The sequence below is a fragment of the Petropleomorpha daqingensis genome (assembly GCF_013408985.1).
Lineage (GTDB): Bacteria > Actinomycetota > Actinomycetes > Mycobacteriales > Geodermatophilaceae > Petropleomorpha > Petropleomorpha daqingensis.
This window is the reverse complement of sequence record NZ_JACBZT010000001.1, coordinates 2,255,623-2,310,999: the sequence shown is the minus strand read 5'-3', so window position 1 is coordinate 2,310,999 and position 55,377 is coordinate 2,255,623. Positions and strand designations below refer to the sequence as shown.

At 73.5% G+C, this 55,377-nt stretch carries 54 protein-coding genes, 3 tRNA genes and 1 other RNA gene (2 of these 58 cut by a window edge); 27 read left to right on the top strand and 31 right to left on the bottom strand.

Annotation, left to right across the window (positions count from 1 at the left end; all coding sequences use genetic code 11):
- The 3 genes from acs to GGQ55_RS11400 form a co-directional block, all read left to right on the top strand.
- Nucleotides 1-1,700, top strand: partial view of an acetate--CoA ligase gene (gene acs / locus GGQ55_RS11410; RefSeq protein ID WP_179716781.1) — the 3' portion only. 256 nt of this gene lie to the left of the window's left edge; only the last 1,700 of its 1,956 coding nucleotides appear in the window; its start codon lies off the left edge, out of view; it ends in the stop codon at nucleotides 1,698-1,700.
- A 135-nt stretch (nucleotides 1,701-1,835) separates the two neighbouring features.
- The gene (locus tag GGQ55_RS11405) at nucleotides 1,836-2,324 is read left to right on the top strand and encodes a phage holin family protein (RefSeq protein WP_366489082.1); all 489 of its coding nucleotides are present in this window, start codon (nucleotides 1,836-1,838) and stop codon (nucleotides 2,322-2,324) included.
- Between the two features lie 19 nt (nucleotides 2,325-2,343).
- Nucleotides 2,344-3,270 carry an alpha/beta fold hydrolase gene (locus tag GGQ55_RS11400; RefSeq protein WP_179716777.1) on the top strand — a complete coding sequence of 309 codons (927 nt, stop codon included), beginning with the start codon at nucleotides 2,344-2,346 and terminating at the stop codon, nucleotides 3,268-3,270.
- Between the two features lie 64 nt (nucleotides 3,271-3,334).
- Here GGQ55_RS11400 and GGQ55_RS11395 read toward each other — a convergent pair whose 3' ends face one another.
- Genes GGQ55_RS11395 through nth form a run of 5 tightly spaced genes read right to left on the bottom strand, consistent with a single transcriptional unit; the run spans nucleotide 3,335 to nucleotide 7,128 of the window.
- Entirely contained in the window at nucleotides 3,335-4,516 is a 1,182-nt protein-coding gene (locus GGQ55_RS11395) for a MarP family serine protease (protein WP_179716775.1), read from the bottom strand.
- A gap of 2 nt (nucleotides 4,517-4,518) precedes the next feature.
- Nucleotides 4,519-4,989 carry a cupredoxin domain-containing protein gene (locus tag GGQ55_RS11390; protein ID WP_179716768.1) on the bottom strand — a complete coding sequence of 157 codons (471 nt, stop codon included), beginning with the start codon at nucleotides 4,987-4,989 and terminating at the stop codon, nucleotides 4,519-4,521.
- Nucleotides 4,986-5,738, bottom strand: coding sequence for an NUDIX hydrolase (locus GGQ55_RS11385; protein ID WP_366489079.1), 753 nt, complete (start codon nucleotides 5,736-5,738; stop codon nucleotides 4,986-4,988). Before GGQ55_RS11385 ends, GGQ55_RS11390 begins: the two co-directional genes overlap by 4 nt.
- Entirely contained in the window at nucleotides 5,735-6,328 is a 594-nt protein-coding gene (locus tag GGQ55_RS11380; protein WP_179716766.1) for a TlpA family protein disulfide reductase, read from the bottom strand. Before GGQ55_RS11380 ends, GGQ55_RS11385 begins: the two co-directional genes overlap by 4 nt.
- Nucleotides 6,325-7,128 (bottom strand): endonuclease III, encoded by an 804-nt coding sequence (gene nth, locus GGQ55_RS11375; protein WP_366489077.1) that lies wholly within the window; start codon nucleotides 7,126-7,128, stop codon nucleotides 6,325-6,327. Before nth ends, GGQ55_RS11380 begins: the two co-directional genes overlap by 4 nt.
- Nucleotides 7,129-7,181: 53 nt before the next feature.
- Here nth and GGQ55_RS11370 point away from each other — a divergent pair, with 53 nt between their 5' ends.
- Nucleotides 7,182-7,463, top strand: coding sequence for a hypothetical protein (locus GGQ55_RS11370; protein ID WP_366489075.1), 282 nt, complete (start codon nucleotides 7,182-7,184; stop codon nucleotides 7,461-7,463).
- 147 nt (nucleotides 7,464-7,610) lie between these two features.
- Nucleotides 7,611-8,285 (top strand): Crp/Fnr family transcriptional regulator, encoded by a 675-nt coding sequence (locus GGQ55_RS11365; protein WP_179716764.1) that lies wholly within the window; start codon nucleotides 7,611-7,613, stop codon nucleotides 8,283-8,285.
- 58 nt (nucleotides 8,286-8,343) lie between these two features.
- On the opposite strand, the gene GGQ55_RS11360 is transcribed toward GGQ55_RS11365, so the two are convergent.
- Genes GGQ55_RS11360 through sp36 form a run of 3 tightly spaced genes read right to left on the bottom strand, consistent with a single transcriptional unit; the run spans nucleotide 8,344 to nucleotide 9,811 of the window.
- Nucleotides 8,344-9,138 (bottom strand): NUDIX hydrolase, encoded by a 795-nt coding sequence (locus tag GGQ55_RS11360; protein ID WP_179716762.1) that lies wholly within the window; start codon nucleotides 9,136-9,138, stop codon nucleotides 8,344-8,346.
- Nucleotides 9,135-9,626: a RidA family protein gene (locus GGQ55_RS11355; protein WP_179716760.1), complete on the bottom strand. Its 492-nt coding sequence runs from the start codon at nucleotides 9,624-9,626 to the stop codon at nucleotides 9,135-9,137. The genes GGQ55_RS11360 and GGQ55_RS11355 overlap by 4 nt, the downstream gene beginning before the upstream one ends.
- 11 nt (nucleotides 9,627-9,637) lie before the next feature.
- Nucleotides 9,638-9,811, bottom strand: a complete 174-nt coding sequence (gene sp36, locus GGQ55_RS11350) for a Sp36 family protein (RefSeq protein WP_179716758.1) — start codon at nucleotides 9,809-9,811, stop codon at nucleotides 9,638-9,640.
- A gap of 63 nt (nucleotides 9,812-9,874) precedes the next feature.
- Between sp36 and bagA the strand changes: the two genes are divergently transcribed.
- From bagA to GGQ55_RS11335, 3 genes are read left to right on the top strand one after another with little or no spacing between them, the layout of a single operon-like run.
- Nucleotides 9,875-10,861 (top strand): ATPase BagA, encoded by a 987-nt coding sequence (gene bagA / locus GGQ55_RS11345; protein ID WP_366489072.1) that lies wholly within the window; start codon nucleotides 9,875-9,877, stop codon nucleotides 10,859-10,861.
- Nucleotides 10,858-12,045 carry an ATPase BagB gene (gene bagB / locus GGQ55_RS11340; RefSeq protein ID WP_366489070.1) on the top strand — a complete coding sequence of 396 codons (1,188 nt, stop codon included), beginning with the start codon at nucleotides 10,858-10,860 and terminating at the stop codon, nucleotides 12,043-12,045. Before bagA ends, bagB begins: the two co-directional genes overlap by 4 nt.
- Nucleotides 12,046-12,088: 43 nt before the next feature.
- A complete protein-coding gene (locus GGQ55_RS11335) occupies nucleotides 12,089-14,326 on the top strand; it encodes a transglycosylase domain-containing protein (protein ID WP_179716756.1) in 2,238 nt (745 codons plus the stop codon).
- Here GGQ55_RS11335 and GGQ55_RS11330 read toward each other — a convergent pair.
- Nucleotides 14,323-14,775, bottom strand: coding sequence for a GatB/YqeY domain-containing protein (locus tag GGQ55_RS11330; protein ID WP_179716754.1), 453 nt, complete (start codon nucleotides 14,773-14,775; stop codon nucleotides 14,323-14,325). The genes GGQ55_RS11335 and GGQ55_RS11330 overlap by 4 nt on opposite strands.
- A 32-nt stretch (nucleotides 14,776-14,807) precedes the next feature.
- Here GGQ55_RS11330 and GGQ55_RS11325 point away from each other — a divergent pair, with 32 nt between their 5' ends.
- From GGQ55_RS11325 to GGQ55_RS11315, 3 genes are all read left to right on the top strand, one after another.
- The gene (locus GGQ55_RS11325) at nucleotides 14,808-15,719 is read left to right on the top strand and encodes a metallophosphoesterase (RefSeq protein ID WP_179716752.1); all 912 of its coding nucleotides are present in this window, start codon (nucleotides 14,808-14,810) and stop codon (nucleotides 15,717-15,719) included.
- A 49-nt stretch (nucleotides 15,720-15,768) separates the two neighbouring features.
- A tRNA-Pro gene (locus tag GGQ55_RS11320) sits at nucleotides 15,769-15,842 on the top strand.
- Between the two features lie 69 nt (nucleotides 15,843-15,911).
- Entirely contained in the window at nucleotides 15,912-17,708 is a 1,797-nt protein-coding gene (locus GGQ55_RS11315) for a S9 family peptidase (RefSeq protein ID WP_366489068.1), read from the top strand.
- On the opposite strand, the gene GGQ55_RS11310 is transcribed toward GGQ55_RS11315, so the two are convergent.
- Nucleotides 17,705-18,754, bottom strand: a complete 1,050-nt coding sequence (locus tag GGQ55_RS11310; RefSeq protein ID WP_179716748.1) for an aspartate-semialdehyde dehydrogenase — start codon at nucleotides 18,752-18,754, stop codon at nucleotides 17,705-17,707. The genes GGQ55_RS11315 and GGQ55_RS11310 overlap by 4 nt on opposite strands.
- Nucleotides 18,751-20,019: an aspartate kinase gene (locus tag GGQ55_RS11305; protein ID WP_179716740.1), complete on the bottom strand. Its 1,269-nt coding sequence runs from the start codon at nucleotides 20,017-20,019 to the stop codon at nucleotides 18,751-18,753. The genes GGQ55_RS11310 and GGQ55_RS11305 overlap by 4 nt, the downstream gene beginning before the upstream one ends.
- Nucleotides 20,020-20,043: 24 nt before the next feature.
- Here GGQ55_RS11305 and GGQ55_RS11300 point away from each other — a divergent pair, with 24 nt between their 5' ends.
- The 4 genes from GGQ55_RS11300 (at nucleotide 20,044) to GGQ55_RS11285 (ending at nucleotide 24,985) form a co-directional block, all read left to right on the top strand.
- Nucleotides 20,044-21,636: a phospholipase D family protein gene (locus GGQ55_RS11300; protein ID WP_179716738.1), complete on the top strand. Its 1,593-nt coding sequence runs from the start codon at nucleotides 20,044-20,046 to the stop codon at nucleotides 21,634-21,636.
- Nucleotides 21,637-21,773: 137 nt separating this feature from the next.
- Nucleotides 21,774-22,355, top strand: coding sequence for a helix-turn-helix domain-containing protein (locus GGQ55_RS11295; protein ID WP_179716736.1), 582 nt, complete (start codon nucleotides 21,774-21,776; stop codon nucleotides 22,353-22,355).
- Between the two features lie 167 nt (nucleotides 22,356-22,522).
- The gene (leuA, locus tag GGQ55_RS11290) at nucleotides 22,523-24,253 is read left to right on the top strand and encodes a 2-isopropylmalate synthase (RefSeq protein WP_436277828.1); all 1,731 of its coding nucleotides are present in this window, start codon (nucleotides 22,523-22,525) and stop codon (nucleotides 24,251-24,253) included.
- A complete protein-coding gene (locus GGQ55_RS11285) occupies nucleotides 24,254-24,985 on the top strand; it encodes a VOC family protein (RefSeq protein ID WP_179716734.1) in 732 nt (243 codons plus the stop codon).
- Nucleotides 24,986-25,054: 69 nt separating this feature from the next.
- On the opposite strand, the gene GGQ55_RS11280 is transcribed toward GGQ55_RS11285, so the two are convergent.
- Nucleotides 25,055-26,851 carry an ABC-F family ATP-binding cassette domain-containing protein gene (locus GGQ55_RS11280; RefSeq protein WP_179716732.1) on the bottom strand — a complete coding sequence of 599 codons (1,797 nt, stop codon included), beginning with the start codon at nucleotides 26,849-26,851 and terminating at the stop codon, nucleotides 25,055-25,057.
- Between the two features lie 116 nt (nucleotides 26,852-26,967).
- Here GGQ55_RS11280 and GGQ55_RS11275 point away from each other — a divergent pair, with 116 nt between their 5' ends.
- A complete protein-coding gene (locus tag GGQ55_RS11275; protein ID WP_179716730.1) occupies nucleotides 26,968-27,732 on the top strand; it encodes a hypothetical protein in 765 nt (254 codons plus the stop codon).
- A gap of 68 nt (nucleotides 27,733-27,800) precedes the next feature.
- On the opposite strand, the gene GGQ55_RS11270 is transcribed toward GGQ55_RS11275, so the two are convergent.
- The 3 genes from GGQ55_RS11270 to GGQ55_RS11260 are packed head-to-tail and all read right to left on the bottom strand — an operon-like array spanning nucleotide 27,801 to nucleotide 31,164.
- Nucleotides 27,801-28,652: a transglutaminase family protein gene (locus GGQ55_RS11270; protein WP_366489064.1), complete on the bottom strand. Its 852-nt coding sequence runs from the start codon at nucleotides 28,650-28,652 to the stop codon at nucleotides 27,801-27,803.
- Nucleotides 28,649-29,593, bottom strand: a complete 945-nt coding sequence (locus GGQ55_RS11265; RefSeq protein ID WP_179716728.1) for an alpha-E domain-containing protein — start codon at nucleotides 29,591-29,593, stop codon at nucleotides 28,649-28,651. The genes GGQ55_RS11270 and GGQ55_RS11265 overlap by 4 nt, the downstream gene beginning before the upstream one ends.
- The gene (locus GGQ55_RS11260; RefSeq protein WP_179716726.1) at nucleotides 29,587-31,164 is read right to left on the bottom strand and encodes a circularly permuted type 2 ATP-grasp protein; all 1,578 of its coding nucleotides are present in this window, start codon (nucleotides 31,162-31,164) and stop codon (nucleotides 29,587-29,589) included. The genes GGQ55_RS11265 and GGQ55_RS11260 overlap by 7 nt, the downstream gene beginning before the upstream one ends.
- Nucleotides 31,165-31,308: 144 nt before the next feature.
- Here GGQ55_RS11260 and GGQ55_RS11255 point away from each other — a divergent pair, with 144 nt between their 5' ends.
- From GGQ55_RS11255 to GGQ55_RS11245, 3 genes are read left to right on the top strand one after another with little or no spacing between them, the layout of a single operon-like run.
- Nucleotides 31,309-32,301 carry a pirin family protein gene (locus tag GGQ55_RS11255; RefSeq protein ID WP_179716724.1) on the top strand — a complete coding sequence of 331 codons (993 nt, stop codon included), beginning with the start codon at nucleotides 31,309-31,311 and terminating at the stop codon, nucleotides 32,299-32,301.
- 8 nt (nucleotides 32,302-32,309) lie between these two features.
- The gene (locus GGQ55_RS11250; RefSeq protein ID WP_179716722.1) at nucleotides 32,310-33,275 is read left to right on the top strand and encodes a pirin family protein; all 966 of its coding nucleotides are present in this window, start codon (nucleotides 32,310-32,312) and stop codon (nucleotides 33,273-33,275) included.
- Between the two features lies 1 nt (nucleotide 33,276).
- A complete protein-coding gene (locus GGQ55_RS11245; protein ID WP_218859253.1) occupies nucleotides 33,277-34,047 on the top strand; it encodes a class I SAM-dependent methyltransferase in 771 nt (256 codons plus the stop codon).
- Nucleotides 34,048-34,102: 55 nt separating this feature from the next.
- Here GGQ55_RS11245 and GGQ55_RS11240 read toward each other — a convergent pair whose 3' ends face one another.
- From GGQ55_RS11240 to GGQ55_RS11225, 4 genes are all read right to left on the bottom strand, one after another.
- Nucleotides 34,103-35,785 (bottom strand): ABC transporter ATP-binding protein, encoded by a 1,683-nt coding sequence (locus tag GGQ55_RS11240; protein WP_179716720.1) that lies wholly within the window; start codon nucleotides 35,783-35,785, stop codon nucleotides 34,103-34,105.
- Complete coding sequence (locus GGQ55_RS11235; RefSeq protein ID WP_179716718.1) at nucleotides 35,782-36,843, bottom strand: ABC transporter permease; 1,062 nt, start codon at nucleotides 36,841-36,843, stop codon at nucleotides 35,782-35,784. The genes GGQ55_RS11240 and GGQ55_RS11235 overlap by 4 nt, the downstream gene beginning before the upstream one ends.
- The gene (locus GGQ55_RS11230; protein WP_179716716.1) at nucleotides 36,843-37,949 is read right to left on the bottom strand and encodes an ABC transporter permease; all 1,107 of its coding nucleotides are present in this window, start codon (nucleotides 37,947-37,949) and stop codon (nucleotides 36,843-36,845) included. Before GGQ55_RS11230 ends, GGQ55_RS11235 begins: the two co-directional genes overlap by 1 nt.
- Nucleotides 37,950-38,122: 173 nt before the next feature.
- The gene (locus tag GGQ55_RS11225; RefSeq protein ID WP_179716714.1) at nucleotides 38,123-39,775 is read right to left on the bottom strand and encodes an ABC transporter substrate-binding protein; all 1,653 of its coding nucleotides are present in this window, start codon (nucleotides 39,773-39,775) and stop codon (nucleotides 38,123-38,125) included.
- A 218-nt stretch (nucleotides 39,776-39,993) separates the two neighbouring features.
- On the opposite strand from GGQ55_RS11225, the gene GGQ55_RS11220 reads away from it, so the two are divergent.
- A complete protein-coding gene (locus tag GGQ55_RS11220; protein WP_179716712.1) occupies nucleotides 39,994-40,434 on the top strand; it encodes a PPOX class F420-dependent oxidoreductase in 441 nt (146 codons plus the stop codon).
- Between the two features lie 75 nt (nucleotides 40,435-40,509).
- Here the strand turns inward: GGQ55_RS11220 and GGQ55_RS11215 are convergent, their stop codons facing one another.
- From GGQ55_RS11215 to GGQ55_RS11200, 4 genes are all read right to left on the bottom strand, one after another.
- Nucleotides 40,510-42,591 (bottom strand): TPM domain-containing protein, encoded by a 2,082-nt coding sequence (locus tag GGQ55_RS11215; protein ID WP_366489060.1) that lies wholly within the window; start codon nucleotides 42,589-42,591, stop codon nucleotides 40,510-40,512.
- 86 nt (nucleotides 42,592-42,677) lie between these two features.
- On the bottom strand, nucleotides 42,678-44,615 hold the full coding sequence (locus tag GGQ55_RS11210; protein WP_179716710.1) for a TPM domain-containing protein: 1,938 nt from the start codon (nucleotides 44,613-44,615) through the stop codon (nucleotides 42,678-42,680).
- A 58-nt stretch (nucleotides 44,616-44,673) separates the two neighbouring features.
- The gene (gene recR / locus GGQ55_RS11205; protein WP_179716708.1) at nucleotides 44,674-45,273 is read right to left on the bottom strand and encodes a recombination mediator RecR; all 600 of its coding nucleotides are present in this window, start codon (nucleotides 45,271-45,273) and stop codon (nucleotides 44,674-44,676) included.
- Nucleotides 45,274-45,302: 29 nt separating this feature from the next.
- On the bottom strand, nucleotides 45,303-45,620 hold the full coding sequence (locus GGQ55_RS11200; RefSeq protein WP_366489057.1) for a YbaB/EbfC family nucleoid-associated protein: 318 nt from the start codon (nucleotides 45,618-45,620) through the stop codon (nucleotides 45,303-45,305).
- A gap of 73 nt (nucleotides 45,621-45,693) precedes the next feature.
- On the opposite strand from GGQ55_RS11200, the gene GGQ55_RS11195 reads away from it, so the two are divergent.
- Nucleotides 45,694-46,515 (top strand): N-acetylmuramoyl-L-alanine amidase, encoded by an 822-nt coding sequence (locus GGQ55_RS11195; RefSeq protein WP_179716704.1) that lies wholly within the window; start codon nucleotides 45,694-45,696, stop codon nucleotides 46,513-46,515.
- On the opposite strand, the gene GGQ55_RS11190 is transcribed toward GGQ55_RS11195, so the two are convergent.
- Both GGQ55_RS11190 and ffs read right to left on the bottom strand, forming a co-directional pair.
- Entirely contained in the window at nucleotides 46,512-48,620 is a 2,109-nt protein-coding gene (locus GGQ55_RS11190) for a DNA polymerase III subunit gamma and tau (RefSeq protein ID WP_366489055.1), read from the bottom strand. The genes GGQ55_RS11195 and GGQ55_RS11190 overlap by 4 nt on opposite strands.
- A gap of 49 nt (nucleotides 48,621-48,669) precedes the next feature.
- An RNA gene (ffs, locus tag GGQ55_RS11185) (signal recognition particle sRNA small type) lies at nucleotides 48,670-48,765 on the bottom strand.
- 216 nt (nucleotides 48,766-48,981) lie between these two features.
- Here ffs and GGQ55_RS11180 point away from each other — a divergent pair.
- Entirely contained in the window at nucleotides 48,982-49,908 is a 927-nt protein-coding gene (locus tag GGQ55_RS11180) for a DMT family transporter (RefSeq protein WP_179716702.1), read from the top strand.
- 45 nt (nucleotides 49,909-49,953) lie between these two features.
- Here GGQ55_RS11180 and GGQ55_RS11175 read toward each other — a convergent pair.
- Nucleotides 49,954-50,039: transfer RNA gene (locus tag GGQ55_RS11175), tRNA-Ser, on the bottom strand.
- Nucleotides 50,040-50,166: 127 nt separating this feature from the next.
- Here GGQ55_RS11175 and GGQ55_RS11170 point away from each other — a divergent pair.
- Genes GGQ55_RS11170 through GGQ55_RS11160 form a run of 3 tightly spaced genes read left to right on the top strand, consistent with a single transcriptional unit; the run spans nucleotide 50,167 to nucleotide 52,255 of the window.
- Entirely contained in the window at nucleotides 50,167-50,514 is a 348-nt protein-coding gene (locus GGQ55_RS11170; RefSeq protein ID WP_179716699.1) for a hypothetical protein, read from the top strand.
- Between the two features lie 12 nt (nucleotides 50,515-50,526).
- Nucleotides 50,527-52,062: a serine/threonine-protein kinase gene (locus tag GGQ55_RS11165; RefSeq protein ID WP_218859252.1), complete on the top strand. Its 1,536-nt coding sequence runs from the start codon at nucleotides 50,527-50,529 to the stop codon at nucleotides 52,060-52,062.
- Nucleotides 52,063-52,105: 43 nt separating this feature from the next.
- Nucleotides 52,106-52,255 (top strand): hypothetical protein, encoded by a 150-nt coding sequence (locus GGQ55_RS11160; RefSeq protein ID WP_179716697.1) that lies wholly within the window; start codon nucleotides 52,106-52,108, stop codon nucleotides 52,253-52,255.
- A gap of 52 nt (nucleotides 52,256-52,307) precedes the next feature.
- Here GGQ55_RS11160 and GGQ55_RS11155 read toward each other — a convergent pair.
- The 5 genes from GGQ55_RS11155 to GGQ55_RS11135 all read right to left on the bottom strand — a co-directional run bounded on the left by GGQ55_RS11155 (nucleotide 52,308) and on the right by GGQ55_RS11135 (nucleotide 54,679).
- A tRNA-Ser gene (locus GGQ55_RS11155) sits at nucleotides 52,308-52,395 on the bottom strand.
- A 10-nt stretch (nucleotides 52,396-52,405) separates the two neighbouring features.
- Nucleotides 52,406-52,873 carry a nucleoside deaminase gene (locus tag GGQ55_RS11150; RefSeq protein WP_179716696.1) on the bottom strand — a complete coding sequence of 156 codons (468 nt, stop codon included), beginning with the start codon at nucleotides 52,871-52,873 and terminating at the stop codon, nucleotides 52,406-52,408.
- Entirely contained in the window at nucleotides 52,870-53,526 is a 657-nt protein-coding gene (locus GGQ55_RS11145) for an HAD family hydrolase (RefSeq protein ID WP_179716694.1), read from the bottom strand. The genes GGQ55_RS11150 and GGQ55_RS11145 overlap by 4 nt, the downstream gene beginning before the upstream one ends.
- A complete protein-coding gene (locus tag GGQ55_RS11140; RefSeq protein ID WP_179716692.1) occupies nucleotides 53,523-54,020 on the bottom strand; it encodes a tRNA adenosine deaminase-associated protein in 498 nt (165 codons plus the stop codon). Before GGQ55_RS11140 ends, GGQ55_RS11145 begins: the two co-directional genes overlap by 4 nt.
- A complete protein-coding gene (locus GGQ55_RS11135; RefSeq protein ID WP_179716690.1) occupies nucleotides 54,017-54,679 on the bottom strand; it encodes an O-methyltransferase in 663 nt (220 codons plus the stop codon). Before GGQ55_RS11135 ends, GGQ55_RS11140 begins: the two co-directional genes overlap by 4 nt.
- Before the next feature lie 11 nt (nucleotides 54,680-54,690).
- On the opposite strand from GGQ55_RS11135, the gene GGQ55_RS11130 reads away from it, so the two are divergent.
- A complete protein-coding gene (locus tag GGQ55_RS11130) occupies nucleotides 54,691-55,107 on the top strand; it encodes a PaaI family thioesterase (protein WP_179716688.1) in 417 nt (138 codons plus the stop codon).
- Nucleotides 55,104-55,377: the 5' portion of a prephenate dehydrogenase/arogenate dehydrogenase family protein gene (locus GGQ55_RS11125; RefSeq protein ID WP_179716686.1), read on the top strand. Its footprint extends 623 nt past the window's final position; only the first 274 of its 897 coding nucleotides appear in the window; it begins with the start codon at nucleotides 55,104-55,106; the stop codon falls past the right edge of the window. The genes GGQ55_RS11130 and GGQ55_RS11125 overlap by 4 nt, the downstream gene beginning before the upstream one ends.

Sequence of the window (55,377 nt, the reverse complement as noted above, 5' to 3'; positions counted from 1 at the left end):
GGCACGTGGAGGCCGGCCACGGCGACCAGGTCGCCTACCACTGGGAGGGCGAGCCGGGCGACACCCGCACGATCACCTACGCCGAGCTCACCGCCGAGGTCTGCAAGGCCGCGAACGCGCTGCTCGAGCTGGGGGTCCAGGCCGGCGACCGGGTCGCCATCTACATGCCGATGATCCCCGAGACGATCATCGCGATGCTCGCCTGCGCCCGCATCGGCGCCGTCCACATGGTCGTCTTCGGCGGCTTCTCCGCCGACGCCCTGGCCAGCCGGATCACCGACGCCGGCGCCGTCCTGGTCATCACCGCCGACGGCGGCTACCGCCGCGGGGCGCCGAGCGCGCTCAAGCCGGCCGTCGACGACGCCCTGGGCCGCACCGACAGCGTGCGCAACGTCGTCGTCGTCAAGCGCACCGAGCAGGACGTCGCGTGGACCGAGGGCCGCGACCTCTGGTGGGACGACGTCGTGGGCAGGCAGTCCGACCAGCACACGGCCGAGGCGTTCGACGCCGAGCACCCGCTCTACATCATGTACACGTCCGGGACGACGGCGAAGCCGAAGGGGATCCTGCACACCTCCGGCGGCTACCTGACCCAGGTCGCCTACACGCACTGGGCGACCTTCGACCTCAAGCCCGACACCGACGTCTACTGGACGGCGGCCGACGTCGGCTGGGTGACCGGCCACAGCTACATCGTCTACGGGCCGCTGGCCAACCGGGCGACGTCGGTGATGTACGAGGGCACGCCGGACACCCCGCACAAGGGCCGCTGGTGGGAGATCGTGCAGCGCTACGGCGTGACGATCCTTTACACGGCGCCGACGACGATCCGCACGTTCATGAAGTGGGGCGAGGACGTCCCGGCCGGCTTCGACCTCTCGTCGCTGCGGCTGCTGGGCTCGGTCGGCGAGCCGATCAACCCCGAGGCCTGGCTCTGGTACCACGAGCACATCGGCGGCGGCCGCTGCCCGATCGTGGACACCTGGTGGCAGACCGAGACCGGCGCGCACATGATCACGCCGCTGCCCGGCGTCACGAACCTCAAGCCCGGCTCCGCGCAGACCCCCTTCCCGGGTATCTCGGCGAAGGTCGTCGACGACGAGGGCAAGGAGCTGCCCGACGACACCACCGGGCTGCTCGTGCTCACCGAGCCGTGGCCGTCGATGCTGCGCACCATCTGGGGCGACGACGAGCGCTACAAGGAGACGTACTGGACCCGCTTCGGCGACATGTACTTCGCCGGGGACGGCGCCAAGAAGGACGAGGACGGCGACATCTGGCTGCTCGGCCGGGTGGACGACGTCATGAACGTCTCCGGGCACCGGATCTCGACCACCGAGGTCGAGTCCGCGCTGGTCGCCCACCACGCGGTCGCCGAGGCGGCGGTGGTCGGCGCCAGCGACCCGACGACCGGGCAGGGCATCGTCGCGTTCGTGATCCTGCGCGGCGCAGCCGAGGACTCCGGCGAGGAGCTGGTCAAGGAGCTGCGGCTGCACGTGCGCCGGGAGATCGGGCCGATCGCCAGCCCGCGCCAGATCATGGTCGTGCAGGAGCTGCCCAAGACCCGCTCCGGCAAGATCATGCGCCGGCTGCTGCGCGACGTCGCCGAGAACCGCGAGCTGGGCGACGTCACCACGCTCACCGACTCCTCGGTGATGGAGCTGATCAAGGAGAAGCTCCCGAGCTCCACCGAGGACTGAACCCGTCGGAGGCTGGGAGCGCAGGTTTCCTGCGCTCCCAGCCTCCGGTCACCCGACGGGGGGTCTCACGCGCGCGTCCGCGGGGTATCCGGCACGATCATGGTGTTCGCACCGCCGATCTGGGAGGAGCCACTCGTGGCCCACAGCGCACCGACGAGCCGGGCCACCGGGCCCCAGGAGCCCTCCATCGGCGAGCTGGTGCAGAGCGCGATGGCCGACATGTCCACGCTCGTGCGGGCCGAGGTCGAGCTGGCCAAGGCGGAGGTCAGCAAGTCGGCGAAGAAGGCCGGCATCGGCGCCGGCGCCTTCAGCGCGGCCGGTGTGCTGCTGGCGATCTCCGGCATCTACTTCTTCTTCTTCGTGGCCGAGCTGCTCGCCCTCTGGCTGCCCCGCTGGGCGGCGTTCCTCATCGTCTTCGGCCTGTTCGTGGGCGCGGCGGGCCTGGCCGCGCTGGTCGGCCTGCGGTTCATCAAGAAGGTCGACAAGCCCGAGCGGACCATGGAGTCCCTGCGCGAGCTGCCCGACGTGCTGCACCGCGAGGAGCCCGGCAAGCGCCGCCGCGACCTGCCGACCGTCGCGCACGGCCAGGTCACGCTGCGGGATCCCGACACCTACCTGGTCTGACGGGCGACCGCTCCCTGAGGTGACCGCCCCGGACGATCCGCTGCCGGACGCCACCAGCGTCCTGCTGCCCGGTCCCTGGACCCACCGCGACATCTCCGCCAACGGCGTGCGGCTGCACGCGGCCGAGGCCGGGGAGGGTCCGCTCGTGCTGCTGCTGCACGGGTTCCCGCAGTTCTGGTGGGCCTGGCGGGCGCAGCTCACCGGCCTCGCCGCGGCCGGGTTCCGCGTGGTCGCGCCGGATCTGCGCGGCTACGGCGCCAGCGACAAGCCGCCGCGCGGCTACGACCTGCCGACGCTGTCCGCCGACGTCGCAGCGCTGGTGCGCGCGCTCGGCGAGCAGGACGCCGTCGTCGTCGGGCACGACTGGGGCGGTCTGCTGGCCTGGACGACGGCGGCGCTGCACCCGCGCAGCGTGCGGCGGCTCGTCGTCCTCTCGATGGCCCACCCTCGGCGGCTCCGGGCCGGCATCACCGACACCGAGCAGCGGCACGCGCTGCGGCACGCGCTGCGCTTCCAGCTCCCCCGGCTGCCGGAGCGGCGGCTGACCCGCGCCGACGACGACCCGGTCGCCGAGTTGATGCGCCGCTGGGCGGGGCCCGCCTGGACGCAGACCGCCGACTTCGCCGAGGCGGTGGGCCGCTACCGGTCGGCGGCGCGGATCCCGCAGGCCGCCTACGGCGCGATGGAGTACTACCGGTGGGCCGGCCGCTCCCAGCTGCGGCCGGACGGGCTGCGCTACGCCCGCCGCATGGCGGCGCCGATCTCCGCGCCGACCCTGCAGCTGCACGGGGGCGGCGACGGCTACATCCTGCCGGGCACCGCGGAGGGCTCCGGGCGCTACGTCGCCGGCGCCTACCAGTGGCGGGTGCTGCCGGGCCTGGGCCACTTCCTGCCCGAGGAGGCCCCCGACGAAGTCACGTCAGCGATCGCCGACTTCGCGACGTGATGGAACGGCCCCGATGCAGGGCCCCGCGCCGAGCCTGCGAGGCGTGGGGGGCATCGGGGTCCTTCTACTCACACGGTCCGGTGTCGACCCGGCTCTGGGCGGTCGCGCCCTGGGTGGCGGCGTTGGCGACCTCGGCGGCGGTCAGCGCGTAGCCGGTGTTCGGGTCGGTGATCGCCGAGGCGAAGACGACGCCGAGCACGTGCCCCTCGGGGTCGAACAGCGGCCCGCCCGAGTTGCCGGCCCGGACCGTCCCGAAGAGCGCGTAGACGTCGCGGGTGACCGTGCCGGTGTTGCGGAAGTTCGGCCCGCTGATCTCACCGCGGTCGCGCACCCGGGCCGCGCCGACGAAGAACGGCCCGCCGCCCGGGTAGCCCATGATGATCGCGTCGGCGCCGGTGTCGACCGGCTGCGCGGCGAAGCTCAGCGGCACCTGCGGCAGCCCGGGGACGTCGAGGACGGCGATGTCGGTCTGCGGGTCGACGTAGACCGGCGTCGCGTCGTACTCCTCGCCCTCGGCCTCGACCTTCGGGTTGGTCACGCCGGCGAGCACGTGCGCGTTGGTCATGACCCGCTCGGCGGCGTAGACGAAGCCGGAGCCGTCGATCTGCCGCGAGCACGACGGCGCGATGCCGGTGACCTTGACGACCGAGCCGGACACCGAGGCCACCACCGGGCTGGTCTCCAGCGCCTTGTCCGGAGCCTGGACCTCGCGGGCCTGGGTGGGCGTCAGCGGGTCGAGGACGTCGGGCAGCCCGCGGCGCTCGATCGCCTCGCGCAGGTTGCTGTACACCGACCGGACGCTGTCGGGCACCGCCTTGTCGACGGCCTGCACCAGCGCCGAGCCGCGCACCTGGCTGGCGACCTGCGGGAACGGCGAGCTGGCCAGCGGCGTGGCGACCATCCACGCGACCAGCAGGACCGCGGCCGCCGACAGCACCGCGCCGGCCACGGAGTCGACCATCTTGGCCGGCTCCCAGGTGACCCGGCGGCGGACCGCCCGGCCCACGGCGCCCGCGAGCACCTGCCCCAGCAACGCGCCGGCCAGGACGACGACCAGCGCGGCGAACACCCGGGTGACGCTCGAGCCGCTGATCCGGTCGGCGACCGGGCCGGACAGCTGGGCGCCCAGCACCGCGCCGCCGAAGAAGCCGAGGAACGAGGCCGCGGAGACGATCAGCCCCTGGCGGAAGCCGGAGAAGGCGAACAGCAGCGCGAGCGCGATGAGGATGAGATCGACGATCGACACGGTCAGCCATTCACCGTCATCGTGCCGGTCTGGCCCAGCTGGACGTGGAAGCTGCACTCGAAGGGGTAGTCGCCGGGCGCGGTCACGGTGAACTCGATCGTCCTGCTGTCACCGGGGGCGAGCAGCGGGATCTCGGCCGAGATCGCCCCCGGCGCCTTGCCCGGGGTGAACCGGAAGTCGTGGGTCAGCTGCTTGGCCACGTTGGTGACGGTGAGCCGGACCTTGCCCGGGGCGACGGTGAAGTGGTCCGGGTTGAAGACGTAGTCGTCCTCGGTCTGCAGGGTGACCTCCTGGACGCCGTCGGCGTCCGTGGTGACCTTGCCGAGGTCGGGGTCCACCGGGGACGACGCGGTCGCGGTGGCGCCACTGCTGCCACCGCACCCGGCCAGCACTCCGCCGGCAAGGACCACCCCGACCACCAGCGCTCCGATCCGCCGGGCTCTCCTCGCCGGCCGGCCCCCCAGCACCCTCATCGGGGGCCGACGGTACGCGTGGGCGGCCCGTCGGGCGCGGGATCGGCGACCGTCGGCGCGGCGTCGTCCTCGTCGTCGTCCTCGTCGAGCGAGCCCGGCAGCGCCGCGGCCCGGGCGCCCGGCAACGGCAGCGGGCGCACGTCGGCGGTGTTCCACGGCCGGGCGAGGCCGGTCGCCTCGAGGATCGCGTCGAGCAGACCGGCGGTGAAGCCCCAGACCACCATGTCGGCGACGCCGAACGCCGGGCCGATGAAGCCCGAGGGGTGCGAGACCCGGAACCGGTTGGCGGGGTCGGCCAGGTCGTCCAGCGGCACGCGCGCCACCCGGGCCACCTCCCGCGGGTCGCCGACCAGGACCTCGCTCGGCTTCTCCCACCAGGCCACGACGGGGACGACGAGGTTGTCCGACGGGCCGAGGAACAGCTCCTGCAGCGTCGCCAGCACCCGGACGCCACCCGGCTCGACGCCGGCCTCCTCCTGCGCCTCGCGCAGCGCCGTCCCGACCGGGTAGTCGTCACCGGGGTCGACGCCGCCGCCGGGGAACGCCGGCTGGCCGGCGTGCCGGCGCAGGGTCGGGGACTTCTCGATGAGCAGCACGTCGGGACCCGAGGGGCCCTCGCCGAAGAGGATCAGCACCGCCGAGCGGCGGGCGGTGGCGGTGGCCCGGGGCATGCGGTGCCGCAGGGGCAGGTCCACCGAGGCCTCGACGAGGCGGCGCAGGTAGTCGGGAACGCCGTCCCAGTCGGTCACAGCTGCACTCCGAGGTGGTCGCCGACCGCTGTGCGCAGCGCGTCGTACGAGGGGAAGACACCGATCTTGGCGTAGGTGATCGCGCCGTCGGCGTCGACGAAATAGGTGGCCGGCAGACCCTGCAGGCCCAGCTTGGTCATCAGCTCGCCGTCGCCGTCGAACGCGCTGGGGAAGGTCGTACCGGCGTCCGCGGCGAAGGAGGTCGCCTGGTCGACGCCGTCCTTGCTGACGACCCCGACCACCTGCACCTGGCCGCCGGCGGCGTCGGAGAGCTGCTGCATCAGCGGCAGCTCCTGGCGGCACGGACCGCACCAGCTCGCCCAGAGGTTCACGACAGTGGGAACGCCCGGCGCGCGGCCGAGGTTCAGCGTGCCGCCGCCGAGGCAGTCGAACGCCAGCGGCGGCAGCACCTGGTCGCCCTTGGCCGTCACGTCCGCCTGGTCGGGGCAGGGCAGCGTCGCGTCGTCCGAGGCGCTGTCGGGCTCGACGCCGCGGGTGTGCAGCGGCGACTCCTGGTCGGCCGACGTGCAGCCGGCCAGCAGGGCGGTGAGGACGAGAGCGGCGAGCGCGGCCGCGCGCAACCGCGTCACTCGGTGTCCGACGCGGCCGGGGTCTTGACCAGCTTCAGCGCCACCTCGGGGTCGGTGGGACCGATGCCGTAGGACGGGCACCACTGCGCGAGCCCGCAGGCCCCGCAGGCCGCCTTCTTCGCGTGGCAGACGCGGCGGCCGTGGAAGATCACGCGGTGCGAGAACATCGTCCACTCGCGCTTGGGGATCAGCTCGGCGATCTGCGCCTCGACCTTGACCGGGTCCTCCTCGGCGGTCCAGCCGAAGCGGCGGACCAGCCGGCCGAAGTGGGTGTCGACGGTCAGCCCGGGCACGTCGAAGGCGTTGCCCAGGACGACGTTGGCCGTCTTGCGCCCCACGCCCGGCAGCGTGACCAGGTCGGCCATCCGCCCCGGGACCTCCCCGTCGAAGCGCTCGACCAGCGCCTGCGCCAGGCCCAGCGCCGAGTTCGCCTTCGCGCGGAAGAAGCCGGTGGGCTTGAGGATCGTCTCCAGCTCGCCGCGGTCGGCGCCGGCCAGCGCGACGGCGTCCGGGTACTTCGCGAACAGCGTCGGGGTCACCTTGTTGACCATCTTGTCGGTGGTCTGGGCCGACAGGACGGTGGCCACGAGCAGCTCGAAGGGGTTGGTGAAGTCCAGCTCGCAGTGCGCGTCGGGGTGGATCACCGCCAGCTCGCGGGCCATCCGCCGGGCCCGGCGGGTGCGCGCCAGGGCCGTCTCGGCCGGGTCGTAGGGCGAGCCACCGGGCAGCGCACCGCGTCCAGGACGACGGGCACGGGCCGGCCGCCCGTAGGCCGGCGAGGAGCTGGCGGGTGAGGACACGCGGTCGAGGGTAGGCGTGGAGACTGACAGCGACGGGCCGTGTCATCCTTGGCGTGACCGCACACGAGGGCGCACGTGCCGCCGAGGAGGTCGCAGTGGTCGCGCTCATCGTCATCCTGTTCCCCCCTCTCCTCATCGCGTTCCTCCTGGTGATGGAGCGGGTCGAAGAACCCCTGCGCCGCCCCACGAACAGCCGCGAGGTGTCCGAGTTCCTGTCCACGGCCACCCCCGGTGAGGTCGACACCCTGGCCCGGTCGGGCATCCGACGGGCGCTGACCCGCTGGCGGCGGCGCCGTCGCGGCCGTGCCCGGAAGTCCACCGCACCGCTGATCTGAGCGCTTGCTGTGATCACGGCCACTCGCCCGTCCGGGGCATGATCACCGGCACGAACGGGTGACGATCGGCACAGCCCCCTAGACTCTGCCGTCGGACCCGGATGCCTGCCGGCGTCCGGGACGAAGACGTGTGTGAGAGGACGTGCAGTGGACGAGGTGCTGGCCCAGACCGGGCTCTTCCAGGGTCTCGCGGAAGAAGCCGTGGAGCCGGTTCTCAGCCGCCTGGAGACGCTGAACCTTCCCCGCGGCCGGGTGGTCTTCAACGAGGGCGAGCCGGGCGACAGCCTGTACATCGTCCTGTCCGGGAAGATCAAGCTCTCCCGCCGCTCGCCCGACGGGCGCGAGAACGTGCTGGCCGTGATGGGTCCCTCCGACCAGTTCGGCGAGCTCTCGGTGTTCGACCCGGGCCCGCGGACGGCGACGGCGACCGCGGTGACCGACGTCAAGCTGGCCCGCATGCCGCAGACGCTGCTGCGCCCCTGGATCGAGGCGCACCCCGAGGTCGGCGAGCGGCTGCTGCACGTGCTGGCCCGCCGGCTGCGCCGCACCAACGACTCGGTGGCCGACCTGATCTTCACCGACGTGCCCGGCCGCGTGGCCAAGGCGCTGCTGCAGATGGCCGACCGCTTCGGCAGCCGCGACGCCGAGGGGCTGCGCGTGCGCCACGACCTCACCCAGGAGGAGCTGGCCCAGCTGGTCGGTGCCTCCCGCGAGACGGTCAACAAGGCCCTGGCCGACTTCGTGCACCGCGGCTGGATCCAGCTGCAGGGCAAGTCGGTCGTCGTCCTCGACGAGGACCGCCTGCGCCGCCGCGCCCGCTGAAGCGATGAACGGCTGAGGCCCAGAACCGGATCGGTTCTGGGCCTCAGCCGTTCGACGTTCAGTGCGGTAGCGGGGTGACGAGCCTGACCCTCGTGCCGTCCGGCAGCACCGCCCAGGCGCCGTCCGGCGTCTTCTCGAAGGTCGGGCTGATCGGGTGCAGCGGCTCCGGCGGGGAGCCGGCCAGGGCGTCCTCCACACCGGCGAACGGCCGGAGCTGGTCCAGCGTGTGCAGGGTCGGCGGCAGCATCGGCCGGCCGCCGGTCTCCGCCTGCGCGAGCGCCGCGGCCGGCGTCAGCCAGCTCACCTCGTCGGCCTCGCCCGAGACGTGCCGCGCCTCCTGGCCGACCGGCAGCGCCGCGACGAAGAACTTCGTGTCGTAGCGCCGCGGCTCCATGGGCGGGGTGATCCAGTGCGCGAAGGGGCGCAGCAGGTCCGATCGCACGCACAGCCCGCGCTCGGCGAGCAGCTCGGCGAAGGAGAGCTCGCGGGTCATCAGCGCCTGCCGCTGCCGCTCCCAGTCCTCGCCCGACACGTCCGGGACGACGGTGCCGTCCTCCGCCGAGCCGGCCAGCAGCACGCCGGCCTCCTCGAACGTCTCCCGGACGGCGGCGCAGACCAGCTCGCGGGCGGTCCGCTCGTCGCAGCCGAAGGCGCTCGCCCAGTCCGCGGGCGGGGGGCCGGCCCAGGCGATCTCCGCGTCGCCGTCGCGGGGGTCGACGCCACCGCCGATGTAGGCGGTCATCCCGCCGGCGAAGGGCATGCCCTTCGTCCGCCGCAGCAGGTAGACCTCCAGCCCGTCGACCCCGTCGCGCAGCAGCAGGACCGTGGCGGCCTGGCGAGGTTGGGCGGTCATCCCCTCAGCTCGACGGTGAGCTCGACCTCGACGGGGCTGTTCATGGGCAGCTCGGCGACGCCGACGGCGCTGCGGGCGTGCTGACCGGCCGGGCCGAAGATCTTGCCGAGCAGCTCGCTGGCGCCGTTGACCACGCGCGGCTGGCCGCTGAAGCCCTCGGCGCTGGCCACGTAACCGACGACGCGGACGACGCGGGCGACCGAGTCCAGTCCGACCAGGTCGTCGATCGCGGCCAGCGCGTTGAGCGTGCACAGCTTGGCGTCGGCCGCGGCCTCCTCGATGTCGACCGAGCCGCCGACCTTGCCGGTGCGGCGCAGGCCGCCGTCGACGAAGGGCAGCTGCCCGCTGGTGTAGACGAGGGTGCCGCTGCGCACGGCCGGCACGTAGGAGGCCACGGGGGCGGCGACCGGAGGCAGCCGGATGCCGAGCTCGGCGAGCCGGTCGTGCCAGCTCTGGGCGCCGGCCTCGGCCGGGGTGGGGGTGCTCATGGGAGGAGTCCTCAGTTGGTGGGGCGCTTCAGGTAGGCCACCGGCTGGTCCGCGCCACCCGGGCCCGGGAGCACGGTCACCAGCTCCCAGCCGTCGACCCCCCAGGAGTCGAGGATCGCCTTGGTGTTGTGGATCAGCAGCGGGATCGTGGCGTACTCCCACGTGCGCCGAACCGGTTCGCTCATGTCGCAGGACGCTAGCGCCCGCACGACAGGACTGCTGCAGGGCGGTCCTCTTAGGCTGTGGACGTGAGCTCCGAGCCCTTGCCTGTGCGCTGCCACGTGGTCACCGGCAAGGGCGGGACCGGCAAGACCACGGTCGCCGCCGCCCTCGCCCTCGCACTGGCCGCCGACGGGCGCACCGTGCTGCTCGTCGAGACCGAGGGCCGCCAGGGCATCGCCCAGCTCTTCGACACCCCGCCGCTGCCCTACGAGGAGCGCCGCGTCGCCGTCGCCCGCGGCGGCGGCGAGGTCAAGGCCCTGGCCATCGACACCGAAGAGGCGCTGATGGAGTACCTCGACCTCTTCTACAACCTGCGCCGGGCCGGCCGGGCGCTGCGCAAGATGGGCGCCATCGACTTCGCCACCGCGATCGCGCCGGGGCTGCGCGACGTCCTCATCACCGGCAAGGTCAAGGAGGCGGTGACCCGCCGGCACGACGGCAAGCGGGTCTACGACGCCGTCGTCGTCGACGCCCCGCCGACCGGCCGGATCACGCGGTTCCTCAACGTGACCGGCGAGATGGGGCAGCTGGCCCGGTCGGGGCCGATCAAGACGCAGAGCGACGGCGTCATGGCGGTGCTGAAGTCCCCGCAGACGGCGGTGCACCTCGTGACCCTGCTCGAGGACATGCCGGTGCAGGAGACCGCCGACGCGATCAAGGAGCTCACCGCGGTCGGCCTGCCGGTCGGCCACGTCGTGGTCAACATGGCCACCGAGCCGCTGCTGCCCGAGGCCAGCCTGTCGCGCGCGGCGGAGGGGCGGCTGACCGGCGCCGAGCTCGCGCCCGCGCTCGAGTCGGTGCACCTGCCCGGGGCGCTGGGCGATCCCTTGGCCGTCGAGGCGGTCGAGCACGCGCAGCGGTGGGCGGCCCAGGACGCGCTGCGGGGGGACGTCGCCGCGCTCGGCCGGCCCACCATCGAGCTGCCGCTGCTGCCCGGGCCCATGGACCTCGGTGCGCTCTTCGACCTCGCCGGCCGGCTCGAGGCGCACGTCCGGCCGGAGGCCGCCGCGTGAGCGCCCCGGCCATGGACCTGCGGTCCCTGATCGAGGACCGCTCGACCCGGATCGTCGTCTGCTGCGGTGCCGGCGGCGTGGGCAAGACGACGACGTCCGCGGCGCTGGCGCTGGCCGCGGCCGAGGCCGGCCGGACCGTCGTCGTCCTCACCATCGACCCGGCCCGCCGGCTGGCGCAGTCCCTCGGGCTGGTGGAGCTGGACAACGAGCCGCGGCGCGTCGAGACGCCCGGGGTGGACGGCCAGCTGCACGCGATGATGCTGGACATGAAGCGGACGTTCGACGACGTCGTGTCCGCGCACTCCAGCCCCGACCGGGCGCAGCAGATCTTCGAGAACCCCTTCTACCAGGCGCTGTCCTCGTCCTTCGCCGGGACGCAGGAGTACATGGCGATGGAGAAGCTGGGCCAGCTGCGGGCGACCGACCAGTGGGACCTGATCATCGTCGACACCCCGCCGTCGCGGTCGGCGCTGGACTTCCTCGACGCCCCCAACCGGATGGGCCGCTTCCTCGACGGCACGATGATCCGGCTGCTGACCGCCCCCGCCCGCGCCGGCGGCCGGATGGGGATGCGCGTGGTCGGCGCCGGGTTCACCGTGTTCAGCCGGATCATCTCCAAGATCCTCGGCGGCCAGCTGCTGCGCGACATCTCCTCGTTCGTCTCGGCGCTGGACACGATGTTCGGCGGCTTCCGCGAACGCGCGACGGCCACCTACGAGATGCTGCGCATGCCCGGGACGTCGTTCGTCGTCGTCGCCACCCCCGAGCCGGACGCCCTGCGCGAGGCGTCCTACTTCGTCGACCGGCTCTCCGCCGAGGGCATGCCCCTGGCCGGCCTGGTGCTCAACCGCACGCACCCGCCGGCGACCACCGCGCTGTCGGCGACCCGGGCAGAGGCGGCCGCCGAGGAGGTGCTCGAGGCCGGGGGCAAGGGCGCCAAGCTCGCCGCCGGCGCGCTGCGGGTGCACGCCGAGCGGATGACCCAGGCCACCCGGGAGCAGCGGCTGGCCGACCGGTTCAGCAGCGCCCACCCGGAGGTCGCCGTCCGGACCGTGCCGGCCGCCGCCGGCGACGTCCACGATCTCGACGGCCTGCGGGTGATGGGGGCGGAACTGACCGGTCCGGACGACGACACCCCCACCGGCACGCCGAGGACGAGAATCCTGCCCGCGCGCCGTTCCTGAGCGCGGGGGCCCGGGACCCGTCTGCCACGTACCCTGGCCTGCGATGTCGGAGAACTCGCAGAGCCGCGCCGGGCTGATCGCCAAGCTCGTCGGCACCATCGTCCTGGCCGGTGCCCTTCTCGCCGGCGTGCTGTTCCCGTGGGTGGGCGGAACCGGGCTGGCGGCCCGCAACTCCGCCTCGCTGCTCGACGCGCTGCCCAGCGAGCTCACCGACCGGACGCCGGCCGGCAACACGAAGCTGCTGGCCGCCGACGGGTCGCTGATCACGGAGTTCTACAGCAACAACCGCACGCCCCTGACCGGCGACCAGATCGCCAAGGTCATGAAGCAGGCGCTGGTCGACATCGAGGACTCGCGCTTCTACGAGCACAACGGCCTCGACGTGCAGGGCACCCTGCGCGCGCTGGTCACCAACGTGGCCGCGGGGTCGGTCCGCGAGGGCGGCTCGACGCTGACCCAGCAGCTGGTCAAGCAGACCCTGCTGCAGACGGCGAAGACCCCCGAGGAGCGGCAGGCGGCCGTCGAGCAGACCCCCGGCCGCAAGCTGCGCGAGGCGCGGCTGGCGCTGGCCCTGGAGCAGAAGTACTCCAAGGACGAGATCCTCACCCGCTACCTGAACATCGTGTACTTCGGCGAGGGCGCCTACGGCATCCAGTCCGCCGCGCAGCGCTACTTCAGCGTCAACGCCGCCGACCTCACCCTGCCGCAGGCCGCCATGCTCGCCGGCCTCGTGCAGAGCCCGACCGGTGACGACCCGATCACCAACCCGGAGAACGCCACCAACCGGCGCAACCAGGTCCTCAAGCGGATGCACGACCTCGGCCACATCAGCAACCAGGAGTTCAGCGACGCGACGGCGGCGCCGGTGCAGGTCGTCGAGGGCCAGTCCCCGCCGAACGGCTGCATCGACGCCGCGATCGGCGGCTTCTTCTGCGCCTACGTGCACGACTACCTCAACGGCCTCGGGCTCTCCGACCAGGAGATCGAGAACGGCGGCCTGACCATCCAGACGACGCTGCGGCCGGACCTGCAGACCTCCGCCGACCAGGCGGTGCTCCAGAACGCGCCGCTGGGCGACCCGCTGGCCACGATCTTCACCGCGGTGGAGCCGGGCACCGGGCACGTGCTGGCGATGGCCGACAACCGCCGCTACGGCTGCTCCGAGCAAGAGTGCGAGTCGGTCGTCCTGAACACCGTGGCCGGGGCCGGCTCCGGCTCGACCTACAAGGTGTTCACCGCCGCGGCCGCGCTCGAGGCCGGCTTCGGCTCCAACTACACGATCAACGCGCCGCAGCCTTACACCTCGAAGGTGTTCAAGAAGAACGGCGGCACCCGCGGCGCTCCCTACGTCGTCAAGAACGACAACGCGGGCTACGCGGCCACCTACAACATGACCTCCGGCCTGACCGCGTCGGCGAACACCTACTTCGTGGCGCTGGAGGACGCCCTCGGCAGCGTCGAGGGCCCGGTCAACACCGCCAAGGCCATGGGCATGCACTTCGACCACCCGCAGAACCTCGCGGAGTGCCAGAACAAGTGCGACGACTTCGGCACCTACGTCGCCGAGAACGAGCTCGGCTCGTTCACGCTCGGCCCGATCGCGACCAGCCCGCTCGACCTGGCCAGCGCCTACTCGACCATCGCCGCCAGCGGCACGCAGTGCGACCCCACGCCGGTCACGGCGATCACCGACAGCGCGGGCAAGCCGGCGCTGAAGGACGACGGCACCGCGCTCTACTCCGGGGACAGCTGCCACCCGAACGCGATCCCGGCCGGCGTGGCCAACACGCTGGCGAACATGATGCTGCACGTCGTCGAGGACGGCACCGGCCGCAGCGCCGCCGTCCCGGGCCACGACATCGCCGGCAAGACCGGGACCATCCAGGGTGACAACTCGGCCACCTTCGTCGGGATCACCCCGCAGTACGCGGTCAGCGTCATGTACTACAACCCGAAGACGCAGCAGAACGTCGGCGGCCATGGCGGTGGCCTGCCGGCGCGGGTGTTCCACGACGCCATGACGCCGATCCTGGGCCCGCAGCCGAACACGCCGTTCCCGCCCGCCGACCCGGCGGTCGCCGCCGGCACGCACGGCACCGGCTACGTCGCGCCCGCCCCTCCGCCGGCGCCCGCGCCGACGGACAACGGCGGCACCCAGCCGCCCGCGGACAACGGCGGGCAGCCTCCCGCGGACAACGGCGGCCAGCCCCCCGCCGGGCCCGGTGGTGGTCCCGGCGGCGGCGGTCCCGGGGGTGGCGGTCCCGGCGGCGGTAACGGCTAACCGAGCTGCCGGCGGACCTCCGCGGCGACGCGCCAGCCGTCGGCCCGGCCGGCGACGGCCTTGTTGGCCGCGCCCATGACCCGCCCCATGTCCTTCATCCCGCTCGCGCCGGTCTGCGTGATGACGTCGGCCACCAGCGCGGCGAGGTCGGCGTCCTCCATCTGCGCCGGCAGGTAACCGGCCAGGACCTCGCCCTCGGCGCGCTCCCGGTCGGCCTGCTGCGCGCGGCCGGCCTCGGCGAAGGCGTCGGCGGCCTCCCGGCGCTTCTTGGCCTCGCGCCGCAGCACCGCCTGCACCTCGTCGTCGCTGAGCTCGCGGGCCTCCTTGCCGGCGACCTCCTCGGCGCTGACCGCCGCGAGCGCCATGCGCAGGGTCGCGGTGCGCAGCTCGTCGCGGCTCTTCATCGCAGTGGTCAGGTCGGATCGCAGCTGGTCCTTGAGCTCGGGCACGCCCTCCAGCCTGGCACGTACCCTCAGGAGTCGTGCGCTGGTACACCACACTGCCCACCGCGGCCGTCGCCACCGGAGCCGCGACCGTCGCCTACGCGAGCCTCTACGAGCGCACCCGGTGGACGCTGCGCCGCTTCGACGTCCCGGTGCTGGCGCCGGGCTCGCGGCCGCTGTCGATCCTGCACCTCTCCGATCTGCACATGACCGCCGACCAGCGGTCCAAGCAGGAGTGGGTCGCCGGCCTCGCCGCCCTCGAGCCGGACCTCGTGGTCGACACCGGCGACAACCTGGCGGGGATGGACGCCGTCCCGCCCACGCTCAAGGCGCTGGACCCGCTGACGGACGTCCCCGGCGCGTTCGTGACGTCGTCCAACGACTACTTCGCGCCGCGGCCGAAGAACCCGCTGAAGTACTTCAGGAAGAACCACAAGCGCGTGCACGGGGTGAAGCTGCCCTGGCGCGACCTGCGCGACGGCCTGGTCGACCGCGGCTGGCTGAACCTCACCAACGCGCGCGGCGAGCTCACCGTCGACGGCCGGCGCGTCGTCTTCGCCGGGCTGGACGACCCGCACCTGAAGCTGGACCGCTACGAGAAGGTGGCCGGACCGGCCGACCCGACGGCGGACCTGCGGATCGGCGTCGTCCACTCCCCCGAGCCGCGCGTGCTCGACAGGTTCGCCGCCGATGGCTACGACCTGCTGCTCTGCGGGCACACCCACGGCGGGCAGCTTCGGGTGCCGTTCTACGGGGCGCTGGTCACCAACTGCGGCATCCCGCGCGACAAGGCCCGCTGGCTGCACCGCTGGACGCAGCCGACGGCGGAGCACCCGAACGGCACGTGGCTGCACGTCTCGGCAGGCCTGGGCACCAGTCCCTACGCGCCGGTGCGCTTCGCCTGCCCGCCGGAGGCCACCCTGCTGACGCTGACCGCGCGGGAGGGCTGAGCCCCGCCGGAACCGGCTCGACGACGCAGGTTAGACTCGTCGGGCACCTCGGGGTGTGGCGCAGCTTGGTAGCGCGCGTCGTTCGGGACGACGAGGTCGCAGGTTCAAATCCTGTCACCCCGACTCTGCTGCTCAGGGGCCGCCGGCTGGCGGCCCCTGAGTGCGTTTCCGGGTCCCTGCTTGGATGGTCCGGTGAGCTCCGCCGTGCCCGACTCCCCCGCCCTTCCCGCCGAGGTCACCGAGCGCTGGCAGGCCCGGTTCCGCGCGCCTCGGGTCAGCCTGCCGGACTGGGCCGACGACGCCCCGAACCGCTGCCTGTACTCCTCGGACGTCAGCGGCGTCGTCGAGCAGTACGCGTGGGACCGGACTGCGGACACCCACCGGCAGGTCACCAACCGGCCCAACGGCACGCTGATCGGCACCCTGTCCCCCGACGGCGCGACCATCTGGTGGTTCGCCGACACCGACGGCGACGAGTTCGGCACCTGGCGGACCCAGCCGTTCGAGGGCGGTCCCGACACCGAGCCGCTGCCCCAGGTCGGCCCGGCCTACCCCGCCGGGCTCGAGGTGGGCCGCACGCTGGTCGCCGTCGGGCGCTCCACCGACGACGGCAGCGAGCTGTGGCTGGCGCCGTCCGGCGCGGATCCCCGGGTGATCTACCGGCACCCCGACCCGGCGTCGGTCGATGCGCTCAGCCGGGACGACGAGCTGCTGGTGATCTCGCACTCCGAGCACGGCGACCCGCGCTACCCGGCCCTGCGGGTGCTGCGGACCGCGGACGACGACGTGGTCGCCGAGAAGTGGGACGGCGACGGTCTCGGGCTGCACGCCCTGGAGTTCGGCCCGCTGCCCGGCGACCGCAGGCTGCTGGTCGGCCACGAGCGCCGCGGCCGCGACGAGCTGCTGATCTGGGACCTCGCGACCGGCGAGGAGACCGAGCTCGTGCTCGACCTGCCCGGCGACGTCACCGCGGGCTGGTACCCCGACGGCTCCGCGCTGCTGGTCGGCCACGACACCGCCGCCCGCAGCGAGCTGTACCGCTACGACCTGGCCGCCGGGACGCTGGAGCGGCTGGACACCCCGCCGGGCGTCGTCCGCGGGGCCACGGCCCGACCGGACGGCACCGTGGAGCTGGCGTGGTCGTCGTCGGCGCGCCCGCCGGTGATCCGCCGGGCCGAAGGCCCCGTCGTCCTGTCCGTCGCGTCCGAGGAGCCGCCGGCCGGCTACCCGGTCGAGGACCGCTGGGTGAGCGGGCCGGGCGGGAAGATCCAGGCGCTGCTCGTCCGGCCGGACGGGCCCGGCCCGTACGCGACGGCGTTCCTGGTCCACGGCGGCCCGGAGTCCCTGGACGACGACTCCTACCGCGCCCGCCGGGCGGCCTACGTCGACGCGGGCTACGCCGTGGTGCACGTGAACTACCGCGGGTCCAGCGGCTACGGCAGCGAGTGGCGCGACGCCCTCACCGGCCGGCCCGGGCTGACCGAGCTGGAGGACATCGGAGCGGTGTACGACGCGCTGGTCGCCGAGGGCGTGCTCGACCCGCAGCGGGCGATCATCTCCGGCGGCTCGTGGGGCGGCTTCCTGACCCTGCTGGCGCTGGGCACCCAGCCGGAGCGGTGGGCGGCGGGCATCGCCGAGGTGCCGGTCGCGGACTACCTCGCGGCCTACGAGGACGAGATGGAGGGCCTGCGCGCCTACGACCGGGCGCTGTTCGGCGGGTCACCGGCCGAGGTGCACGACGTCTACGTCCGCTCCTCGCCGATCACCTACGTCGACGCGGTGGCCGCGCCGGTGCTCGTCGTCGCCGGGGCCAACGACCCGCGCTGCCCGATCCGGCAGATCGAGAACTACCTCGGCGAGCTGGACCGACGCGAGCTGCCGCACGAGGTGTACCGGTTCGACGCCGGCCACGGCTCGCTGGTGATCGAGGAGACGATCCGGCAGGTCGAGGTGGCGCTGTCGTTCGCGCTGCGCCACGTGGCGCCCTAGCGAGCGGCGATGAGCTCGGCGATCTGCACCGTGTTGAGCGCCGCGCCCTTGCGCAGGTTGTCGTTGCTGACGAACAGCGCCAGGCCACGGCCGTCGGGCACGCCCGGGTCCTGCCGGATGCGACCGACGTAGCTCGGGTCCTGGCCGGCGGCCTGCTGCGGGGTGGGGACGGTGGAGAGCTCCACCCCGGGTGCGCCGGTGAGCAGCTCGGTGGCCCGCTCGACCGACAGCGGCCGGGCGAACTCGACGTTCAGCGACAGCGAGTGACCGGTGAACACCGGCACCCGGACGCAGGTGCCCGAGACCAGCAGGTCCGGGATCTCGAGGATCTTGCGGCTCTCGTTGCGGAGCTTCTGCTCCTCGTCGGTCTCGAAGGTGCCGTCGTCCACGAGCGAACCGGCCATGGGCAGCACGTTGAACGCGATGGGCCGCACGTACTTGACCGGCTCGGGGAACGCGACGGCCGAGCCGTCGTGGGTGAGCTCGGCGGCCTTGTCGACGACGGCCTTGACCTGGGTGTCGAGCTCCTCGACGCCGGCCAGCCCGCTGCCGGACACCGCCTGGTAGGTGCTCGCGACGATGCGGGTCAGCTGCGCCTCGACGTGCAGAGGCTTGAGCACCGGCATCGCGGCCATGGTGGTGCAGTTCGGGTTGGCGATGATGCCCTTGCGCATCTCGGCCAGCGCGTGCGGGTTCACCTCGGCGACGATCAGCGGGACGTCGGGGTCGCGCCGCCACGCGGAGCTGTTGTCGACGACGGTCACGCCGGCCTCGGCGAACCGCGGCGCCTGCACCTTGGACGTGCTGGCGCCGGCCGAGAACAGCGCGACGTCCAGGCCGGTCGGGTCGGCGACCGAGGCGTCCTCGATCTCGATCTCGCCGTTGCCCCACGGCAGGGTGCTGCCGGCGGAGCGGGCGGAGGCGAAGAAGCGCAGCTCGCTGATCGGGAAGTTCCGCTCGGCCAGGATCCGGCGCATGACGCCGCCGACCTGGCCGGTGGCGCCGACGACGCCGACGCGCAGCCCGTCATTCCTGAAGATGCTCATCGTCCGGTCCCTCCGTAGACCACGGCCTCGACGTCGTCGGAGCCGAGGTCGAACGCGTCGTGCACCGCGCGGACGGCGACGTCGACGTCGGTGTCGCGGCAGACCACGGAGATGCGGATCTCCGAGGTGCTGATCAGCTCCAGGTTGACACCGGCGTCCGCCAGTGCCCCGAAGAACCGCGCGGACACGCCGGGGTGCGAGCGCATGCCGGCGCCGACCAGGGAGACCTTGCCGATGTGCTGGTCGAAGCTGACGTCGGTGAAGCCGACGGTGTTCTTCACGTTCTCCAGCGCGGCCAGCGCGGTGGGGCCGTCGCTCTTGGGCAGCGTGAAGGAGATGTCGGCGAGCTTGCTGGCCTCGGCCGAGACGTTCTGCACGATCATGTCGATGTTGATCTCGGCGTCGGCGAGGACGCGGAAGATCTGCGCCGCCTCGCCCGGGCGGTCCGGCACGCCGTAGACGGTGATCTTGCCCTCGCTGCGGTCGTGCGCGACGCCGGTGATGATCGCCTGTTCCACGCTGAGGTCCTCCATCGAGCCGGTCACGATCGTGCCGGGGAGCTGTGAGTAGGAGCTGCGGACGTGCACGGGGATGCCGTAGCGGCGGGCGTACTCGACGCAGCGCAGCATGAGCACCTTGGCGCCGGACGCGGCGAGCTCGAGCATCTCCTCGTAGGTGATGGTCTCGAGCCGCTTGGCGTTGGGGACGATGCGCGGATCGGCGGTGAACACGCCGTCGACGTCGGTGTAGATCTCGCACACGTCGGCCTGCAGCGCCGCCGCGACGGCGACGGCGGTGGTGTCCGAGCCGCCGCGACCGAGCGTGGTGATGTCCTTGGTGTCTTGGCTGACGCCCTGGAAGCCGGCCACGATGACGATCGAGCCCTCGTCGAGCGCGCTGCGCAGCCGGCCGGGGGTGACGTCGATGATCCGGGCCTTGCCGTGGCTGGACGTGGTGATCACGCCGGCCTGCGACCCGGTGAACGAGCGCGCCTCGTAGCCGTGGGTCGAGATGGCGATCGCCAGCAGCGCCATGGAGATGCGCTCGCCGGCCGTCAGCAGCATGTCCAGCTCGCGGCCGGGCGGGTCGTCGGTGATGGCCTGCGCCTGGTCGATCAGGTCGTCGGTGGTGTCGCCCATCGCCGAGACCACGACCACGACGTCGTTGCCGTCCTTCTTGGCGCTCACGACGCGTTCCGCGACACGCTTCATGTGCTCGGCGGTTGCGACGGAGGAGCCACCGTACTTCTGGACGACCAGGGCCACGGGTCAACAGGCTACCGTCGGGGGGTGGACGACCCGTCGCACTGGCTGCTCAGCGGCGAGGAGCGGGGCAACCCGGCGACGTCGATCCCGCCCTGGACGACCGGCAACGCCGCTCGCCCGCTCGTGCACGGAGCCACCTACTTCGATCGGTTGGTCGAGGAGGTCGAGGCGCTCGGCGCGGGCGACCAGCTCTTCTTCACCGACTGGCGGGGCGATCCCGACGAGCGGCTGCGCGAGGACGGGCCGACCGTCGCGGAGCTGTTCACCCGGGCCGCGCGACGCGGCGTGTGCGTGCGCGGGCTGGTGTGGCGGTCGCACATGGACAAGCTGTCGTTCTCGAAGGAGGAGAACCGCGCGCTCGACGTCGAGATCGAGCACGGCGGCGGGGACGTGCTGCTCGACCAGCGGGTCCGGCGCATGGGCAGTCACCACCAGAAGTTCGTCGTGCTGCGGCACGCCGACGACCCGTCGCGGGACGTCGCGTTCGCCGGTGGCATCGACCTGTGCCACTCACGCCGGGACGACGGCTCGCACCACGGCGACCCGCAGCCGCAGCCGATGTCGTCGGCGTACGGGGACCGACCCCCGTGGCACGACGTGCAGCTGGAGCTGCGCGGGCCGACGGTCGCCGTCCTGGACACCGTGTTCCGCGAGCGCTGGAACGACCCGACCAACCCCGACGCCGACCACCCGCTGGCGTGGATCCGCGACCACTGGCGGCACGCGCGGCTGGACGCCGCCCCGCTGCCGCCGCAGCTGCCACCGCCGCCGGAGGCCGGACCGCACGTCGTCCAGCACCTGCGGACCTATCCGTCGGTGCGGCCCCGCTACGACTTCGCCCCGGACGGCGAACGGTCGGTCGCCCGCGGCTACTCGAAGGCGGTCCGGCGGGCGCGGCGGCTGATCTACCTCGAGGACCAGTACATGTGGTCCGCCGACGTGGCACGCCTGTTCGCCGAGGCGCTCGACGAGCACCCGGACCTGCACCTGGTCGTCGTCGTGCCGCGGTTCCCGGACGAGGAAGGTGCGTTCGCCGAGCGGCCGCAGTACGTCGGCCGGTGGCAGGCGCTGGAGATGTGCCGGAAGGCCGGTCGCGACCGGGTGCACGTGTTCGACGTGGAGAACCACGAGGGGACTCCCGTCTACGTGCACGCCAAGGTCTGCGTCGTCGACGACGTCTGGGCCAGCGTGGGCAGCGACAACTTCAACCGGCGGTCGTGGACGCACGACAGCGAGCTCTCCTCGGCGGTGCTCGACACCACCCGTGACGAGCGCGAGCCCCGCGACCCGGCGGGCAGGGGTGACGGTGCCCGCGTGTTCGCCCGGGATCTGCGACTCCAGCTGGCCCGCGAGCACCTGGACCGCGCCCCGGACGGCAGCGAGGACGACGACCTGGTCGATCCCGCACGGTTCCTCGCCGCGCTCCTCGCGAGCGCCGACGCGCTGGAGAAGTGGCACGACGACGGCCGGCGCGGTCCCCGTCCGCCCGGCCGCCTGCGCCCTCACCGCGCCGAGCAGATGTCGCTGCTCACCCGCGCCTGGGCCACGCCGGTCTACCGCCTCCTCGACGACCCCGACGGGCGCCCCCTGCGCCTGCGCCTCAAGCGCGAGTTCTGACCTCGCTGGGCCGGCCCCCCACCACCTGTCTCCGGCGGTTCTAGTGCTCTGCCCACCATCCTGGGCAGAGCACTAGAACTGTCCACAGGTAGTGGTCGGGGTCGGGTCTCCGGCTCCGGCCACGTCACTCTGCGGACATGCCCACGTTCGACCTGGCCGGCTACGTGCGCCGGATCCGTCGATCCGCCGACCTGTCACAACGCGAGTTGGCTGCCCGCGTATCGGTGTCCAAATCCGCGATCGCGGCAGCGGAGCGGGGCGTCGGCGGCCTCGATGCGAGAATTCTGGCCCAGGCGGCAGCGCTGGCCGGTCTGCGCCTGGTGCTCGTCGACGAGTCCGGCGCCGAGGTCGCGGCCATGGCCGACGGGGCCGTGCGCGACGAGGCGGGCCGTCGGTTTCCCGCACACCTCGACACCCGCGACGGCCACATCGACTGGTGGCACGGCCGGGAGCGCTACAGCCGGGACCAGCCCGCGTACACGTTCGACCGGGTGCGCGACATCCGCGACATCTGGCGCGAGTGGCTCGGGATCCCCGACGACCACCAGCTCCCGGGCGACGCCTCCGCGAGGCCTCGTGCGGCGCCCAGACGCACGCCCGGCGGCGTGCATCTCGCCGAGGAGTGGGCCTGCACCTGCCCACCCGAGTGCGCCGAGCTGGACCAGGGCGAACGGCCGGTGCACGCGCAGGACTGCCCGTGTGGGTGCGATGTCGGCTGATGCGCTGCTACCGTGGCACCGTGCGCGGCAGCCTCCTGCTTACCCGCCGCGGCGAGGCCCTCTCCTAGGTCGGCCCCCTCGCCGCGGAGACCGCGCGTCCCCGGCGCCTGCGCTGACCGCCCCCACCGGAGCTGTGTCCAGCCCGCGCCCAGAGGAGCCCAGACCCCGTGAGCACGCACCCGCACGTACGCAATGCGCAGCAGCCCTCGCGCATGCCGATCCACCGCTACACCCCGTTCACCCCGATCGACCTGCCCGACCGCACCTGGCCGACGACGGTCACCACCGTCGCCCCGCGCTGGTGCGCGGTCGACCTGCGCGACGGCAACCAGGCCCTGATCGACCCGATGACCCCCGACCGCAAGCGGCGCATGTTCGAGCTGCTGGTCCGGATGGGCTACAAGGAGATCGAGGTCGGCTTCCCGGCGGCCAGCCAGACCGACTTCGACTTCATCCGCCAGCTCATCGAGGACGACCTGGTGCCCGACGATGTCACGATCCAGGTGCTGACCCAGGCCCGTGACGAGCTGATCGAGCGCACCTACGAGTCCCTGCGCGGCGCCAGGCAGGCGATCGTGCACCTGTACAACTCGACCAGCACGCTGCAGCGCCGCGTCGTCTTCAACTCCGATCGTGCGGGGATCGTCGACATCGCCGTCCACGGCGCCCAGCTGGTGCGCAAGCTGGCCGAGGTCGCCGGCGACACCGAGATCCGTTTCGAGTACTCCCCCGAGTCCTTCACCGGCACCGAGCTCGACTTCGCCGTCGAGGTCTGCAACGCGGTCAACGACGTCTGGGAGCCCACCGTCGACCGGCCGACGATCGTCAACCTGCCGGCCACCGTCGAGATGGCCGAGCCCACGGTCTACGCCGACCAGATCGAGTGGATGCACCGCAACCTCGCCTACCGCGACGCGGTCGTGCTGAGCCTGCACCCGCACAACGACCGCGGCACCGCCGTGGCCGCCGCCGAGCTGGGCTACCGCGCCGGCGCCGACCGCATCGAGGGCTGCCTGTTCGGCAACGGCGAGCGCACCGGCAACGTCGACCTGGTCACGCTGGGCCTGAACCTGTTCAGCCAGGGCGTCGACCCGCAGATCGACTTCTCCGACATCGACGACATCCGCCGCACCGTCGAGTACTGCAACCAGATCGGCGTCCACGAGCGGCACCCCTACGGCGGCGACCTGGTCTACACCGCCTTCTCCGGCTCGCACCAGGACGCGATCAACAAGGGCTTCAAGGCCCTGGAGGTCGACGCGGCCGCCGCCGGCAAGCCGGTCGGCGAGATGACCTGGGCCGTGCCCTACCTGCCGATCGACCCCAAGGACGTCGGCCGCAGCTACGAGGCGGTCATCCGGGTCAACAGCCAGTCCGGCAAGGGCGGCGTCGCCTACATCATGAAGACCGAGCACCACCTGGACCTGCCGCGCCGGCTGCAGATCGAGTTCTCCGGCGTCATCCAGCGGCAGACCGACGACGAGGGCGGCGAGGTGACCGCCGGCCAGATGTGGACGGCGTTCAGCAGCGAGTACCTGCCCGACCCGGCCGCACCGTGGGGCCGCTTCGCCCTCGTCGGCCACCGGCACCAGGCGCACGGCGAGAAGCTGGACGAGATGACCGTCGAGCTGGAGGACTCCGGCGTCCCGGTCACCATCTCCGGCCAGGGCAACGGCCCGATCGCCGCGTTCGTCGACGCGCTGAAGGCCCTCGACGTCGACGTCCGCGTGCTGGACTACGCCGAGCACGCGATGTCCGCCGGCGGCGACGCCCGCGCGGCCGCCTACGTCGAGTGCGCCGTCGGCGACCGCGTCCTGTGGGGCGTCGGCATCGACCCGAACATCGTCACCGCGTCGCTGCGCGCGGTCGTCTCGGCGGTCAACCGGGCCCAGCGCTAGATGCTCACGCCCTACCTGTCGGTTCGCGATGCCCGGGCGGCGATGGACTTCTACTGCGAAGCCTTCGGCGCCCGGGTCGTCGGCGACCCCTACGTGATGGACGACGACCGCATCGGTCACGCCGAGATGGAGATCGCCGGCACGCGGCTCTACCTCGCCGACGACCACCCGGAGCTGGGGCTCAGCGGCCCGCAGGAGGGTCAGGTGTCGGTCTCGCTGAACCTCGCGGTCTCCGACGTCGACGCCGCCGTCGCCCGCGCCGCGGATCTCGGCGCCACCGTCCAGCGGCCGCCGGCCGACGCCGCGTACGGGCGCACCGGCGTCGTCGTCGACCCCTACGGGCACCGCTGGATCCTGCAGACCCCGCGCGGGGAGCCGGCCGAGCCGCGCCCGCCGGTGCGGCCGGGCGACGCGGTCTACCTGACCCTGCAGGTGCCCGACGGCGCTCGCGCCCGGGACTTCTACGGGGCAGTGCTCGGCTGGTCCGCCGTCCCGGGGCGGGTCCCGGACGGCTGGCAGGTCGAGGGACCGGTGCCGATGGTCGGCATCGGCGGCGGCTCGGACGAGCCCGGGCTGGTCCCGATGTACGCCGTCGACGACCTCGAGGTCGCCGTCGTCGCGGTCCGGACGGCGGGCGGCGAGGCCGGCGAGATCGACCGGCAGCCGTACGGGCTCACCGCGCGATGCCGGGACGACCAGGGACTGCCGTTCTACCTCGGTCAGCTGGACTGACGTATCTGACGGCGGTGCCCGCCCTCTGTCCGGGTGATGGACGGGGAGCGAGCACCGCAGCGACAGGGGTCAGCCCTCGGCGACCTCCGCCGCGGCGAGCCAGTCGGTCTCGACCCGGTCCTTCTCGGCGAGCAGCTCGCGCAGCCGGGCGTCGAGCTCCAGCACGCGCGCGTGGTCGGTGGCCGCGGCGGCCAGGTCCGCGTGCAGCTTCTCCTCGTCCGCGGAGAGCCTCTCCAGCCGGCGCTCCAGCCGGGCGGCCTCCTTGCGCGCGGTGCGCACCTCCGCCGCCGAGGGGCCGGCGGACCGAGTTGCCGCTGCCGGGCCGGGACCCGCTCCGCTCCCCGGCAGCTGCGCCTCACCGGCCGCGCGGCGGGCCAGGTACTCCTCGACCCCGCCGGGCAGCGCGGCCAGCGACCCGTCGCCCATGAGCGCGACCACCGAGTCGCACACCCGGTCCACGAAGTACCGGTCGTGGCTGACCACCAGCACCGTGCCGGGGAACGAGTCGAGCAGGTCCTCCAGCGCGGTCAACGTGTCGATGTCGAGGTCGTTGGTCGGCTCGTCGAGGATCAGCACGTTCGGCTCGCCCATGAGCAGCCGCAGCAGTTGCAGCCGCCGCCGCTCGCCGCCGGAGAGGTCGCCGACCGGCGTCCACTGCCGCGACGCGGCGAAGCCGAACCGCTCGGCCAGGGACGACGCGGAGATCTCCTGGTTGCCGAACCGGGCGATCCGAGAGATCTCCTGCACCGCCTCGAGCACGCGCAGCCGGCCGGGCAGCTCGGTCACGTGCTGCGACAGGTACGCCGGGGCCACGGTCTGGCCGCGCACGACCCGGCCGCGGTCGGGCTCGATCTCGCCGACCAGCAGCCGCAGCAGCGTCGTCTTCCCGGCGCCGTTGACCCCGACCACGCCGATCCGGTCTCCCGGGCCGACGTGCCAGGTCAGGTCGTGGAACAGCCGGCGATCGCCGATCGCGTAGTCGACGTCCTCGACGTCGTAGACCGTGCGGCCGAGCCGGCGGGCGGCGAAGCCCTTGAGCGCCATCGACTCGCGCGGCGGCGGCTCGTCGGCGATGAGCGCCTCGGCCGCCTCGATGCGGAAACGCGGCTTGCTGGTGCGGGCCGGCGGACCGCGGCGCAGCCAGGCCAGCTCCTTGCGGACCAGGTTGAGCCGGCGCTCCTCGGTGACCGCCGCGATCCGGGCGCGCTCGGCCCGGGCCAGCGTGTACGCGGAGTAGCCGCCCTCGTAGGCGAAGACCTTGCCCTCGGCGACCTCCCACGTCGTGGAGCACACCTCGTCGAGGAACCAGCGGTCGTGGGTGACGACGACGAGCGCGCCGACGCGGCTCTTCACGTAATCCGCCAACCAGGCCACGCCCTCGACGTCGAGGTGGTTGGTCGGCTCGTCGAGCACGAGCAGGTCCAGCGGCCGGATCAGCTGCGCGGCCAGCGCCACCCGGCGCCGCTCGCCGCCGGACATGGGCGCCACGGGGGCGTCCAGGCCCAGCCGGTCGAGCTCCAGGCCCGTCAGCACGCTGCGCACGGCCGGGTCGGCGGCCCACTCGTGCTCGGCGGCGAACAGGCTGGCCGGCAGGACGACGTCGCGCACCGTCGTCCCGGGCGGGAGGGTGCCGGACTGGTCGAGGACGCCGACCGCGAGGTCCCCGCGCCGGGTGACCCGCCCGCTGTCGGGGTCCTCGGTGCCGGTGAGCACGCCGAGCAGCGTGGACTTGCCGCTGCCGTTGCGGCCGACGACGCCGATCCGCTCGCCGGCGGCCACGCCGAGGGAGACGTCGTCCAGCAGCACCGTCGTCCCGTGCGCCTTGGAGACCCGCTCCAGCGAGATCAGGTTCAGCGGCGCGCTCATGGGATCCCCAGTATCGCCGCCTGCCCAAGTCGAGCCCAAGGCGGACCCAAGTGCCGCCCGGAGGCTTCCAACCAGGAGGCCCACCGGGGCCCGGACAGCACACGGAGGGAACGGCCATGAGGGCAGCCGTAGCTCACGACGACGCCGAGGACGAGCGGTACCAGCCGGCGCGGCGAGCGCTCCGGCCGGTCGGCAGGCCCGCGGCCGCCACGACCGACACGGTCTGGTTCGCCCGCCTGGCGCACCGCGTGGCCGGCGGCGCGCCCGAACACTCCGTCGTCGTCGTCAACTCCGACCGCTTCCCGACCGGCACCCCGGTCGACCTCAGCGGCCAGGACTCCCGCGGCCGGCGACCGGCCGGCTGGCTGGTCGACGTCCGCTACCGCGCCTCTGACGGCCAGGTGCTGCGCATCGAGGTGGCCGAGACCGTCGCGACCCCCGCCCCGCCGCTGTGGTTCGCCGAGATCTGCCACGCCACGAGCAACGTGCCGACCGTGTCGCTGCTCGCCTTCGCCGGTACCGCCCACCCCGAGGGCGCGCTGGTCGGCCCGCACGACGTCGCCCGCAAGGGCCTGCGGATGAGCGACCGGGTCGGTGAGATCCGCTGGTGGACCCGCTCCGGCGTGGTCGAGACGGTGACCGTGGAGCCCGTCTTCCGCCGGCAGGGCATCGGGCGCGTGCTGGCCACCGCCGCGGAGGGCCTGCGCCTGGTCCGCGGCTGGGCCCCGCTGACCACCGACGGACGGCTCACCGACTCCGGCGCCTCGTGGCTCGACGGCGCTCCCCTGTACTGGCGGCCGCGGCTCGCTGAGCGGACCGTCCACATCCCCGAGGACGACGAGTCCGACGGGCCGACCGGCGTCGCCCGCCTCCTCCGCTGACGCGACCCGGTCGGTGGAACACGGTTTCGCGCGCTTAACCGCGCGCGGTTGAGCGCGCGAAACCGTGGTCACGCCAGGCGGGTCACCTCGACGGTCACGCTGTGGCCCTCGCTGGTCGGCCCGGAGAACAGTCCCTTGAACGGCGGGACGTCGCCGTAGTCGCGACCGCGCCCGAGGGTCACGTGCCGCGGCCCGACCTCCACCGAGTTGGTCGGGTCGAAGCCGGTCCAGCCGCCGTCCCACCACTCCACCCACGCATGGCTCTCCCCGGTGACCGCCTCGCCGATCGCGGCGCCCGGCTTCGGGTGCAGGTAACCGGAGACGTAGCGGGCCGGCAGCCCGAGCGCCCGCAGCAGCCCCACGGTCACGTGCGAGATGTCCTGGCAGACCCCCTTGCCGGTGGTCCAGGCCTGCATCGCGTTGGTCTTCACGTTGGTCGCGCCGGACAGGTAGTCCATGTGGTCGCGGACGAACCGGCAGACGATCGCCCCGGCCTCGTGCGGGTCGGCCCGGCCGACCTCGGCCCGCGCAGCCCGGACGACGGGATCGTCCATCGCGGTCAGCCTGGTCGCGGTGAGCAGCTCCCCGAACCGGTCGCGGACGTCGCGGCCGCCGAGCTCCGGCCAGCCGAGGACGCGGTGCACCGCGGGCTCCGGCCCTGCCTCGACGATCGACGTCCCGGTGACCACGAGCTCGCTGTGCGGGACGTGCAGGTCGAACGCGGTGACCGTCGTCCCCCAGTAGTCGCGGTACGGGTAGGCGGTCGCGGCCGGCTCGATCTCCACGCGCGAGCGCAGCGTCGTCTGCCGGCCGGAGTTCTCCGGGGTCAGCCGCGCCTCGTTGTACGACGATCGGACCGGGCCGTCGTAGGCGAACCGGGTGCGGTGCACCACCTGCAGCCGCCAGCGCTGCGCGCTCACCCGACCTCCTCGGGGACCCACACCTGCGGCGCCTGCTCGGTGAAGAACCGGTGCGTCACCGCGGCGCTCGCCGCCGAGCAGGTGCGCTGCAGCTCCTCCAGCCGCGCCGGCAGCCCGGCGAGCAGCTGGTCGGGCGCCATGTACTCCAGCAGCGTGCGGGCCCGGCCGACGATCCGGTGCGCCTCGCCGGCCACGCCGACCCGGGTGGCGTGCGAGACGGTGTCCCGCTCCAGCTCGACCAGGCACGCCTCGGCCGCCTCCAGGGAGGCGAACACCGACCGCGGGAACAGCCGGTCCAGCAGCAGGAACTCGGCGGCCCGGTTGGAGTTGACCACGCCCCGGTAGGTGCGCAGGTAGGGCTCGTAGGCGCCGGTCGAGCGCAGCACCAGGGTCCAGGACGGCGCCGCGTCGCCGGCCAGCACGCGGGTCGAGAGCATCCGCGCGGTCATGTCCACCCGCTCCAGCGAGCGGCCGAGGATGAGGAACAGCCAGCTCTCGTCGCGGCTCATCGTCGCGTCGGCCAGCCCGAACACCATCGCCGAGCGCTCGCGCACGAACCGGAACAGCGAGTGCGGGCCGTACCGGCGGGCCATCGTGCGCTGCTGCGGCAGCGCGTTGTGGGTGACGTTGAGCGACTCCCAGATCTCCGCCGAGAGCACCTCGCGCGCACCGCGGGCGTTCTCCCGCGCCGCCGACAGCGCACCGACGATCGAGCTCGGGCTGCTGCGGTCGAAGGCGAGGGTGTCGAGCACCCGCTCGGTGTCGGCCTCGCCGTCCGGGGCGCCCATGAGCGCGAGCAGGTTGGCGCAGGCCCGCCGCTCGTCGATCCACGGGTCCTCGACCAGCCGCTGGGTGTGCACGTCGAGGATGCGGGCGGTGTCGTCGGCGCGCTCGACGTAGCGGCCGATCCAGAACAGCGACTCGGCGATCCGGCTCAGCACGGCGGACCCGCTTGCTGCTGCTGCTGCGACTGCCCGACCGCCAGGTCGTTCAGCGGACCGGCGTCCGGCGCGATCGCCGCCAGGTCCTCCGTGCTGAACTCGACCCGCGTGAGGTCGGGCTCCGCCGGCTCGCTCGTCCGCGGCGGGCTGATCACCCAGGTGTCCTTGGAGCCGCCGCCCTGGCTGGAGTTCACGACCAGCTCGCCCTCCGGCAGCGCGACCCGGGTCAGCCCGCCGGGCAGCACCCACACCTTCGATCCGTCGTGGACGGCGAACGGCCGCAGGTCGACGTGCCGGGGCGCGATCCTCCCCGCCACCAGCGTGGGCACCGTCGACAGCCCGATCGGCTTCTGCGCGATCCAGTCCCGCGGCCTCGCCCGCACCTTGAGCGCCAGCTCGGTGAGCGTGCGCTCGTCGGCCCGCGGACCGATCACGATCCCCTTGCCGCCCGACCCGTCGACCGGCTTGAGCACGAGCTCGGCGAGCGAGTCCAGCACCCACTCGACGGTGTCCTCGTCGTCGAGCCGGTGGGTCTCGGCGTTCTGCAGCACCGGGTCCTCGCCGAGGTAGTAGCGGATCAGGTCCGGCACCCACGTGTAGAGCAGCTTGTCGTCGGCCACGCCGTTGCCGACGGCGTTGGCGATGGTCACCCGCCCGGCGCGGGCGGCGTTGAGGACGCCGGCGCAGCCGATCACCGAGTCCGGCCGGAAGTGCACGGGGTCGAGGAACTCGTCGTCGATCCGCCGGTAGATGACGTCGACGCGGCGCTGGCCGTCCGTCGTCCGCATGCTGACCTGGTTGCCGGCGCACACGAGGTCGCGGCCCTCGACCAGCTCGACCCCCATCTGGCGGGCGAGCAGCGCGTGCTCGAAGTAGGCGGAGTTGTAGACACCCGGGGTCAGGACGACGACCGTCGGGTCGGCGACGTTGGACGGCGCCGAGGCCTTGAGCGCGGCGAGCAGCCGGGTGGGGTAGTCGTCGACCGGCTGGATGCGGTGGTCGGCGAACAGCTCGGGCAGCACCTGGCTCATCGCCGAGCGGTTGGTGATCACGTAGCTGACCCCGGACGGCGAGCGCAGGTTGTCCTCGAGCACCCGGAAGTCGCCGGCCTCGTCGCGGACCAGGTCGATCCCGGCGACGTGCACCCGCACCCCGTTGGGCGGCACCAGCCCGTGCGCCTGGCGGTGGAAGTGCGCGCTGGTGGTGACGACGCTGCGCGGCACGACACCGTCGTCGAACACCTCGCCGGCGCCGTAGACGTCGGCCAGGAACGCCTCCAGCGCCAGCACCCGCTGCCCGACGCCCCGCTCGATGACCGCCCACTCCTCGGGGCCGATCACCCGCGGCACGATGTCGAGCGGGAACGGCTGCTCCTCGCCCGCGTGGGCGAAGGTCACCCCGGCGTCCCGGTAGGTCTGCGAGAGCAGATCGGCCCGGGCGGCCAGCTCGTCGGCGGCCATCGGCTGCAGCGAGCCGTACAGCCCGAGGTACGCCGCCCGCGGTTGGGCCGGCCCACCGAACATCTCGTCCCACTGCTCCCCCAGTGGGTAGCCGTCGAACAGGTCCGCCATGGTGGGGAACCTAGTTCGACCGTGTGTCCTGCGCGTTTCGAGTCCGTGATCCGGATCCGACCCGTCCGCCGGCGCGGGAACACATCAGGCCCGCGGAACGCTAGGGTGGCCACTGGTTGAACTCTCAACTCAAGGAGGCCGGCGATGCCCGCCGTCACCGTCGAGGACACCACCACCCTGCCGCGCGTCCCGCTGCCCGCCCCGGGGACGGTGCGCCGCCGGACCCGCTCGGTGACCACCGCGCCGTCCGGCTTCGAGGGCGAGGGCTTCCCGGTCCGCCGCGCCTTCGCCGGCGTCGACCTGCGCGACCTGGACCCGTTCATCCACATGGACCAGATGGGCGAGGTCGAGTACGCACCCGGCGAGCCCAAAGGCACCGCGTGGCACCCGCACCGCGGCTTCGAGACCGTCACCTACATCATCGACGGCACCTTCGAGCACGCCGATTCCCACGGCGGCGGCGGCACGATCAGCAACGGCGACACGCAGTGGATGACCGCCGGCGGCGGCGTCCTGCACATCGAGCGGCCCCCGGAGCACCTCGTCGTCAGCGGCGGGCTCTTCCACGGCCTGCAGCTCTGGGTGAACCTGCCCAAGGCGCAGAAGTGGGTGGAGCCGCGCTACCAGGACCTGCGTGCGCACGAGTCGGTGCTGCTGGCCAGCGCGGACGCCGGCGCGCTGCTGCGCGTGATCGCCGGGGACGTCGCCGGGCAGACCGGCCCGGGCAGCACCTACACGCCGATGGCGATGGTGCACGCCACGGTCGCCCCGGGCGCCACCCTCGACCTGCCGTGGCGGCCGGACTTCAACGCCCTGGTCTACGTGCTCTCCGGCGCCGGCTCGGTCGGCATCGACGGCGCCCCCGTGCGCACCGGTCAGCTCGCCGTCCTGGGCCCCGGCGACACCGTCACGATCAACGGCGCGGTGCACCAGGAGTCGCGCACCCCGGCGCTCGACGTCGTCGTCCTCGGCGGGCAGCCGATCCGCGAGCCGATCGCCATGTACGGGCCGTTCGTGATGAACACCCGGCAGGAGGTCCTCGACGCGTTCACCGACTTCCAGGCCGGCCGGCTCGGCTCCATCCCGGCTCAGCACGTCCCGCATGCCGCCGTGCGCGGCGAGGCCGGCCAGGGGTAGAAAGCCGCATGAGCAACCTCGACCGCCGTCCCACTCCCCAGGAGCTCGGCGGGCTCGAGCAGACCCCCGCCGGCCCGGTGCTGGACCTTCTGCCGGGCAAGGAGGTGCTGCTCGGCGAGAGCACCCGCGTCCGACGGCTGCTGCCCACGCTCGGGCGGCGGCTCGTCGGGGCGTGGGCGTTCGTCGACCACTACGGCCCCGACGACGTCACGTCGTCGCCGGGCATGCAGGTCGCGCCGCACCCGCACACCGGGCTGCAGACGGTGTCCTGGCTGCTCGACGGCGAGATCCACCACCGCGACTCGATCGGCAGCGACGTCCTGTTCGGCCCCGGCCAGCTGGCCCTGATGACGGCCGGGCACGGCATCGCGCACTCCGAGCAGTCCCCGGCGGTGCACCCGCGGTTCCTGCACGGTGCCCAGCTGTGGGTCGTGCTCCCGGACGGGTCGCGGGACACCGCGCCGGCGTTCGAGCACCACGCGACGCTGCCCGGCTTCACCTCGGACGGTGTGACGGCGACGGTGCTCATGGGCTCGTTCGGCGGGGCGACCTCCCCCGGGACGGCGTACACCCCGCTGGTCGGCGTCGACCTGGCGCTGGACGCGGGGGCGGACGTCGAGGTGTCGCTCGACCCGGACTTCGAGCACGGCATCCTGGCCGCGTCGGGGTCGGCGACGGTCGAGGGCACCCCGCTGGCGCACGGGACCATGGCCTACCTGGGCACCGGCCGGCGCACGCTGCGGCTGCGGGCCGACGAGCCCGCGAAGCTGCTGCTGCTCGGCGGCGAACCGTTCGAGGAACGGATCGTCATGTGGTGGAACTTCGTCGGCCGCTCCGGTGAGGAGATCGCCGACTACGCGACCTCGTGGACCGAGCACGAGCGCTTCGGCGAGGTGACCGGCTTCGAGGGCATCCGCATCGAGGCGCCACCGCTGCCGCCGCTCCCCCTGGTCCCGCGCGGCCGTGTCCGCTGACGTGAGCGCTGCGCAGGACTGGTCCGCCGTCTTCGCCGACGTGCTCCGTCAGCCCGAATCGCGGGTGCAGGCCGAGATCTGGGGAGAGGTCTTCGGCGAGGAGTACCCGGCCGAGCTCGCGCCGTACAGCTACACCTCCCGCAGCGAGCTGCGCCGGATCGCCGAGGAGGTGCAGGTCGGCGCCGGCGACCTGCTCGTCGACGTCGGCTCCGGGCGGGGCGGCCCGGGCCTGTGGGTGGCGGCGACGACCGGCGCGGACTACTTCGCGGTGGACATCGCCGCGCCGGGGCTGGCGGAGGTGCGCCGCCGCGCGACCGCCCTGGGTCTGGACGGCCGGGCGCGCACCGCTCTCGGCAGCTTCGAGGCGCTCCCCCTCGAGGCGGGCGAGGCCGGCGCGGTCATGAGCATCGACGCGCTGCTGTTCACGCCGGACAAGCAGGCCGCCGCGCACGAGCTCGCCCGGGTGCTGCGCCCCGGTGGCCGGCTGGTGCTCACCACCTGGGACTACTCCCGGCAGCTCGCCGGCCGCCCGCCGCAGGTGGCCGACCACCGCCCGCTCCTCGCCGACGCCGGCTTCCGCGTCCTCGCCTACGAGGAGACCCCCGACTGGGAGCGGCGGCACCGGGAGACCGACCGGCTGCTGCTGGCCCGCATCGACGAGCTGGCCGCCGAGACCGGCGAGCACCCCGACGACGTCCGGGCGGCGTTCACCGAGATGGCCTCGACCGTCGACGCCATGCTCCGCCGCGTCCTCGTCGTCGCCGAACGCTGACGGCCCCGTCCAGGGCACCGCCCCGAGCTTGCGAGGGGTGGGGAGGACGGGGTCCTTACACGGTCCGGAGACGTTCCCACTCGTGGCGGCGGCGGGCCTGCTCCTCGGGGTCGGGCACGGGCAGCGAGGCCAGCAGCCGCTGGGTGTACGGGTGCTGCGGCGCGCCGAGCACCTGCTCGCCTGTCCCCTCCTCGACCAGCTGCCCCCGGTAGAGGACGGCGATGCGGTCGGCCAGCAGGTCGACGACGGCGAGGTCGTGGCTGATGAACAGCGCCGCGAACCCGAGTTCGCGCTGCAGGTCCTCGAACAGCTCCAGCACCTTCGCCTGCACCGACACGTCCAGCGCCGAGGTCGGCTCGTCGGCGATGAGCAGCTCCGGGAACAGCGCCAGCGACCGGGCGAGCGAGGCCCGCTGCCGCTGACCGCCGGAGAGCTCGTGCGGGTACCGGTCGCCGAAGGCCTTCGGCAGCTGCACCGACTCGAGCAGGTCGTCGACCCGCTTGCGCGCACCGGCGAGGTCCTTGTGCCGGCCGTGCACGATCAGCGGCTCGGCGACGGCCTGGGCGATGGTCAGCAGCGGGTTGAAGCTGGTCGCCGGGTCCTGGAAGACGAACCCGATCCGCTCGCGCACCGGCCGGAACGCGCGCTCCTTGACCCCGTTCATCTCGGTGCCGAGCACCGACAGCGAGCCGCCGCTGACCTTGGTCAGCCCGGCGATCGCGCGGCCGATCGTCGTCTTGCCGCTGCCGCTCTCCCCGACCAGCCCGAGCACCTCACCCGGGCGGATCGAGAAGCTCACCCCGTCGACGGCGACGAAGTCCGGCTGCCGGAACCGCCCGGGGTAGACGATCTGCAGGTCCTTCGCCTCGACGATCGGGGTCGCGGACTCCCAGCCCTGCTCGCGGCGCGCGGCCCGCTCGACCGCCCGGGCGCTGCCCTGGCCGATCCGCGGCACCGACCCGAGCAGCTGCTTGGTGTAGTCGTCCTTCGGGTCGCGGAACAGCGTGGCGACGTCGGCCTCCTCGACGATCCGCCCCTGGTACATCACCGCGACGCGGTCGGCGAGGTCGGCGACGACGCCCATGTTGTGCGTGATCAGCACGATCGCCGCGCCGAATTCGTCGCGGCAGCGGCGCAGCAGGTCGAGGATCTCGGCCTGCACGGTGACGTCCAGCGCCGTCGTCGGCTCGTCGGCGATGATCACGCCGGGGTCGAGGACGAGCGCCTGCGCGATGACGATGCGCTGCTTCTGCCCGCCGGAGAACTGGTGCGGGTAGTAGTCGATGCGCTCCTCGGGGTCGGGGATGCCGACCCGGCGGAGCACGTCGATCGCCTTCTCCCGCGCCTCGGCCTTCGACAGCCCGCCGTGCGCGCGCAGGCCCTCGATGATCTGCCAGCCCACCTTGTAGACCGGGTTGAGCACGCTGCCGGGCTCCTGGAACACCATCGCGGCGTCCCGCCCCCGCACCTCGCGCAATTCCCTAGCAGGCAGGCTCACGATGTCGTGGCTGCGAGCACCGTCCTTCCGGGACAGGACGACGGCGCCGCGGGTCGTCGCGGTCTCCGGCAGCAGCCGCAGGATGCTGCGCGCGGTCACCGTCTTGCCGCTGCCGCTCTCCCCGACGATCGCCAGCACCTCTCCGGGCTCGACGGTGAGGCTGACGTCGCGGACCGCCTCGACGGTGCCGGAGTCCGTGGCGAACGAGATCCGCAGGTTGTCGATGTCGACGACGCTCATGAGTTGTCCCCCAGGGGCTCCAGACCACGCAGGCCACCCGGGGCGGCCAGCGTGCCGCCCGGCACCACGGCGACGTCCCCGACCGGCGACGGCTCGCCCTCGGCGGCCCGGCGGCGGGTGCGCAGCCGCGGGTCGACCAGGTCGTTGAGGCTCTCGCCGACCAGCGTCAGCCCGAGCACGGTGAGCACGATCGCCGCCCCCGGGAACACCGACGTCCACCAGATGCCGCTGGTGACGTCGGACAGCGACCTGTTGAGGTCGTAGCCCCACTCGGCGCCCGCGGTCGGCTGGATGCCGAAGCCGAGGAAGCCGAGCCCGGCCAGCGTGAGGATCGCCTCGGAGGCGTTGAGCGTGACGATCAGCGGCAGCGTCCGGGTGGAGTTGCGCAGCACGTGGCGGGTCATGATCCGCCAGTTGCTCGCCCCGATGACCCGGGCCGACTCCACGAACGCCTCGGCCTTGATCCGCACCGTCTCGGCGCGGATCACCCGGAAGTACTGCGGGATGAACACCACGGTGATCGAGATCGCCGCCGCGAAGATGCCGCCCCAGAGGTCGGACTGCCCGCCGCTGATCGCGATCCCCACGACGATGGCCAGCAGCAGCGTCGGGAAGGCGTAGATCGCGTCGCAGATGACGACCAGCACGCGGTCGGCCCAGCCGCCGAAGTAGCCGGACACCAGCCCGAGCAGCACGCCGACGACGATCGAGAGCAGGATCGCGACCAGGATGACCAGCAGCGCCGTCCGGGCGCCGTAGATCACCCGGGACAGGACGTCGTAGCCGCCGACGGTGGTGCCCAGCCAGTGCTCGCTCGAGGGCTCCTGCTGGGCGCCGAAGACGCCGTTCTCGTCGCGCAGCTGGCCGTAGCCGTAGGGGGCGAGCAGCGGGGCGAAGATCGCGGTCAGCACGAAGATGCCCATGAGCACCAGGCCGGCGACCAGCATGCCGCGCTGCAGGCCGACGCTCTGCCGCAGCTGGTGGATGACCGGGAGCTGCCTCCAGGAGCGCTTCCGTCGGGGGGCAGCGGTCGTGGGGGCCGCTTCGGCGGTGGCCATCAGTACCTCACCCGGGGGTCGATGAGCGCGGCGATGATGTCGACGATGAAGTTGGTGACCGCGACGATCACCGCCAGCAGCGCGACGATGCCCTGGACGGCGACGAAGTCGCGGGCCTGCAGGTACTTCGTCAGCTGGAAGCCCAGGCCCTTCCACTCGAACGTCGTCTCCGTGAGCACCGCGCCGACCAGCAGGATCGCCACCTGCAGGCCGATGACGGTGATGATCGGGATGAGCGCCGGCCGGTAGGCGTGCTTGCGCAGCAGGCGGTACTCCCCCACGCCCCGCGAGCGGGCCGCCTCGACGTAGCCGGCGCCGTGCGTGCCGATGACGTTGGTGCGCACCAGCCGCAGGAAGATGCCCGCGGTGAGCAGCCCGAGGGCGAGCGAGGGCAGGATCGCGTGCTGCAGGACGTCCTGCACCGCCGCCGGATCGCCCAGCCGGATCGCGTCGATCAGGTAGAACCCGCTCGGGTGCGGCAGCGTGGACAGCTCGATCTCGGTGCCGGTCGACGCGCGGCCGGCGACCGGCAGCCAGTCCAGCCACACGGAGAAGACCAGCTTGAACAGCAGGCCGAGGAAGAACACGGGAGTCGCGTAGAAGAGGATCGCGAACACCCGCAGGACGGCGTCCGGCGCCCGGTCGCGGAAGTACGCGGCCACCATGCCGAGCGGGATACCGACGATCAGGGCCACGATCAGCGCGTAGACGGTGAGCTCGAGGGTCGCCGTCCCGAAGGTCTTGAGCACGTCGAGGACCGGCCGGCGGTCGGAGATCGTCGTCCCGAAGTCGCCGTGGACGATGCCGCCGAGGTAGTCGAAGTACTGCACGAACAGCGGGCGGTCGTAGCCGGCGTCGTGCACCCGCTGGGCCAGCTGGTCGGGAGGCAGCCGACCGCCGAGCGCCGCGGTGATCGGGTCACCCGTCGTCCGCATGAGGAAGAAGACGGTCGTCACCAGGATGAAGATCGTCGGGATGATCAGCAGGAAGCGGACCACGATGTAACGGCCCAGGCCGCCGCCCCGCCGGCGTCGCCGGGTCACCGGTGCGCCGGCGCCCTCGTCCTGAGCCGGGCTGTCGGTCAGCTCGCTCGTCGTCGTTGTCATGGGTGTCCAGCCGTTCGGTGCCGGGGCGCGAGCGCCGTCAGCGGTGAGCAGCCGGGATGCCGGCTGCGGGGATCAGCATGCGCCAGTCCCTGGCGCCACACGGACCGCGGCCCCGGACGACTCGCGACAGTGCGAGCCGTCCGGGGCCCCGGTCAGGTGTTCGTCGGTCCGGTTCAGCCCTTGGCGAGGACGCCGTAGCGGAACTTGAACGACGGGTCGAGCGTGGTGTCGGCGCCGGTGACGTCCTTGCCGACCACGGCGACCTGGCTGCCCTGGAGGAACGGGACGGTCGAGAGGTCCTGCGCCTCGGCGTCCTGGATCTGACCGATGATCGCCGCCCGCTGGGTCGGGTCACCGGTCGTCTGCTCCTGCTGGATCAGCTGGTCGATCGCCGGGTTGTCGTAGTGGTTGGCGAGGAAGGACTGCGTCGTCTCCGTGTTGAGGAAGAACGGCGTCAGGTAGTTGTCGGCGTCGGAGAAGTCCGGGAACCAGCCGAGCTGGTAAGCCGGGTAGACGTCGGCAGTGCGGTCCTTCGAGTACTGCGTCCACTCGGTGGACTGCAGGTTCACCTGGAACAGGCCGGTCGACTCGAGCTGGCTCTTGATGAGCGCGTACTCGTCACCGGACGACGGGCCGTAGTGGTCCGTCGTGAACTGCAGGCTGAGCGGGACCGGGGTCTGCACGCCGGCGGCCTGCAGCCGCTGGGCGGCCTTGTCCGCGTCCGGACCGCCCTGGCCGTCGCCGTACAGGCTCTTCAGGGCATCGTTCGCGCCCGTCAGACCGGAGGCGACGAAGGAGTACAGCGGCGTGTAGGTGCCCTTGTAGACCTGGTCGGCGATCTCCTTGCGGTCGATCAGGTCGGCCACCGCCTGGCGGACGGCCAGCGCCTTGGCCGGATCGGCCTCGGGCGTCTTGGCGCCGTACGGCATCGTGTCGAAGTTGAACACGATGTAGCGGATCTCCCCGCCCGGACCGGTCACGACCTTGACCTTGTCGTCGTTCTTCAGGTCGGCGATGTCGGTCGCGGTCAGGCTGCGGAAGGCGACGTCGATGTTGCCCTGCTGGACGTCGAGCTTGAGGTTCGAGGCGTCCGAGTAGTACTTGACGTTGACCTTGTCGGTCTTCGGCTTGCCGAGCAGCCCCTGGTAGTCGGGGTTGGCCTCGTAGGAGACCAGGTCGTTCTTCTTGTAGCTGGTGATCGTGTACGGGCCGGCGAAGGCCTTGCCCTTGACGATGTCCTCGTCCGGCGTCAGGGCATTCGGGTCGAACACCTCTTCGTCGACGATCGGGCCGGCGTTGGTCGACAGGACCTGGGCGAAGGTCTGGTCGTTCGCCGTCTTGAGGTGGAAGACGACGGTCGTGTCGTCCGGGGCGTCGACGCTGGCGAGGTTGCCGAGCAGGGACGCCGGGCCGTTCTCGTCGTTGATCTTCAGGATCCGGTCGAAGCTGAACTTGACGTCCGAGGACGTCAGGTCGTGGCCGTTGGCGAACTTCAGACCGCTCTTGAGCTTGACCGTGTAGTCGGTCGGAGCGGAGAAGTCGGCGCTCTCGGCGATGTCGGGCTGCACGTCGGGGCTGCCCGGAGCGGTGTTCATCAGGAACGGGTAGACCTGGTTCATCACCGTGAACGACCCGTTGTCGTACGAACCCGCGGGGTCGAGGGTGACGATGACGTCGGTCGTGCCGATGGTGAGCGAGCCCCCGCTGCTGCCGCCGGAGCCCCCGCTGCCGCTGCCGCCGCCACAGGCGGTCAGGGCCAGCGCAGTCATCGCGATGCCCGCGCCGGCGGCCAGCGCACGGCGGCCGCCGTTCGAAACGGATCTCATCCGCAACCTCGTCTTCATGGGAGCGGGCCGCGGGCGCACGAAGCGCTCCCACCGCGGCCGCCCGTGGGTGATGGAGATCCATGCCTAGCACACAGCATTTCCCGGACATCAGGCTTGAGACGCTGCTGTTATGCGGTCGTGACCGGTCCCGACGGGACGCCTTCGCGCTCCGGGAGCCCGCCGAGCGGGACGTGGCCGGGTGCGAGCAGGCTGTCGGCATGACCGCCGTGTCCGATCAGCGCCTGCTCGCCTTCGTCGCCGGCAACCGCCGGGGTGTGCTCACGACGATCAAGCGCGACGGGCGACCGCAGCTGTCGAACGTCGGCTACGCGTGGGACGCCACCGACGACACCGGCCTGATCCGCGTCTCGGTGACCGACGACCGGGCGAAGACCCGCAACCTGCGCCGCGATCCGCGCGTCTCGCTCCACGTGACCAGCGCCGACTTCTGGACCTGGGTGGTCGTCGAAGGCACCGCCGAGCTCACGCCGGTCGCCGAGGACCCCCACGACGCGACCGTCGACGAGCTGATCGCCTACTACCGCGGCACCGCCGGCGAGCACCCGGACTGGGACGACTACCGGCGCGCGATGGTCGCCGACCGCCGGCTCGTCGTCCGAATCCGCCCGGAGCACGCCTACGGGCAGGTCCCGGACTAGGTCGAGTCCGGTGAGGCGGCCCCGCTGCAGGGGCCCGCCGCGAGCGTGCGAGCGGTGGGGAGCAGTGGGGTCCTTCTAGAAGTCGCCACCGCCACCGAAGTCGCCACCGCCACCGAAGTCGCCGCCACCGCCGAAGTCGCCACCGCCACCCCAGTCGCCGCCACCACCGGCGCCCCAGTCACCACCGCCGCCGCCGTCGTGGTCGCCGAAGAGCAGGCCGCCGAGCACCAGACCGCCCAGACCCCAGCCGAGCCCGCTGCCGCCGCCGCGGCGATAGCCGCCGCCACCCCAGCCACCGCCGTAGCCGGGCTGGCCGTACCCGCCGCCGTAGCCGCCGCCCCAGCCGTAACCGGTGCGCTGCGACCACCGCGAGACGTCGTCCTGGGCGACGTCGAGGGCGTACTGCGCGAGCTGGTCGGCGTGCTGCGCCTCGCGCAGCGCCGACACCGGGTCCGACGACGGCTGCCGGTGCGCGGCGTCGAGGTGCCGCTCGGCCTCGGCCAGCCGGGTCCGCGCCTCGGGACCCACCGCGCCGCGGCGGGTGCTGATGAAGTCGCCGGCCGCCGCGACCGAAGAGCTCGCGGTGAGCAGCGCCTGCTCGAGCGCCTCGCGGGCCCGCCGGGCCTGGGTCTGCGCGTCCCGGGCCGGGACCAGGGCCTGCTCGAGGGCGTTGTCGGCGTCCTCCAGCCGGCGCAGCGCCGCCAGCGGGTCGGGCAGCCCGCCGTCGGTGGGCCGCAGGGCGTTCTGGGCCGAGGCCAGCTCGGCCTCGGCGCGGGCGACGTGCGGCTGCAGGCCGTTCGGGTCGCCGTTCTGCATCATCGCGCGGGCCTCGGCCAGGTCGGCCTCGGTCTCGGCACGCGCGGCGGCCAGCTTCTGCTCGGCCGCGGCGAGGTCGCCGGCCAGCCGGTCGACCGCGTCGAGCAGCGTGGCGCTCTGCGTGACGGCGTCCTCGGCCGGGCGCAGCCGCCCGACCGCCTGTCCCGTGTCGCCGCTCTGCATCGCCGCGCGTGCCTGGTCGAGCAGCTGGCCGGCCGCGGTCAACCGCACCCCCGCCTCCTGCACGTTGACCGCCACCGGGGAGAGCGCGGACGCGGCGTACCGGGCGCCGAGGTCGGCCAGCTTCCGCTCCTGCTCGGGCAGCCGGCCCTGCAGCTGCGTGATCCGCCCGCCCAGCTCCTCGATGGCCTGCGGCGCGTTGGCCTCCTGGGTGCGCAGCGCATCGAGGGCGGCGCCCTGCTCGGCCAGCCGCTTGCCGGCGGAGTCGGTCAGCGCCAGCAGCTCGGTCAGCATGCGGCGTCGGGTCGGCTCGTCCTCGGGGATCTCGTCGTCGAGCTCCTGGCGGATCGTGAACGCCCGCGCCAGCTCGCCGCGGGTCTGCTCGAGCGCCTGGTCGCCGCCGGGGACGGCGTCGGCGCCGAAGTGCGTGCGGGCGAAGTCGACGTTGACCTGGGCGGTGCGCACCCGCTCGTCGAGGTCGAGCAGCGCCTCGCTGGCCCGGCCGTTGAGCACCTCGGTGGGGGTGCCGGCGTGCGGGTCCGGCGGGCCGACCTGCGCCGGCTGCTGGCCCTGCGGGAGTTCCTTGCGCCGGTTGCGCCGGGCGCGGAAGAACATGTAGCCGCCGCCGGCCACCAGCACGAGGGCCAGGACGACGCCGAGCGTGACCAGCCCGGAGTTCGAGCCCCCGCCGCCACCCGACGAGGACGACGACCCGCCGCCCAGCGCGTCGGTCGCGGTGGTGACGACGCCGACCCAGTCCTGGCTGTCGACCGCGGAGCCCAGATCGCCGGACACCTTGCTGAGCTCGTCCTGCGCCGCCGTCCTGCCGGCGAAGAAGCCGCCCTTCCCGTCGCCGGTCGCGACCGCGAGGACCACCTGGTCGCCGCTCAGGTTCGAGGCCTGGAAGGTCTCCTGCGCCCAGGTGTGCCCGGCCGTGCCGTCGAAGCTGTCGACGTAGACGACGAACAGCTGGGTGCCGGTGTCGGACTGCAGGCCGTCGATGGCGTCCTGGACGTCGGACCGGTCGCCGCTTGACAGCACGTTCGACTGGTCGGTGATGCGGTCGCTGAGCGCGAACGGTGCCGCGGCCATCGCCGGGCCCGCCCCCACGACGAGGGCGGCGGCGAGGACGCCGATGAGGATCGTCAGCCGACGGCGCACGGTTCCAGACCTCCTGGTGCAAGGGCCGCCCCGCTCGGGACGTCCCGGACTCGACACACGCGCGAGGGGCCCCACGGGTTCCCGCGTCAGAACCGACCGCCGCCGCCGCGCCGGCCGCCCCCGGAACGCCGGCTGCCGCCCCCGGACCGCCGGCTCCCCGACGAGCGGGACGACGACCGGTACGTGGATCGACGGGAGGAGCGGTAACCACCCCCGGAGCCGCCGAACCCTCCACCGCCCCACGCCCAGCCACCGGAACCGCCATAGCCTCCACCCACGGCCACCGGCGGGGCGAGGTCGGCGTTCGCCTGGCTCTGCGCGGACTGGGCCTGCGCCGTCGCACGCTCGGCGGCCGCCACCGCGGCCACGGCGTCGACGGCCGCGGCGGCCTCCGCCTGGGCGAGCCAGCGCTGCGCCTCGGAGAGCGCGGTGCGCGCCCCCACACCGACCCGGCCGCTGCGCGTGGCGACGAGGTCCTGCGCACCGGCGACCCGGACCCGCGCGCCGGACAGCGTCCGGTCCAGCCGGGCCCGCGCGGCGGCCTGCTTCGCCTGCTCGTCCTTGGCCCGGCCCAGCGCCTCGTCGAGCGCGGTGTCGGCCGCGGTGAGCTTCTCCAGCGCGGTCAACGGGTCGGGCGGGACGGCGCCGGCCAGGGCGTCCACCTCGGCGAGGGCCTGCTCGGCGCGGGACACCTGCTCGGCCAGGCCGGTCCGGTCGGCGCCCGACGCGGCCAGGGTGCGCGCCTCCGCGAGGTCCCGCTCGGCGTCGGCGCGGGCGGCCGGGAGCTTCGCCGCGGCGTCCTCCAGCTCGCCGGCGCGCCGGCCGATGGCGTCGAGCAGGGTGGTGGCCTGGGCCAGCGCTGCCTCCGCCGTCCGGACGGCCGGGGCGGCCATCCCCGCCCGGCCGGCCGCGATCTCCGCCCGCCCCGCCGCCACGGCCTCCCGGGCGGCGTCGAGCCGGGAGCGCGCCTCGGCGTCGTTGTCGTCCTCGGGGACGAGCGCGGTCGGGGCCCAGCGCTCGCGCAGCCGGGCGAGCGCGGCCTCCTCCTGCGGCAGCCGGTCGGCCAGCGCGGTGATGCCCGCGGCCAGCCCGTCGAGCAACTGCGGCGCGTTCTTCTCCAGGTCGCGCAGCTGGGCGAACGCCGCGGCCTGGGCGTCCAGCTCGGTGTCGGCCGAGTCGGCGAGGGCGAGGATCCGGGCGAGCAGCTTCCGGGTCGCCAGGTCGTCCTCGGGGTGCTCGTCGTCCAGCTGCTGGCGGACGGCGAACGCCTGCTCCATCTCACCCTTGGCGGCCGCATACGATGCCGCGGCGTCGGCCACCTCCGCCTCCCCGTACTGGGCCTTCGCGAAGTCGAGGTCGACCGAGGAGCTGCGCAACGCCTCGTCCACCTGCAGCAGCGCCTCGGCGGCCCGGCCCTGGACCGATTCGGTCGGTTCGCCGGGGAACGGGTCCTCCCTGCGGATCCGCTCCTGCTCGGTCCGCCGCCGCTTGCGGACGCGGTTCAGCCAGACCAGCCCGGCGATGACCAGCACGACGCCGACGACGACGAGCACGGCCGGCCAGATCGAGGTGGGTTCCAGCCCGTCGGCGAAGGCGACGACGGCGCCGGCCCAGTCGCCGTCGGACAGCTTCGGTTCGACGTCGGAGACGAGGAGGTCGTCGAGGTCGGCGTCGGACACGCGGAAGTCGGCGTCCACCGAGTAGCCGTAGGCGCGGTCGCCCACCGCGACCGCGAACAGGACGTCGCCGGCACCGAGCTGCGAGGCCTCTGCCGTCTGCGCCGCCCAGTCGTCGCCGCTCTGGCCGTCGAAGGAGTCGACGAACACCACCCACAGCTGGGTGCCGTCGGCGTCGCGCAGCTCCTGCAGGGCGCCGTCCACGTCGGCGCGGTCGCCGGCCGAGAGCACGCCGGCCCGGTCGGTGACCTGGTCGTCGAGCCGGAACGGGGCATCGGCGAGGGCAGGGACAGCGGCCGGGAGCACCAGCCCCGCGAGCAGGCCGAGGACGACGAGCAGCCTGCGCACGGACGGGGACCCTATCTGGAGTGGAGCCGTGCCGGTGACGCGCTCGGATCCCCTCCGCTCAGGCGTCGATGCGGCGCCGGCCCTCGAAGGCGCGGCCGAGCGTGACCTCGTCGGCGTACTCGAGGTCACCGCCCACCGGCAGCCCGCTGGCCAGCCGCGAGACGGCCAGCCCCATCGGCGAGACCAGCCGCGCGAGGTAGGCGGCGGTCGCCTCGCCCTCCAGGTTGGGGTCGGTGGCGATGATCAGCTCGGTGACCGTGCCGTCCATGAGCCGGGTCATGAGCTCCTTGACCCGCAGGTCGTCGGGGCCGACGCCCTCGATCGGGCTGATCGCCCCGCCGAGCACGTGGTACTTGCCGCGGAACTCGCGGGTGCGCTCGATCGCGACGACGTCCTTGGGCTCCTCGACCACGCAGATGACGTCGTCGGTGCGGCGCGGGTCCTTGCAGATCCGGCACTGCTCGCCCTCGGCGACGTTGTAGCAGGTCACGCAGAAGCGCACCTCGGCCTGCACGCGCTGCAGCGCCGCGACCAGCCGGCCGACGTCGGCGCTCTCGGCGGCGAGCAGGTGGAAGGCGATGCGCTGGGCGCTCTTGGGACCGACGCCCGGCAGCCGGCCGAGCTCGTCGATGAGGTCCTGGACGGCACCCTCGTACACGGTGATTCCTTCGCGGGGTCTCGAGAGGTCTAGAAGCCCGGCAGACCCAGGCCGCCACCGCCGCCGAGGCCGCCGGCCAGCGGGCCCATCGACTGCGCGGCGAGCTCGTCGGCGGCGCGCTTGGCGTCGCGGACGGCGGCGACGACGAGGTCCTGCAGGGTCTCGACGTCGTCGGGGTCGACGGCAGCGGGCGCGATGGTGAGCGCGGTCAGCTCACCGGTGCCGGTCATGGTCGCGGTGACCAGGTTGCCCCCGGCCGAGCCGGTGACCTCGGTCTCGGCGAGCTGCTCCTGGGCTGCCATCAGCTGCTGCTGCATCTGCTGGGCCTGCTGGAGCAACTGAGCCATGTCGGGCTGGCCTCCTGGAAACATGCACCGAGCGTAGGCCGGGACACCGACATCGGCGTGACACGCTGGTCGCATGCGACGGGCGTGGATCCTGCTGCCCCTCGCGCTGGTCGCAGCCTGCTCCTCGCCCGCCGCGCCGGTCGCCTCGTCGAGCAGCAGCCCGACGCCGTCCACCACCGTGCCGGCCTCCACGACGACGCCGTCCCCAACGACCGCGACCACGACCACGACGGCGACGACGGCCGCTCCCCCGCCGGTCGTCGTCCTGGACCCGGGGCACAACGGCGGCAACGCCGCCCACCCGGCGCAGATCAACGCACCGGTGCCGGACGGCGCGGGCGGCACCAAGCCGTGCAACACCACCGGGACGGCGACCGACGCGGGTTACCCCGAGCACGCGTTCACCTGGGACGTTGCGCTGCGCACCCGCGACCTGCTGACCGCCGCCGGCGTGCAGGTGGTGCTCTCGCGGACCGACGACGCCGGGGTCGGCCCGTGCGTGGACGCGCGCGGTGCGCTCGGCGGCCAGGTGGGCGCGGCCGCGTTCGTCGGCATCCACGGGGACGGCGCGGCGGCGGGCCGGCGCGGCTTCCACGTGATCACCTCGTCGCTGGACCCGGCCGGGGCGGCCGTCGCCGCGGCGAGCAACGGCCTGGCCGTCGACCTGCGCGACGCGCTGAGCGCCGTCGAGCCGGTCAGCGACTACATCGGCACCGACGGGCTGGACCGCCGCGCGGACCTCGCCGGGCTCAACCTCTCCACGGTGCCCGCGGTCTACGTGGAGTGCGGCAACATGCGCAACGCCACCGACGCGGCCTGGATGACCAGCCCGGACGGCCGGCAGGCCGTCGCCCAGCAGCTCGCCGCGGGCGTGCTCGCCTTCCTCGGCCGCTAGCCGTCGACCGGGCGGGCGCCGAGCTGGGAGCGCAGCAGCGCCAGCGCGGCCTGCTCGGGGTCGACCACGGGGCTCTCGTCGACCGGCTCGCCGGCCGCCTCGGCGGCGTGCTGGGCGACCAGCTCCCGCTCCTCGCGCTCCTCCGCGGCCCGCGCGGCCTCGCGGGCGACCTCGGGCGAGACCTTCGCCCCGGCCGGCGCGCCGGCGCCCTCGACGACCGCCTCGACCTTCCACCGCACGCCGAGCAGCTCGTTGAGCGCCTCGCGCAGGACGTCCTTGTTCAGGTCGTCGCCTATCCGGCGCGCCAGCGCCGGTGAGTTCGTCGACAGCACGAGCACGCCGTTGCGCAGCTCGTGCACCTGGGCGTTCTTCAGCAGCGCCTCGGTCGTGCGCTTGTGCCGCTTGACCACCGCGAGCAGCTCGGGCCAGACCCGGCGGACGTCGCTGGTGGTCAGGTCGCCGCCGCTCGCGGGCTGGGCGGCGCTCGCCGAGACGACGGGCGTGGGCTCGGCGCCCCGCGGCGCGGGCGCGGACTCCGCCGCCGGCGCCGGAGCCGCGGCAGGAGCGGGGGTGGCCGGACGAGCCGGCGCGGCCGGCCGGGCCGGGCTCGGCCAGTCCTCGTCGTCGGTGGGCTCGGGCGGCAGCGGGATGTCCGGCTCGCCGGTGGCGACCTTCGGCGCGGACGGCGCCGGCGCGGCCGCGCCGGGTCGGGCGGGCTCGGGCCAGTCGTCCTCGGCCGGCGCGGGCGTGGCCGGGGTGGGCCGGGCGGGCGCCTGCGGCGCGGCGGCCTGCTGGGACCTGCGGACGAACTCGCGTTTCGGCCCTCCGGCGGGAGCCTCCTGCGCGGGGGGCGCAGCAGCGGGCGCGGCGGCGGGCGCGGCAGCCGGAGCCGGGGCCGGGGTCGCGGCCACCGGCGCCTCGGGCAGGAGGGCGTGCTCGCCGGCGATCGACAGCCGCCGCTCGAGGCGCTCCAGGCGCTGCAGGGTCGCGGCGGCCGAGCCGTCGGTGGCCGGCAGCAGCATGCGGGCGCAGACCAGCTCGAGCAGCAGCCGCGGCGCCGTCGTCCCCCGCATCTCGGTGAGGCCCTCGTGCACCGTGTCGGCCATCCGCGACAGCGTCGCCGGGCCCAGGGCCTGGGCCTGGGAACTCATGAGGTCCAGCCGGTCCGGCGGCACGTCGAGCAGCCCGTTGCCGCCGGCGTCGGGGACGGCGTCGAGCACGATCAGGTCGCGCAGCCGGTCGAGCAGGTCGGTGGCGAACCGCCGCGGGTCGTGCCCGGCCTCGACCACCCGGTCGACGGCGCGGAAGACGGCGGGCGCGTCGTGCGCGGCCAGGGCGTCGATCGTCTCGTCGAGCAGCGCGTCGTCGGTCACGCCGAGCAGCCCGACCGCCGTCCGGTAGGTGACGCCTTCCTCACCGGCGCCGGCGAGCAGCTGGTCGAGGATCGACAGCGAGTCGCGCACCGAGCCGCCACCTGCGCGCACGACGAGCGGGAACACGGTCGGCTCGACCTGCACGCCCTCGGCCGCGCAGGTCTTCTCCAGCAGCCCGCGCAGCGTCGTCGGCGGCACCAGCCGGAACGGGTAGTGGTGCGTGCGCGAGCGGATCGTCGGCAGCACCTTGTCCGGCTCGGTCGTCGCGAAGACGAACACGAGGAACTCCGGCGGCTCCTCGACCACCTTGAGCAGGGCGTTGAAGCCCTGCGTGGTGACCATGTGCGCCTCGTCGACGATGTAGACCTTGTAGCGGCTGTTGACCGGCGCGAAGAAGGCGCGTTCGCGCAGGTCGCGGGCGTCGTCGACACCGCCGTGGCTGGCCGCGTCGATCTCGATGACGTCGATCGAGCCGGGGCCGTCGGGCGCCAGCGAGACGCACGAGGTGCAGACGCCGCACGGGGTCGAGGTCGGCCCCTGCTCGCAGTTCAGCGAGCGGGCCAGGATCCGGGCGGACGACGTCTTCCCGCAGCCGCGGGGACCGCTGAAGAGGTAGGCGTGGTTGATCCGGCCGGAGTCGACGGCGTTGACCAGCGGCGTGGTGACGTGCTCCTGCCCGACCACCTCGGCGAAGGTCGCCGGGCGGTACTTGCGGTAGAGCGCCAGAGCCACGCGCCGAGGTTACGTGCTGCCCACGACGAGTCCGTGGAGGTCGGGGAAAACAAGGGACCCCCCGCGCACCCGCCAGAGCCCGCTTATCCTTGCTGCCTTCCGGCCCTGGGGAGGTTCACAGGGTGACGCCACACGAGGGGTCTGCGACCACTGTAGAGGAAAGTCGGCGGACCCCGGCCGTGCGCCCCGCTACGCTGCCTCCCGTGACGCACCGACGCGCGCTCGTCCTGCCCCCTCCGCGCTCCTGACCGGAGCGCCGCGGGGCTGATGCCTCCCGGCCCGGGCCACGACGGCCCGGGCCTCCTGCTGCGCGCTCCGGACCGAGTCCCTCTCCCGGATCTCGCGCCCTGTCAGGAGCGTCATGCACACCGTCTCGTCACCCGCGTCACGCCGCGGGTTCGCCCTCGTCGTCCTCGCCGCCCTGTGCTGGGGGACCTCGGGCATCAGCGGCCGGATCGTCGCCGACCGCACCGATCTGTCCCCGCTCGACATCGCCTGGTACCGCCTCGCCGTCGGCGCGGTGGTCCTGCTGGCCGGCTGGGCGCTGACCGCCCGCCGGCGCACCACCCGCACCCGGGTCACCCGCCCGGTCGCCGTCCGGCTGGTGCTCATCGGCGCCGGCCTGGCCGCCTACCAGCTCGCCTACTTCAGCGCGGTGGCCCGCGCCGGGGTGAGCATCGCCACCCTGGTCGCGCTCGGCCTGGCGCCGCTGCTCATCGCGGTCGGCGCGGCACTGCTCGGGCACGGCCGGCCCAGCCGGACGACGGTGGTCGCGCTCGTCGTCGCCCTCCTCGGCCTGACCCTGCTGGTCGGGGTCTCGGCGGGTCTCGACACCGGGACGGCGGTGCTGCTCGGCGCGCTGCTCGCCGCGGGCTCGGCGCTCGGCTACGCCGTCGTCACGATCGCCTCGGGCAGCGTGCCGGCCGGCGTGCCGGTGACCCTGGCCGGGTTCGCCGGCGGGGCCGTGCTGCTCACGCCGGTCGTCCTGGCCGTCGGGCTCCACGTCCCGGCCGACCCGGTGGCGATCGCCGTCCTGCTCTACCTCGGTCTGGTGCCCAGCGCGCTCGCCTACACCCTGTTCTTCACCGGCGTGCGGACGCTGCCGGGAGCGGTCGCATCGATCGTCACCCTGCTCGAGCCCCTGACCGGGACGGTGCTGGCGACGGTGTTCCTCGGCGAGCGGCTGGCCCCGGCCGCGGTGGTCGGCGGCCTGCTCATGCTGGCCGCCGTCGCCGGGCTCTACGTCCGGGAGCTGGGGCGGGCGCCGGAGCTGGAGTCCGCCGTCTGACACGCGACAGGCCCCCGGCGCGGACGTCGGGGGCCTGTCGGGCGGCGGAGGATAGGGGATTTGAACCCCTGAGGGCTGTTAACCCAACCCGCTTTCCAAGCGAGCGCCATAGGCCACTAGGCGAATCCTCCGCCGGACAGGTTACCGGTCGGCCGACGCGAACCGGTGCACGACCCCGGGGTCTTGCTGCGGGTGGTTGAGTGTCGGCCGACGGGGAAAGGTCACCGGGCCAGCCGGGCGAACGGGAGGCAGGAGTCCATGACTGATCCGCAGCAGGTCAGACCCGAGGTCGTCGACACCATCTTCGCCGTCCTCAAGGGCGCCGATCCGGCGGAGCTGCCGGCCGATGCCACGCGCGAGGAGAAGGACGCGGCCAAGGACCGGTACCTGTCGGAGGTGGTGGCCGAGCGGAGCAAGCGCGACCGCCAGGCCCAGGCGTGGGAACTGCTGCTGACCCGCGGCTACGACGAGCCCCCGACCTGGCAGCGGCTCTTCGACGACCTCTCCCCCGAGGCCCTCCAGGAGCTCGGGACGCTCTACGACGCCCTGCCCGCCGGCGCCCAGGAGGAGTACGCGCGGCGCTTCGGGATCCCGTCCGCCGTCTGACGGCGGGCCTGTGTGACGTCGCCTCCCTCCAGCTCCGGCCGGCTCGTCGCCGACCGCTACCGGCTGCTCTCGCAGATCGGCGGCGGCGGGATGGGCACGGTCTGGGTCGCCCGTGACGAACTCCTCGGCCGGGACGTCGCGGTCAAGCAGGTGCTGCCGCCGGCGAACGCCGACCCGCACGAGGCCGAGCAGCAGCGGCAGCGGGCGCTGCGCGAGGGCCGGATCGCCGCGCGGCTGACGCACCCGCACGCGATCTCGGTCTACGACGTCGCGGTCGAGGCCGGCCAGCCGTGGCTGGTCATGGAGTACCTGCCCTCGCGGAGCCTGGCGGCGGTGCTCGCCGAGGACGGGCTGCTCCGGGTCGACCAGGTGGCCCAGATCGGCGCGCAGGTGGCCGACGCGCTGGCCGCCACGCACGCCGCCGGGATCGTGCACCGCGACGTGAAGCCGGCCAACGTCCTCATCGGCGAGGGGCCGCGGGTCGAGGGCCTGGTGAAGATCACCGACTTCGGCATCTCGCACGCCAGCGGCGACGTCACGCTCACCCAGACCGGGCAGATCACCGGGACGCCGGCCTTCCTGTCACCGGAGGTCGCGCAGGGTCACGAGCCCACACCGGCCAGCGACGTCTTCTCCCTCGCCGCGACGCTCTACACCTGCCTCGAGGGCGCGCCGCCGTTCGGCATGCAGGGCAACTCGCTGCAGCAGCTGCACAAGGTGGCGAGCGGGCAGATCGACCCACCGCAGCGGTGCGGCGCCCTGACCAGGCCGCTGCTGGCGATGCTCGCCGCCGACCCCGCCGCCCGGCCGTCGATGCTGGAGGTCCGCGACGAGCTCGCCTCGCTCGTCGCCCGGGACGGCGACACCACCACCGTCCTCATGGCGCGCACCGACCTGCGCTCGTCCGGGCCGCAGCGGACGCAGACCCTGCCGCCGGTGCCCTCGACCACGCCGCAGCCCGCCGCCGCGCCACCTCCCCCACCGCCGGCCGAGCGGCGCCGCAGGGGCGGGCTGTGGATCCTGATCGGCGCGCTGGTCGCGCTCGTGCTGCTGGTCGGCGGCATCTGGCTGGGCACCCGGGGGGACGGCGGGGCGTCGGCGAGCCAGGGGACGACGTCGTCCTCGGCGGCCAGCACGTCGTCCTCGTCCTCCGCACCGACCACCGAGTCCCAGGCGCCGACGACCACGAGCGAACCGCCGCCGACCACCAGCTCCGCGCCGCCGGCGGCCGGCGACGTCAAGGCCAAGGACGTGGAGAAGTTCCTGCGCGACTACCACGCGCTGGTCGTCCGCGATCCGGAGGCCGCGTGGCAGCGGACCGGGCCGACGCTGCGCAACAGCATCAGCGAGCAGAACTACGTCGCGTTCTGGTCGCGGTTCAAGGACGTCAAGCTCAGCGACGTGCACGCCGAGGACGGCTCGCTCACCGCCACCGGCCAGTTGGAGTTCCGCGGTCAGGACGGCTCGCGGCAGACCGAGCAGCACCAGTTCACGCTGGTCGTCGGGGACGACGGACAACTGCTCATGGACAGCGACGTCGCGGTCTGAAGAACCGCCGGAAACAGTCGTACCCCCTGGCTAGCGTTCACCCGTGAACAGCTGCGGGACCGGCAAGCGGCGCTTCTGCGACGAGGCCGCGGCGCTGGCCGCCGGCTGGCCGTCGTGGCGCGCGTACGCCTGCCCGCTGTGCACCGGCTGGCACCTGACGGCGGCCACGCTCCGGCCCCGCCGCCGGATGTGAGCCCCGGACACGCGAGAGCGCCGGCACCCGGTCGGGCGCCGGCGCTCTCGGCTGGCGGTGGCGGTGGGATTTGAACCCACGGAGGCTTTCACCTCACACGCTTTCGAGGCGTGCTCCTTCGGCCGCTCGGACACGCCACCGCAGGAGAGACTACAGGCCCCGCTTCGACCGGAAGAACGCGCGTAGCAGCGTGGCGGACTCCTCGGCGCGCACGCCGGCGGTCACCTCGGGCCGGTGGTTGAGCCGGCGGTCGCGGACGACGTCCCACAGCGAGCCGACCGCGCCGGCCTTCGGGTCGTCGGCGCCGTAGACCACCCGGTCGACTCGCGCGAGGACGCTCGCACCTGCGCACATGGTGCAGGGCTCGAGGGTGACGACGAGCGTCGCGCCGGTCAGCCGCCAGCCGTCGCCGTGCACGTGTGCGGCCGCGCGGAGGGCCAGGATCTCGGCGTGCGCGGTCGGGTCGCCGCGCTTCTCCCGCTCGTTCGCGGCCTCCGCCAGGACGCTCCCGTCGGGCCCGAGGACGACCGCACCGATCGGCGTGTCGCCCCACTCCTGCGCGGCCGCGGCGAGCTCCAGCGCCCGGCCCATGGCGGCGTCGATCGCATCGGCGGTCATCCGGGGTGGCCGTCCAGCGGGAAGCCGACCAGCTCGGAGAGCTCGGCGAGCGCCTCGGCCGGCTCGACGACCTTGATCGTGCGGAACCCCAGCGCGCGGGCCGGCTTGAGGTTGATCCCGAGGTCGTCGAGGTAGGCGACGTCCTCGGCGAGCAGGTCGCGTCCCACCGCCTCCGCGAGGCGGGTCAACGCGAGTTCGTAGATGGCCGGTTCGGGCTTGCGCACGCCCTCGACCGACGACTCGACGATCGTGTCGAAGAGGCCCAGCAGCGCGCCCAGCTCGCCGGTGCGCTCCATCGGCGCGACGTTGTTCGACAGCAGGCCGAGCGGCAGGCCGGCGTCCTTGAGCCGGTGGACGGCGGTGACCATCTCGGGGCGCAGCTCGCCGCGCAGCCCCTCGAGCACCCGCGCGGCCTCCACCCGGTGGCCGGCGGCCAGCGCCTCGGCCTCGAACGCGGCGGAGAAGCCGGCGACGTCGAGCTCGTTGCGCTCGTAGCGGGCCCAGGCGTTGGTGTCGGGGTCGGTGCTGTTCAGCTGCCGGATCAGCCCGTCCGGCAGCCCGGCCTCCCGCTCGTAGGCGGTGAAGGCGTGCATCGGGCTCTCGGTGATCACCCCGCCGAGGTCGAAGACCACCGCGCCGACCAGCGCGCTCACGGTGCCACCACCGCGTGCAGCTCGTCGGCGAAGCCCAGGCGCGCGGCGATCCGGGCGACCATCTCGTCGGCCCACAGGTCGTCGGCGGTCACGATCGGCCGCAGCTGGTCGGCGGGCAGGCCGTCGTCGGCGAACACGTCCAGGTCTCCCCCGGGCCAGCCGGACTCGTCGTCGTCGAACGCACCGTCGGTGTCGACGGCGATGCCGTAGCGCTCGACCACCTCGGCGGCGAGCAGCCACTCCTGCATCGTCGCGTCGGAGATCAGCGCCCGCACCATCCCACCGGGACCGTGCCGCAGGACGACGAAGTACAGCCGCGAGTCGACCACCACCACGAACGGCCCCGGCCACTCGGTCCCGGGCTCGCCGAGGGCGTGCTCGAGCGCCGGGAGCTCGTCGGCGGCGTCGGAGGCGAGCAGCTCGACCTGCCAGCGGGCATCGGGCCGGCTGACCCGCACGGCGAAGCTGGGGCGCAGTTCAGGAGCGTCGCTCATCTCTTCCTCAGGAACGTCAGGCCGTCGGACACCGGCAGCAGCACGGTCTCCCACCGCGGGTCGGCCGCCAGCGCGGCGTTCAGCTCGGCCACGGCACGGGCGTCGTCGTCCTGGGGGTCGAGGACCTTGCCGCTGCGCAGCGTGTTGTCCAGCAGCACGAGCCCGTCGGTGCGCAGCCGCGGGTGCAGCTGGTCGACGTAGTCGGCGTAACCGGCCTTGTCGGCGTCGACGAACGCGAGGTCGAGCACCGGCTCGGCCGGCAGCGCCCGCACCGTCTCGTGCGCGTCGCCCAGGCGGACCTCGATCCGGTCGGCCACGCCGGCGCGCTCCCAGTACCGGCGGGCGATCGCCGTCCACTCCGCGCTGGTGTCCAGGCAGATCAGCGAGCCGTCGGCGGGCAGGCCGCGGGCCACGCAGAGGGCGGAGAACCCGGTGAACGTGCCGATCTCCACCGCCCGCCGCACGCCGAGCGCCCGGGTGAGCAGCTGCATGAGCGCGCCCTGCTCCGGCGGGATCTGGAACGTCGGCGGCGCCTCGCCCCGCTCGCCCAGCTCGGCGGTCTCGGCCAGCAGGTCGCGGACCACGTCGTCCGGGGGCTCGGACGACGCGCGGACGTAGTCGCCGAGTTGCTCGGTCAGGAGGAACGACCGCGGGGTCATAAGGTCCGATCATGGACGACGTCCCGGCCGACCTGTTCGCCCGGCTCGCGGCCGACCCGCTGGCCGGGCACCTCGGCATCACGCTGGAGCAGGTCCGGCCCGGGTACGCGCGCGCCTCGATGACCGTCGGACCGCAGCTGCTCAACGCGGTCGGGATGGCGCACGGCGGGGCGACGATGGCGCTGCTCGACGTCGTCCACGCCGCGGTGAGCAACAGCCACGGCACGGTGGCCGTCGCCCAGGACGTGCACACCGAGTTCCTCTCCCCCGGCGCCGAGGGCGACGTGCTCGTCGCCGAGGGCGTCGAGGTGCACCGCAGCAGCCGCACCGCCGTCTACCGGATCGACGCCCGCGCGCAGGACGGCCGGCTGGTCGCCACCGCCCTGGCCCGGGTCTTCCGCACCGACCGCGCCTGGGAGACCGCATGATGCCCGTCCCGCCGGTGTCGGTGGTCGGCCTCGGCCAGCTCGGCGGCTCGCTCGCCGCGGCCCTGGTCGCCGCCGGGCGGCCGGTCACCGGATGGGACGTCGATCCCGCCGCCCGCGACGCCGCGGCCGCGCGCGGCGTGCGGATCGGCCGCGAGCTCGACGGCGTCGTCGTCCTGGCCGTGCCGCTGCCCGCGCTGGCGACCGCGCTGGACGACCTCGACGTCGCCCCCGACGCGACGGTCACCGACCTCGGCTCGGTCAAGACGCCGG

Bases quoted from the DNA above. Each gene is read 5' to 3' on its own strand.
- GGQ55_RS11135 (WP_179716690.1), bottom strand. From the start codon at position 54,679: ATGACCCCGCGGTCGTTCCTCCTGACCGAGCAACTCGGCGACTACGTC.
- GGQ55_RS11240 (WP_179716720.1), bottom strand. From the start codon at position 35,785: ATGAGCGTCGTCGACATCGACAACCTGCGGATCTCGTTCGCCACGGAC.
- GGQ55_RS11195 (WP_179716704.1), top strand. From the start codon at position 45,694: ATGCGACGGGCGTGGATCCTGCTGCCCCTCGCGCTGGTCGCAGCCTGC.
- GGQ55_RS11235 (WP_179716718.1), bottom strand. From the start codon at position 36,843: ATGGCCACCGCCGAAGCGGCCCCCACGACCGCTGCCCCCCGACGGAAG.
- GGQ55_RS11255 (WP_179716724.1), top strand. From the start codon at position 31,309: ATGCCCGCCGTCACCGTCGAGGACACCACCACCCTGCCGCGCGTCCCG.
- GGQ55_RS11260 (WP_179716726.1), bottom strand. From the start codon at position 31,164: ATGGCGGACCTGTTCGACGGCTACCCACTGGGGGAGCAGTGGGACGAG.
- GGQ55_RS11285 (WP_179716734.1), top strand. From the start codon at position 24,254: ATGCTCACGCCCTACCTGTCGGTTCGCGATGCCCGGGCGGCGATGGAC.
- GGQ55_RS11220 (WP_179716712.1), top strand. From the start codon at position 39,994: ATGACCGCCGTGTCCGATCAGCGCCTGCTCGCCTTCGTCGCCGGCAAC.
- GGQ55_RS11275 (WP_179716730.1), top strand. From the start codon at position 26,968: ATGAGGGCAGCCGTAGCTCACGACGACGCCGAGGACGAGCGGTACCAG.
- sp36 (WP_179716758.1), bottom strand. From the start codon at position 9,811: ATGAGCGAACCGGTTCGGCGCACGTGGGAGTACGCCACGATCCCGCTG.
- GGQ55_RS11335 (WP_179716756.1), top strand. From the start codon at position 12,089: ATGTCGGAGAACTCGCAGAGCCGCGCCGGGCTGATCGCCAAGCTCGTC.
- GGQ55_RS11310 (WP_179716748.1), bottom strand. From the start codon at position 18,754: ATGAGCATCTTCAGGAATGACGGGCTGCGCGTCGGCGTCGTCGGCGCC.
- GGQ55_RS11390 (WP_179716768.1), bottom strand. From the start codon at position 4,989: ATGAGGGTGCTGGGGGGCCGGCCGGCGAGGAGAGCCCGGCGGATCGGA.
- GGQ55_RS11150 (WP_179716696.1), bottom strand. From the start codon at position 52,873: ATGACCGCCGATGCGATCGACGCCGCCATGGGCCGGGCGCTGGAGCTC.
- GGQ55_RS11360 (WP_179716762.1), bottom strand. From the start codon at position 9,138: ATGACCGCCCAACCTCGCCAGGCCGCCACGGTCCTGCTGCTGCGCGAC.
- GGQ55_RS11180 (WP_179716702.1), top strand. From the start codon at position 48,982: ATGCACACCGTCTCGTCACCCGCGTCACGCCGCGGGTTCGCCCTCGTC.
- GGQ55_RS11140 (WP_179716692.1), bottom strand. From the start codon at position 54,020: ATGAGCGACGCTCCTGAACTGCGCCCCAGCTTCGCCGTGCGGGTCAGC.
- GGQ55_RS11230 (WP_179716716.1), bottom strand. From the start codon at position 37,949: ATGACAACGACGACGAGCGAGCTGACCGACAGCCCGGCTCAGGACGAG.
- GGQ55_RS11170 (WP_179716699.1), top strand. From the start codon at position 50,167: ATGACTGATCCGCAGCAGGTCAGACCCGAGGTCGTCGACACCATCTTC.
- GGQ55_RS11130 (WP_179716688.1), top strand. From the start codon at position 54,691: ATGGACGACGTCCCGGCCGACCTGTTCGCCCGGCTCGCGGCCGACCCG.
- GGQ55_RS11225 (WP_179716714.1), bottom strand. From the start codon at position 39,775: ATGAGATCCGTTTCGAACGGCGGCCGCCGTGCGCTGGCCGCCGGCGCG.
- GGQ55_RS11200 (WP_366489057.1), bottom strand. From the start codon at position 45,620: ATGGCTCAGTTGCTCCAGCAGGCCCAGCAGATGCAGCAGCAGCTGATG.
- GGQ55_RS11355 (WP_179716760.1), bottom strand. From the start codon at position 9,626: ATGAGCACCCCCACCCCGGCCGAGGCCGGCGCCCAGAGCTGGCACGAC.
- GGQ55_RS11280 (WP_179716732.1), bottom strand. From the start codon at position 26,851: ATGAGCGCGCCGCTGAACCTGATCTCGCTGGAGCGGGTCTCCAAGGCG.
- GGQ55_RS11250 (WP_179716722.1), top strand. From the start codon at position 32,310: ATGAGCAACCTCGACCGCCGTCCCACTCCCCAGGAGCTCGGCGGGCTC.
- GGQ55_RS11295 (WP_179716736.1), top strand. From the start codon at position 21,774: ATGCCCACGTTCGACCTGGCCGGCTACGTGCGCCGGATCCGTCGATCC.